36 protein-coding genes and 2 pseudogenes are annotated in these 54,161 nt (G+C 72.8%); 6 read left to right on the top strand and 32 right to left on the bottom strand.

Annotation, left to right across the window (positions count from 1 at the left end):
• Positions 1-5,950 (bottom strand): beta-ketoacyl synthase N-terminal-like domain-containing protein (locus ABZV94_RS17090; protein ID WP_356341182.1); only part of this gene is annotated, 5,950 nt, incomplete at its 3' end.
• 373 nt (positions 5,951-6,323) lie between these two features.
• On the opposite strand from ABZV94_RS17090, the gene ABZV94_RS17095 reads away from it, so the two are divergent.
• Positions 6,324-6,734, top strand: a complete 411-nt coding sequence (locus ABZV94_RS17095; protein ID WP_356341136.1) for an SgcJ/EcaC family oxidoreductase — start codon at positions 6,324-6,326, stop codon at positions 6,732-6,734.
• An 86-nt stretch (positions 6,735-6,820) separates the two neighbouring features.
• Here the strand turns inward: ABZV94_RS17095 and ABZV94_RS17100 are convergent, their stop codons facing one another.
• Positions 6,821-7,234: a nuclear transport factor 2 family protein gene (locus ABZV94_RS17100; RefSeq protein ID WP_356341137.1), complete on the bottom strand. Its 414-nt coding sequence runs from the start codon at positions 7,232-7,234 to the stop codon at positions 6,821-6,823.
• Between the two features lie 68 nt (positions 7,235-7,302).
• Positions 7,303-7,764 carry a flavin reductase family protein gene (locus tag ABZV94_RS17105; protein ID WP_356341138.1) on the bottom strand — a complete coding sequence of 154 codons (462 nt, stop codon included), beginning with the start codon at positions 7,762-7,764 and terminating at the stop codon, positions 7,303-7,305.
• 268 nt (positions 7,765-8,032) lie between these two features.
• Here ABZV94_RS17105 and ABZV94_RS17110 point away from each other — a divergent pair, with 268 nt between their 5' ends.
• Positions 8,033-9,637 carry an aminotransferase class III-fold pyridoxal phosphate-dependent enzyme gene (locus ABZV94_RS17110; RefSeq protein WP_356341140.1) on the top strand — a complete coding sequence of 535 codons (1,605 nt, stop codon included), beginning with the start codon at positions 8,033-8,035 and terminating at the stop codon, positions 9,635-9,637.
• A gap of 764 nt (positions 9,638-10,401) precedes the next feature.
• On the opposite strand, the gene ABZV94_RS17115 is transcribed toward ABZV94_RS17110, so the two are convergent.
• Together ABZV94_RS17115 and ABZV94_RS17120 are read right to left on the bottom strand one after the other, a co-directional pair.
• On the bottom strand, positions 10,402-11,283 hold the full coding sequence (locus ABZV94_RS17115) for an NAD(P)-binding domain-containing protein (RefSeq protein WP_356341141.1): 882 nt from the start codon (positions 11,281-11,283) through the stop codon (positions 10,402-10,404).
• A 57-nt stretch (positions 11,284-11,340) separates the two neighbouring features.
• Entirely contained in the window at positions 11,341-12,519 is a 1,179-nt protein-coding gene (locus tag ABZV94_RS17120; RefSeq protein ID WP_356341143.1) for an acyl-CoA dehydrogenase family protein, read from the bottom strand.
• 364 nt (positions 12,520-12,883) lie between these two features.
• On the opposite strand from ABZV94_RS17120, the gene ABZV94_RS17125 reads away from it, so the two are divergent.
• From ABZV94_RS17125 to ABZV94_RS17135, 3 genes are all read left to right on the top strand, one after another.
• On the top strand, positions 12,884-14,338 hold the full coding sequence (locus tag ABZV94_RS17125) for an NAD(P)/FAD-dependent oxidoreductase (RefSeq protein ID WP_356341144.1): 1,455 nt from the start codon (positions 12,884-12,886) through the stop codon (positions 14,336-14,338).
• A gap of 487 nt (positions 14,339-14,825) precedes the next feature.
• Positions 14,826-17,135, top strand: coding sequence for a BTAD domain-containing putative transcriptional regulator (locus ABZV94_RS17130; RefSeq protein ID WP_356341145.1), 2,310 nt, complete (start codon positions 14,826-14,828; stop codon positions 17,133-17,135).
• Positions 17,136-17,452: 317 nt separating this feature from the next.
• Complete coding sequence (locus tag ABZV94_RS17135) at positions 17,453-18,136, top strand: phosphatase PAP2 family protein (protein ID WP_356341147.1); 684 nt, start codon at positions 17,453-17,455, stop codon at positions 18,134-18,136.
• 12 nt (positions 18,137-18,148) lie between these two features.
• On the opposite strand, the gene ABZV94_RS17140 is transcribed toward ABZV94_RS17135, so the two are convergent.
• The 26 genes and pseudogenes from ABZV94_RS17140 to ABZV94_RS17265 all read right to left on the bottom strand — a co-directional run bounded on the left by ABZV94_RS17140 (position 18,149) and on the right by ABZV94_RS17265 (position 52,367).
• Positions 18,149-19,474, bottom strand: coding sequence for a glutamate-1-semialdehyde 2,1-aminomutase (locus tag ABZV94_RS17140; protein WP_356341148.1), 1,326 nt, complete (start codon positions 19,472-19,474; stop codon positions 18,149-18,151).
• 7 nt (positions 19,475-19,481) lie between these two features.
• Entirely contained in the window at positions 19,482-20,033 is a 552-nt protein-coding gene (locus ABZV94_RS17145; protein WP_356341150.1) for a dTDP-4-dehydrorhamnose 3,5-epimerase family protein, read from the bottom strand.
• Positions 20,030-21,250 (bottom strand): polysaccharide pyruvyl transferase family protein, encoded by a 1,221-nt coding sequence (locus ABZV94_RS17150; protein ID WP_356341151.1) that lies wholly within the window; start codon positions 21,248-21,250, stop codon positions 20,030-20,032. The genes ABZV94_RS17145 and ABZV94_RS17150 overlap by 4 nt, the downstream gene beginning before the upstream one ends.
• Positions 21,247-22,194 carry a glycosyltransferase family 2 protein gene (locus ABZV94_RS17155; protein WP_356341152.1) on the bottom strand — a complete coding sequence of 316 codons (948 nt, stop codon included), beginning with the start codon at positions 22,192-22,194 and terminating at the stop codon, positions 21,247-21,249. Before ABZV94_RS17155 ends, ABZV94_RS17150 begins: the two co-directional genes overlap by 4 nt.
• On the bottom strand, positions 22,191-23,480 hold the full coding sequence (locus ABZV94_RS17160; protein WP_356341183.1) for a hypothetical protein: 1,290 nt from the start codon (positions 23,478-23,480) through the stop codon (positions 22,191-22,193). Before ABZV94_RS17160 ends, ABZV94_RS17155 begins: the two co-directional genes overlap by 4 nt.
• Positions 23,481-23,485: 5 nt before the next feature.
• Positions 23,486-24,769, bottom strand: coding sequence for a DUF4910 domain-containing protein (locus ABZV94_RS17165; protein ID WP_356341154.1), 1,284 nt, complete (start codon positions 24,767-24,769; stop codon positions 23,486-23,488).
• Positions 24,757-25,782, bottom strand: a complete 1,026-nt coding sequence (locus tag ABZV94_RS17170) for an SDR family oxidoreductase (protein WP_356341156.1) — start codon at positions 25,780-25,782, stop codon at positions 24,757-24,759. The genes ABZV94_RS17165 and ABZV94_RS17170 overlap by 13 nt, the downstream gene beginning before the upstream one ends.
• A gap of 3 nt (positions 25,783-25,785) precedes the next feature.
• Positions 25,786-26,433: a PIG-L family deacetylase gene (locus ABZV94_RS17175; RefSeq protein WP_356341157.1), complete on the bottom strand. Its 648-nt coding sequence runs from the start codon at positions 26,431-26,433 to the stop codon at positions 25,786-25,788.
• Positions 26,430-27,224: a glucose-1-phosphate cytidylyltransferase gene (locus ABZV94_RS17180; protein ID WP_356341158.1), complete on the bottom strand. Its 795-nt coding sequence runs from the start codon at positions 27,222-27,224 to the stop codon at positions 26,430-26,432. The genes ABZV94_RS17175 and ABZV94_RS17180 overlap by 4 nt, the downstream gene beginning before the upstream one ends.
• On the bottom strand, positions 27,221-28,471 hold the full coding sequence (locus ABZV94_RS17185) for a class I SAM-dependent methyltransferase (RefSeq protein WP_356341160.1): 1,251 nt from the start codon (positions 28,469-28,471) through the stop codon (positions 27,221-27,223). The genes ABZV94_RS17180 and ABZV94_RS17185 overlap by 4 nt, the downstream gene beginning before the upstream one ends.
• The gene (locus tag ABZV94_RS17190) at positions 28,472-29,695 is read right to left on the bottom strand and encodes a glycosyltransferase (RefSeq protein ID WP_356341162.1); all 1,224 of its coding nucleotides are present in this window, start codon (positions 29,693-29,695) and stop codon (positions 28,472-28,474) included.
• 2 nt (positions 29,696-29,697) lie between these two features.
• Positions 29,698-30,936: an O-antigen ligase domain-containing protein gene (locus tag ABZV94_RS17195; protein WP_356341163.1), complete on the bottom strand. Its 1,239-nt coding sequence runs from the start codon at positions 30,934-30,936 to the stop codon at positions 29,698-29,700.
• A 1-nt stretch (position 30,937) separates the two neighbouring features.
• Positions 30,938-32,473: a right-handed parallel beta-helix repeat-containing protein gene (locus ABZV94_RS17200; RefSeq protein ID WP_356341164.1), complete on the bottom strand. Its 1,536-nt coding sequence runs from the start codon at positions 32,471-32,473 to the stop codon at positions 30,938-30,940.
• Positions 32,474-32,488: 15 nt separating this feature from the next.
• The gene (locus ABZV94_RS17205) at positions 32,489-34,468 is read right to left on the bottom strand and encodes an alginate lyase family protein (protein WP_356341165.1); all 1,980 of its coding nucleotides are present in this window, start codon (positions 34,466-34,468) and stop codon (positions 32,489-32,491) included.
• The gene (locus ABZV94_RS17210; RefSeq protein ID WP_356341166.1) at positions 34,465-36,657 is read right to left on the bottom strand and encodes a bi-domain-containing oxidoreductase; all 2,193 of its coding nucleotides are present in this window, start codon (positions 36,655-36,657) and stop codon (positions 34,465-34,467) included. Before ABZV94_RS17210 ends, ABZV94_RS17205 begins: the two co-directional genes overlap by 4 nt.
• Before the next feature lie 17 nt (positions 36,658-36,674).
• A complete protein-coding gene (gene asnB, locus ABZV94_RS17215; RefSeq protein ID WP_356341167.1) occupies positions 36,675-38,609 on the bottom strand; it encodes an asparagine synthase (glutamine-hydrolyzing) in 1,935 nt (644 codons plus the stop codon).
• Between the two features lie 3 nt (positions 38,610-38,612).
• The gene (locus ABZV94_RS17220) at positions 38,613-40,139 is read right to left on the bottom strand and encodes a Wzz/FepE/Etk N-terminal domain-containing protein (RefSeq protein WP_356341168.1); all 1,527 of its coding nucleotides are present in this window, start codon (positions 40,137-40,139) and stop codon (positions 38,613-38,615) included.
• Positions 40,136-41,506, bottom strand: coding sequence for a Wzz/FepE/Etk N-terminal domain-containing protein (locus ABZV94_RS17225; protein WP_356341169.1), 1,371 nt, complete (start codon positions 41,504-41,506; stop codon positions 40,136-40,138). The genes ABZV94_RS17220 and ABZV94_RS17225 overlap by 4 nt, the downstream gene beginning before the upstream one ends.
• Positions 41,503-42,768: a glycosyltransferase family 4 protein gene (locus ABZV94_RS17230; RefSeq protein ID WP_356341171.1), complete on the bottom strand. Its 1,266-nt coding sequence runs from the start codon at positions 42,766-42,768 to the stop codon at positions 41,503-41,505. Before ABZV94_RS17230 ends, ABZV94_RS17225 begins: the two co-directional genes overlap by 4 nt.
• Positions 42,758-44,083, bottom strand: a complete 1,326-nt coding sequence (locus ABZV94_RS17235) for a nucleotide sugar dehydrogenase (protein WP_356341172.1) — start codon at positions 44,081-44,083, stop codon at positions 42,758-42,760. The genes ABZV94_RS17230 and ABZV94_RS17235 overlap by 11 nt, the downstream gene beginning before the upstream one ends.
• Positions 44,084-44,156: 73 nt before the next feature.
• On the bottom strand, positions 44,157-45,635 hold the full coding sequence (locus tag ABZV94_RS17240; protein WP_356341174.1) for a sugar transferase: 1,479 nt from the start codon (positions 45,633-45,635) through the stop codon (positions 44,157-44,159).
• 939 nt (positions 45,636-46,574) lie between these two features.
• Positions 46,575-46,745: pseudogene (locus tag ABZV94_RS17245) on the bottom strand (methylmalonyl Co-A mutase-associated GTPase MeaB); the annotation flags it as partial.
• A gap of 24 nt (positions 46,746-46,769) precedes the next feature.
• Entirely contained in the window at positions 46,770-47,774 is a 1,005-nt protein-coding gene (gene meaB / locus ABZV94_RS17250) for a methylmalonyl Co-A mutase-associated GTPase MeaB (protein ID WP_356341175.1), read from the bottom strand.
• A gap of 6 nt (positions 47,775-47,780) precedes the next feature.
• On the bottom strand, positions 47,781-49,955 hold the full coding sequence (gene scpA, locus ABZV94_RS17255) for a methylmalonyl-CoA mutase (RefSeq protein ID WP_356341177.1): 2,175 nt from the start codon (positions 49,953-49,955) through the stop codon (positions 47,781-47,783).
• Entirely contained in the window at positions 49,955-51,769 is a 1,815-nt protein-coding gene (locus tag ABZV94_RS17260; protein ID WP_356341178.1) for a methylmalonyl-CoA mutase family protein, read from the bottom strand. The genes scpA and ABZV94_RS17260 overlap by 1 nt, the downstream gene beginning before the upstream one ends.
• A 100-nt stretch (positions 51,770-51,869) precedes the next feature.
• Positions 51,870-52,367: a winged helix DNA-binding protein gene (locus tag ABZV94_RS17265; RefSeq protein WP_356341179.1), complete on the bottom strand. Its 498-nt coding sequence runs from the start codon at positions 52,365-52,367 to the stop codon at positions 51,870-51,872.
• A gap of 125 nt (positions 52,368-52,492) precedes the next feature.
• Between ABZV94_RS17265 and ABZV94_RS17270 the strand changes: the two genes are divergently transcribed.
• Positions 52,493-53,008: a YceI family protein gene (locus tag ABZV94_RS17270; protein ID WP_356341180.1), complete on the top strand. Its 516-nt coding sequence runs from the start codon at positions 52,493-52,495 to the stop codon at positions 53,006-53,008.
• A gap of 164 nt (positions 53,009-53,172) precedes the next feature.
• On the opposite strand, the pseudogene ABZV94_RS17275 reads toward ABZV94_RS17270, so the two are convergent.
• A pseudogene (locus ABZV94_RS17275) lies at positions 53,173-54,161 on the bottom strand (hypothetical protein); the annotation flags it as partial.

Below are 54,161 nucleotides of genomic sequence, written 5' to 3' on the forward strand. Positions count from 1 at the left end.
GCCCGTCCCGGTCGGGCGCGCCGACCGCCACCTGGACGCGGACGGCTCCGCGCTCCGGCAGCGGCAGCGGCGCCTCCAGTGTCATCTCCGCCAGGTGCGGGGCGCCGACGTGCCCGCCGGCGGCGACGGCGAGTTCGAGGAAGGCGGTGCCCGGTGCGATGACGGTGCCGGCGATCGCGTGGTCGGCCAGCCAGGGCTGGGCGGCGCGTGACAGGAGGCTGGTGAACAGCGTGTCCTCGCGCTCGGCGAACTCGACGGCGGTGGTCAGCAGCGGGTGCCCGGCCGGGTCGAGGCCGAGGCCGCGGGCGTCGCCGCGCGGGGCGGCGTTCAGCCAGTAGCGGGTGCGCTGGAAGGGGTAGACCGGCAGGTCGGTGCGGACCCCACCGGGGAAGAAGGAGGCGACGTCGAGCGGGGCGCCCTGGGCGTACGCCGTGGCTGCCGCGGTGGCGAAGGTCTCCGCCTCGGAGCGGCCGGCGCGCAGCACCGGTACGGCGGTGACCTTAGCGGCCGGGGTGCCCTCCAGGGTGCGCCGGGCCAGCGCGGTCAGCACGGCGTCCGGGCCGACCTCGACGAGGACGGTGGCCCCCTCGGCCGCGAGGCGCTCGGTGGCGGCGGCGAACCGGACGGTGTCGCGGATCTGCCGCGCCCAGTAGTCGGGCGAGGTGAGCTGCTCAACGGTCGCGATCTCGCCGGTCACCGTGGAGACGATCGGGATGCGCGGGCGGTGGAAGGTGAGCCCGGCGGCCACGGCCCGGAACTCCTCCAGGATGCCGTCCATGTGCGGGGAGTGGAAGGCGTGCGAGACCGTCAGCCGGTGGGTGCGGCGGCCGGCCGCCTGCCAGTCACGGGCAGCCTCCGCCACGGCCTCGGCGTCGCCGGAGATCACCACGGACGTGGGGGAGTTGACGGCGGCGACGGACACGGCGGACTCCCGCCCGGCGAGCTGGGCGGCGATCTCCTCCTCGGTGCCCTCGACGGCCATCATCGCGCCGCCGGCCGGTGCGGACTGCATGAGCCGGCCGCGGGCGGCGACCAGGACCGCGGCGTCCTCCAGGGAGAGGACCCCGGCGGCGTGGGCGGCGGCGAGTTCGCCGATCGAGTGACCGGCGAGCAGGTCGGGTGCCAGCCCGTGGTGGGACAGCAGCCGGAAGAGGGCCACCTCGACGGCGAACAGCGACGGCTGGGTGTAGGCGGTGAGGTCGATCAGTCCCTCGCCCGCGCCCTCGCCGAACAGCACGTCGCGCAGCGGCACCTCCAGCAGGCCGTCGAAGGCGGCGCACACCTCGTCGAGGGCGGCGGCGAACACCGGCTGGGCGGCGTACAGTTCGCGGCCCGCTCCGGCGCGCTGCGCGCCCTGGCCGGTGAACAGGAACGCGGTGCGGGCCGGGGTGTCCGCGGTGCCGGTGACGGTGTTCGGGGCGCCGGTGCCCGTGGCGAGCCCGGTCAGTCCGGCGAGCAGGTCCTCGGTGCCGGCGGCGAGGACGACGGCGCGGTGCTCGAAGGCGGTGCGGGTCGTGGCGAGCGAGAACCCGAGGTCGGCGAGGCCGGCGCCGGAGCCGGTGACGTGCGCGGCCAGCTGGGCGGCCCGCTCGCGCAGCGCGTCGGGGTCGCGGGCGGTGACGACGTACGGCGCGGGCACGGCGGCGAGGGCGGCGGTGCCGGTCCCGGCCGGCGCGGTGACCGGTGGCGCCTCCTCGACGATGAGGTGGGCGTTGGTGCCGCTGATGCCGAAGGAGGAGACCGCGGCGCGCCGGGGACGGCCGGTCGCGGGCCACGGGCGTTCCTCGGTGAGGAGGGCGACGGTGCCGTCGGACCAGTCGACATGGCTGCTCGGCCGGTCCACGTGGAGCGTCCTGGGCAGCACGCCGTGCCGCATCGCCTGGACCATCTTGATGACGCCGCCGACGCCGGCGGCGGCCTGGGCGTGGCCGATGTTGGACTTCAGCGAGCCGAGGTGGAGGGGGCGGTCGCGGTCGTGTCCGGGGCCGTAGACGGCCTTGAGGGCCTCCGCCTCGATGGGGTCGCCGAGCCGGGTCCCGGTGCCGTGGGCCTCGACGGCGTCCACGTCCGCCGCGGTCAGGCCGGAGTCGGCCAGTGCCTGCTGGATGACACGCTGCTGGGAGGGGCCGTTGGGGGCCGTCAGCCCGTTGCTCGCCCCGTCCTGGTTGACGGCGGAGCCCCGGAGCACGGCCAGGACGGGGTGGCCGTTCTTCTGCGCGTCGGACAGCCGTTCCAGCAGGAGCAGGCCGACGCCCTCGGACCAGCCGGTGCCGTCGGCGCCGTCGGCGAAGGCCTTGCAGCGGCCGTCGGGGGCCAGCCCGCGCTGGCGGGAGAACTCCACGAACATGCCCGGCGAGGACATGACGGTGGCGCCGCCCGCGAGGGCGAGGTTGGTCTCGCCGGAGCGCAGGGAGCGGATCGCCAGGTGCAGGGCGACCAGGGAGGAGGAGCAGGCCGTGTCCACCGTGATCGCCGGGCCGACCAGGCCCAGCTGGTAGGCGATGCGGCCGGACATCACACTGGCGGTGGTGCCGGTCAGCACGCCGCCCTGGACGGACTCGGGGGCGTCGTCCATCCGCGGCCCGTACTCCAGACCGGTGGCGCCGACGAACACGCCGGTGCGGGTGCCGCGCAGCCGCGCGGGGTCGATCCCGGCGCGCTCGACGCTCTCCCACGCGGTCTCCAGCAGGAGGCGCTGCTGCGGGTCCATGGCCAGGGCCTCGCGCGGGGAGATCCCGAAGAACGCGGCGTCGAAGTCCCCCGCGTCGTGGAGGAATCCGCCGTGCCGCACGGAGCTGTGGCCGGGCCGGTCCGGGTCGGGGTCGTACAGGTCCTCGGGCCAGCCGCGGTCGTCCGGGAACGCGGTGATGGCGTTGCCGCCCCCGGCGACGAGGCGCCACAGGTCCTCGGGCGAGGCCACCCCGCCCGGGTAGCGGCAGGCCATGGCGACGACGGCGATGGCCTCCCCTTCGGCGCTCGCCGCCGCCTCGTCCGCGACGGCGGCCTCGCCGAGGAGTTCGGCCTCCAGGAACGCGGCGAGGGCCTGCGGGGTCGGGTGGTCGAAGAGCAGGCCGCCGGGCAGCTTCAGGCCGGTCGCCCGGGCGAGCGCGGCGCGCAGTTCGGTGGCCATCAGGGAGCTGAAGCCGAGGTCCCGGAAGGGGGTGTGCTCGGGCACGCGGTGGCCCGGCTCGTACTCCAGGACCGCGGCGATGTGGGTCTGCAGCAGGTCCTCGACGGTGCGCCTGCGTTCCGACTCGCCGAGCGAGGCCAGGCGGCGGCCCAGTTCGCCGCGCGGGGTGGCGGCCACGGCGGTGTCGGGGGCGGCCTCGGGGACGGGGGCCGGCAGCGGCGCGGCGGCCCCGCGGACACCGCTCACCCAGTAGGGGCGGCGCTGGAAGGCGTACGTCGGCAACGGCACGTGGCGCGCGGACCGGTCGCCGTACAGGGCGGTCCAGTCGGGTTCGGCGCCGCGGGTGAACGCGGTGGCCAGGGCGGCCTGCGCGGTCAGCGGCTCGGAGCGGCCGGCGCGCAGCAGCGGTACGGCGGCGATGGCGGCGGCGTCCGCGGCGCAGTCCTCGGCGAGGGCGGACAGGACGCCCTCGGGCCCGAGTTCCAGGAAGGTGCGCACGCCGGCGCTCTCCAGGGCGCGCACGGCGTCGAGGAAGCGCACCGGACGGCGGACCTGTTCCACCCAGTAGTCGGGCGAGGTGAACTGCCCGGCGGCCACCGGCTCCCCGGTGACCGTGGAGACGACCGGAATTACCGGCTCCGAGTAGTCGAGCGAGGCCGCCACCGCGCGGAACTCCGCCAGCATCGGGTCCATGTGCGGGGAGTGGAAGGCGTGCGAGACGGTCAGCCGCTTCGTGCGGCGGCCCCGTTCCCGCAGCGCGGCGGCGACCTCCTCGGCCGCGTCGGCGTCACCCGACAGGACGAGGGAGCGGGGGCCGTTGACGGCGGCGACGGCGAGCGCGCCCTCCCGGCCCGCGAGGAGCGGCAGCACCTCCGCCTCGGCGGCCTCCACGGCGATCATCGCGCCGCCCGTGGGCAGCGCCTGCATCAGCCGGGCTCGGGCGGCGACCAGGCGTGCGGCGTCGGCCAGGGAGAACACGCCCGCGACATGGGCGGCGGCGAGCTCGCCGACGGAGTGGCCGGCGAGCTGGTCGGGCCGCAGCCCCCAGCTCTCGACGAGGCGGAAGAGGGCGACCTCGACGGCGAACAGCGCGGGCTGGGTGACGCCCGTCTCGTGCAGTGCCGTGTCGTCGGCGACGAGTTCGGCGAGCGGGCGCGGCAGGAGCGGGTCCAGGTGCGCGGCGACCTCGTCGAAGGCGGTGGCGTAGACCGGGAACGTCTCGTACAGCTCCCGGCCCATGCCGGCGCGCTGGGCGCCCTGGCCGGTGAAGAGGAACGCCAGTCCGCCGGGCCGTACGGTCCCGGTGACGACGGAGGCGACGGGAGTGCCGGCGGCGAGCGCGTCCAGGCCGGTGAGCAGCGCGTCGCGGCCGTCGGCGACGACGACGGCGCGGTGGCCCAGGAAGGTGCGGGTGGTGGCCAGCGCCCGGCCGACGTCCTCGGCCGACTGCCCGGGGTGCTCGGCGGCGAAGGCCCGCAGCTTCGCGGCCTGGGCACGCAGCGCGTCCTCGTCGTGGCCGGTGACGATCCACGGCAGCGGGGTGACGGCCGGCCGGTCGGCGGGGCCGGAGTCGGCGGCGGGACGGGCGGGGGCCTCGGAGACGACGACGTGGGCGTTGGTGCCGCCCATGCCGAAGGAGCTGACGCCGGCGATCAGCGCCCGGTCCTCGTCCGGCCAGGGCGTCAGCTCGCGCTGGACGGCGATGCCGAGCTCGTCCGGCGCGATCCGCGGGTGGGGGGTCTCGAAGTTCAGGCTGGCCGGCAGCTGACGGTGGTGCAGGCTGAGCAGCGTCTTGATCAGGCCGGCGATGCCCGCGGCGCCTTCGAGATGGCCGATGTTGGTCTTCACGGAGCCGACCCGCAGCGCGGTGCGGGCCGTGCGGCCACGGCCGAGCGCGGCACCGAGCGCCGCCGCCTCCAGCGGGTCGCCGACGGGGGTGCCGGTGCCGTGCAGTTCGACGTACTGCACCTCGTCGGGGGCGATCCCGGCACGCTCGTACGCCTCGCGCAGCACCGCCTCCTGGGCGGCCGGGCTCGGCACGGTGAGCCCGTCGGTGGCGCCGTCGTTGTTGACGGCGCTGGAGCGGATGACGCCGTAGATCCGGTCCTGGTCGGCCAGGGCCCGGCTCAGCGGCTTGAGCACGACCACGCCGCCGCCCTCGCCGGGCACGAAGCCGTTGGCGCGGGCGTCGAAGGTGTAGGTGGTCCCGTCGGGCGAGAGCGCTCCGAAGCGGGACTCGGTGACAACGTTCTCCGCGAGCAGGTTGAGGTTCACGCCCGCCACCAGCGCGCTGTCGGCCTCGCCGGCGCGCAGGCTCTCGCAGGCCAGGTGGACGGCCACCAGGGAGGACGACTGGGCGGAGTCCACGGTCATGCTCGGCCCGTGCAGACCCAGGTGGTACGAGACGCGGTTGGCGATGACACCGCGGTTGACGCCGGTCATCGTGTGCTGGGTGACGGCCTCGGCGCCGTGCAGGTACAGCAGGCTGGTGTAGTCGTCGCGCAGGGTGCCGACGAAGACGGCCGTCCTGCTGCCGCGCAGGGTGGCGGGGACGACTCCGGCGTCCTCCAGCGCCTCCCAGACGAGCTCCAGCACGAGCCGCTGCTGCGGGTCCATCGCCGCCGCCTCACGCGGGGAGATGCCGAAGAACGGCGCGTCGAACGCGTCGACGGCGTCGAGGAAGCCGCCGCGCCCGGCGCCGAGCGAGCGACCGTCCGGGCCCCAGCGCCCCTCCGGCACGGGGGTGATGGCGTCGGCGCCGCGCGTGAGCAGGTCCCAGAACGCGGCGGGGGAGCCGGCCCCCGGAAGCCGGCAGGACATGCCGATGACAGCAATGGGCTCCGCCCGGTCCCCGGCCGCGCCGCCCTCCCAGGTGGGTTCCGCATGGGTGTCGTGCTCGCTGGTCGTCACTGTCGGGTGCCCTTTCCGTACTGCGTATCGCAACGGTCCAAGACGTCCGCCTGCGCGTTCGGAGCCCGGACGGCTCGGCGCGGCCTGCCACCGACGTTATGTAGCCGGGGTCTTCCGGAGGTCCAACGAGTGATCACGGCCCGGTAATCGGAGCCCGGGCGCCGCATCCCGGTGCCCGGCGTTACCCCTCGGTGAGCCCCGGGTTTCCGTCCTGCGGATAGCTTTTCGGCGTAGTTGTCACCCTCATCGCTCTTTCACTCCTCACTTTCCGGAGGCCAGAAGAATGTCGAACACCGCCACGGCCGTCGAACTCCCCAAGGAGCTGGAGGCGCACCTCGAAAGCTATGTCGCCGCCTTCAACTCGGGTGACGCGGAGAGCGTGAACGCGCATTACACCGAAGCCGGCATCATCGTGTGGGAGAAGGGCAATCCGGTGAGCGGCGCCGACCGCCGGGCCGCCATCACGGAATTCCTCGCCACGATGCAGCCGCACATCGAGACCGACGTGCGCGAGGCGTACGTCACCGGCGACACGGCCCTGCTGGTCGTGGACTGGACCATGGAGGTCAACACGGCGAGCGGCGAGGGCCGCGAGAACCTGCGCGGCGTCGGCCTGGACGTCCTGCGCAAGCAGGCGGACGGCTCGTGGCTGTACGCCGTCGACGACCCGTTCGGCGAGGAGCCGCGCGACTGACGCCGCAGGTCCCAGCGGGCACACGCGAAGAGGCCGGGCTCCCCAGGGGAGCCCGGCCTCGTCCGTCGTGCCGGACGCGGTGCGGATCAGACGGTGATGTCGGCGACCGGACGGTCCACCGCCATCAGCCACTTGCCGTCCTCGACGCGGCGGATGACGTCGGTGCAGGTGCCCTTGATCTGGACCAGCTCACCGTCCTCGCCGGGCAGCCCCAGCTCGAAGTCGACCACGATGAGCGTGACGTCGTCGGCGGTGTAGGAGTGCTTGACGACGGACTTCAGGGTCGGGCCCTTGGCGAGCAGTTCGATGATGCCCTTCCTGCGCGCCTCGCCGGTCAGCGGGCTGCCCGTCAGGTTGGAGATGGCGTCGTCGCGGTACAGGTTGTCGAAGGCCGCGCCGTCGCCGGAGTTGAAGATCTTCAGGAAGACGTCGTTCTGGACCTCCGGGTCATCGGTGAGTTCCAGGCTGTACAGGTCGACGTCGGTGGTCGAGGCGGTCATCTGTCTCCTTCGTGTGATGCGCCGTGTCTGGTGTGTACGACCGCGCGCCGTCGGGGCGCGCGGAGTCATCAGGCGGCCCGCGGGGCGTGGCCGAACTTCCCGTCGAAGAACGTCAGCGCGGCGTCGTCGCAGCCCCGTCGGCAGTCCAGCACCCTGCCGACGAAGATCGTGTGGTCGCCCGAGACGTGCGCGTCCGTCACGTCGCACTCCAGCCAGGCCAGCGCGCCGGCCAGGAGCGGGGCGCCCGTGTGCTCACCCGGAGCCCATTCGACGCCGTCGAACTGCGCGAGCCCGAGGGGGCGCTTCTTGTCCGCGAAGTGCCGGGCGAGTGGCTGCTGTCCGGCCGCCAGGATGTTCACGCCGAAGTGCCCGGCCCCGGTCAGCTCGTCGAACATGACGGCGCTGTGATCGATGGAGACCAGCACGGTCGGCGGAGTGAGCGACACCGAGCTGAAGGCGTTGGCCGTCATGGCGTGGATGTGGTCGCCGCCTACCGTGAGCACGGTGACGCCGGTGGCGAACTGGGACATCACATCCCGCAGCGAAGCGGCCCCGACAGACGTGCGCAGCCCCGTCCGCGAGGCCGCGGGTTCGAGCTCTGCGGATGCAGGAGTCATTTCCCCTCTTCGGATTCGGGTTGAGGGTCCCCTACGCAACAAAGGGGTGGGTGAAAAACGTATCCGCTCGGCACTTTCCCGCGTTCAATCGCCAAGTAATCGGCGGTCTTCGGCCCCGCCCATCACGTCCGATGACCGCGCCATTACCGCACACTGCCGCGCATTCGGTCATGTTGGCCCCATGACCGATGTTTCGAATGCCCCTGCCGAGCAGCCGCAGTTGGCAGAACCCCATCTGGGGGCCGTGCTGGCCTCCGCCGGCCTGGACGCCGAATACGTTAGGGCGGAGGGGAACCTCCTCTATCAGCGGGGCGAGGACGGCCGCGAGGTCGCCGTCGTGGACTACGCGGGCGGATACGGCTCCCTGATGCTGGGCCACAACAACCCCGAGATCACCGCCTACGCGAAGGAACTGCTGGACAGCGGCGTCCCGGTGCACGCGCAGTTCTCCCTGCACCCGGAGGCCGCCGAGCTGGCGCTCGCCCTGAACCGGATCGTCCGCCGCGAGACCGGCGACGACGAGCCGTTCTTCGCCGTCTTCGCCAACACCGGCGCCGAGGCCAACGAGGCCGCGCTCAAACACGCCGAGATGGACCGGGGCGCCCGCCTCGGCGCGCTCCTGGAATCCGTCGGCAGTGGCCTGGACGCGGTGCGCGACGCCGTGCGGGACGGTTCGGCGACGGTGCCCGCCGGGATCCTCGCCCGCTTCGGGGTGGACGCGGACCTCCCGGGTCCCGCCGCGCTGGACGCGCTGATCGACCGGCTCACCGCCCACAACGAGGGCCAGGCCAAGCGCCCCCCGGTCTTCCTCACCCCGGAGGGCTCCTTCCACGGGAAGCTGGTCGGCACCGTCCAGCTCACCCACAACGAGGGGTACCGGACCCCGTTCGGGGCGCTCGCCGCGCAGGCGCGGTTCGTCCCGCTCGACCAGCCGGGCGCCCTGCGCAAGATCGTCGAGGAGGAGCGCGGCACACTGTTCGGCCTGGCCCTCCAGGACGGCCGGGTCCGGCTGTCGGAGCAGGACGCGCCCGTCGTCTGCGCGTTCGTCCTGGAACCGATCCAGGGCGAGGGCGGCATCCGCGAGCTGCCGGCGGAATTCGCCCGTGAGGTCCAGGAAGTCTGCGCGGAGATCGGCGCACCGGTCATCGTCGACGAGATCCAGAGCGGCATGGGCCGCACCGGCGACTTCCTCGCCAGTACGCGCCTGGGGCTGCGCGGCGACTACTACACCCTCGCCAAGAGCCTGGGTGGCGGCCTCGCCAAGATCTCGGTGCTGCTGGTGCGCGCCTCGCGCTACCGCGGCGAGTTCGAACTGATCCACAGCTCCACCTTCGCCAAGGACGGCTTCTCCAACCGCATCGCCCTGAAGGTCCTCCAGCTCCTGGAGGCCGACGACGGCGCCGTGTACCGCAAGGCCGCCGCGCTCGGCGAGCGGCTGCTGGCCATGCTGGGCTCCGTACGGGAGGACTTCCCCGAGGTCGTCAAGGACGTCCGCGGCCGTGGCCTGATGCTGGGCCTGGAGTTCCACGACCAGTCGGAAGCACCGGTCCCCGCGGTCGCCGAGGCGGCCCGGGCCGGCCTGTTCGGCTACCTGATCGCGGGCCACCTGCTGCGCGGCCACCGGGTCCGTACGTTCCCGACCGCCAGCGCCCCCGACACCCTGCGCTTCGAGCCGTCCGTCCTGCTGACGGACGACGACATCGCCTGGCTGGAGAGGGCGCTGCGCGACACCTGCGACATCATCCGGGGCGGCTATCGGCGTCCCCTGGCGCTGCCCGCCGGGTAACGGCGCGACGACCCGCGAGGGCCGGTGGCACGGGGCGCGGATCGCGTCCCGGCCCCGGCCCTCACCCATCCCGGGCTCGGCACACCTGTGCCGGCTGAGCCCCGGCACGGCCCCCGCCCGGTACGCCGCCGGGCGGGACCCGGTGGGGAGACCTCGGGCGGTACTTCGGGGGTGGGACCCGGTGTGGGGATTTTGCGCGGTACTTCGCTCGGTGGGACCCGGCATGGGGCGTCCCGTACGCCGTCGGGCGGGACCCGGCATGGGCCCTCATCCCGTACGCCGGCGGCCGGAACCGACATCGAGCCCTCGTCCGGTACGTCGTCCGGCAGGACCGGCATGGAGGCCTCGCCCGGTACTCCGCCGGCCGGAACCCGGCATCGAGCCCTCGTCCGGTACGTCGTCCGGCAGGACCCGGCATAGAGCCCCCGCGCGTTACTCCGCCGGCCGGAACCCGGCATCGAGCCCTCGTCCGGTACGTCGTCCGGCAGGACCCCGCATCGAGCCCCCGCGCGTTACTCCGCCGGCCGGAACCCGGCATCGAGCCCTCGTCCGGTACGTCGTCCGGCAGGACCCGGCATCGAGCCCCCGCGCGTTACTCCGCCGGCCGGAACCCGGCACCGAGCCCTCGCCCCGTACACCGCCGGCCCGAACCCGGCACCGAGACCCCGCCCCCTACACCGCCGGGCGGGACCCGGCGTCGAGCCGGGTCCCGCCCAGTGGGTTCCTGTGCCGTGCGCCCGGCGTCGCGGTCGGAGCGCCGGGGGTCAGCCCTGCTTGAAGGCCTCGACCAGGCTGGCCAGGCTGTGGGTGGCGTGGCCCTGCGCGACGCGACGCTCGATCAGCGCCTGGATGGAGGCCGAGAAGTCGCTGTTGATGCCCAGCTGCTTGCTCGTGGCCACCAGGTGCTCGATCGCGGCCTTGTTGACGCCGAGGCTGGAGACCTCGGTCTCGAAGCTGGCCGAGTCGATCTCCTGGGCGCTCTGCGGGATCGCCGGGGTGATGACGTGCTCGATCCAGGTCAGGGCGAACGGCGTGAAGGCCTCCGCCGAGACGCCGGCCGAGTTGACGAGGGCCACGGCGTGGAAGTAACCCGCGAGGCTCGACCACAGCAGCGACAGCAGGCCGAGGTCGTAGATCATCGCCACACCGGTGTCCGCGCCCAGGTACACGTTGTTGCCGGCGAGCGGCTTCAGCAGCTCCTCGTGCTCGGCGAAGACCTCCTGGGCGCCCGCGTAGAAGATCAGGGCCTGGGGCAGGCCGATCATCTGCGGAACGGCCATGATGGCCCCGTCCAGGTAACGCACCCCGTTCTGCTCGGCCCAGACGGCGAGGGCGCGGGCGTCCTCGGGGGTACCCGAGGTGAGGTTGATGACCACCTTGCCCTTGAGCTCGGCGGCGGCACCGGCGAGCAGGTCGTTCAGCACCTCGTACGTGGAGACGCACGCCACGACGACCGGGCTGGCCTCGATCGCCTTCCGGATGTCGGCGGCGAAGACCGCGCCCTGCTCGACGAGCGCGTCCGCCTTGTCAGCGGAACGGTTCCACACGGTGGTCGGATTGCCGTTCTTCACGAAGGCGGAGGCCAGGGCGGCACCCATCATTCCCAGTCCGAGGACGGTCACCGGGCCCTGGTTCGTGTTCGACATGTACTTGCTCCTCAATCACTCATCTATCGGGATCAGGACGCCGCCGGAAGCGGTGTCCTACAGGAAGAGGCTGTCGGGGTCGAGGCCGAGCAGCGTGCGGCCGTACACCTCGAGCCCCATGTTGGGGGCCATCAGACCGTGCCGGGACAGGCCCTGAAGGTCCCGGTAGAAGCGCTGGAACGGCGCCTTCCGGGAGAGCGAGCCGGCACCGCTGATGGAGTGGAGCGCCTCGAGTGCCTCCTGGGTGAGCAGGATCGCGGCGCCGGCCTTGCCGCGCACCTCCGCCTTCTCCTCCCAGGTCGGCTGCTCGCCGGCGTCGGCGCGCTCCTGGAGGAAGCCGAGGTAGGTCTCGGAGAGTGCCTCGGCGGCCTCGATCTTGCTGTGGGCCAGCGCGACCTGGATCTGGGTCAGCGGGTGCTGCGCCTGGTCGGTGACGTTGCTGTACGCGAGCGGCTTGCCCTTGACGGTGGCGACGAGTTCCTCGTACGCGGCGCGCGCCATGCCGATGTAGACGGCGACGGACTCGGCGACGACGAAGCTGATCAGGCTGTAGTCGCGCCCCTTGGAGCCGGTGACGGCACTGCCGCCGCTGGTGCCGAGGACGGCGTCCTCCAGGGCGACGACCCGGTGGGCGGGGACGAAGAGGTCCGTCGCGCTGGACGTCGAGCTGCCGGTGGCGATGGCGGCCGAGACGTGCCAGTCGTCGGCGATCGTCAGCTGGTCGACCGGGACCATGGCGTACACCTCCTCGACGTTGCCGTCGGGGTGCTCCAGCTCGGCGGCGAGCAGGTCCCAGTGGGCTCCGCGGACACCGGAGTTGAAGCGCCAGGCACCGTTGAGGAGGTAGCCGCCCTCGGTGGGGACCATCTTCGCGGTCGGGGTGAAGCCGCCGGAGATGCGCACCGAGCCGCCCTTGAAGATCTCCTCCTGGGCCTCGAGCGGGTACAGCGTGGCCATCCAGGCGCTGGAGATCCAGGCGACGGCGACCCAGCCGGTCGAGCCGCAGCCACGGGAGATCTCGGTGATGATCTCGACCTGTTCCTTCAGCGAGAGGTCCAGGCCGCCGAAGCGCTTCGGCACGGCGATGCGGAAGACGCCGGCCTTCTCCAGGAGGTCGATGTTCTCCTGGACTATCCAGCGCTGGTCCTCGGACGCCAGGCCGTTCGCCCGCAGCGTCGGCACGATTTCCCGGACCGCCTTGAGAATGTTTTCCGCTTCAGTGGACCTGACGGCCATCCCGGCTCCTTGGTGGGTTCGGCGGGGGTGAAAGGCATGGGCGCAGGTCAGTCAGCGCCATTGCCGTTTCGGGGCCCGAACAAATTAAGTGAGACCGGACCATCCCCCGGCCACCAGCGAGTAACCGTCCCGTCCCGGCCAAGCTAACCAGACATCCGGCCGCGTGCGGCCACCGAGCGCCCACCGGACGGTAACTCACCGATCTGCGCCAATCTTTAAACCCGTGGAGACGGGCGATTATCAGTCAATGCCAAACGCCGGATCGATTTCGGTCATCCGCAACTAAGGTGATTGTCCGTTCAGGTGACCACAGCAGCGCTTGATTCCTGGACAACGGGACCACGTTGTGTACAAGGGGACTGGAATGAAGCACAGGAAAGAGACAATCTTCGGGGGCGCGCGCACCACACGTCGCGCGATACTCAAGGCCGGCGCCGCCGCGGGGGCGCTGGGCGCCGTCGGTGCCGCCTCCTCCCACGCCGCCTCGGCTGCCGGGTGGGTGGCCGAGACCGGCCGCAGCTACGACGCCATCGTCATCGGCGGCGGTTTCGCCGGGGTGTCGGCGGCACGGGAACTCAACGCCAGGGGCAAGCGCACGCTGATCCTCGAAGCCCGCGACCGCGTCGGCGGCCGGGCCTGGTCGAGCACGTTCTCCGGACTGCCGATCGAGTTCGGCGCGACCTGGATCCACCCCAGCCAGACCCTGATCTGGAACGAGGTCAAGCGCCTGGGCATCGCGACGGTGGACGACCCGGGCCCCGACTTCGCGGTGTTCGCCACGGAGTCCGGCGGCTACGCCAAGCAGGACCTGACCTTCCTCGACCAGCAGGACGCCCTCCTGCGGAAGTTCGTCGAGGGCGCCGAGACGTACCTGCCGCGCCCCTACGACCCCTTCTACCGCGAGGACCTGCTGGTCGACCTCGACAAGCTGACCCTCGGCGACCGGGCGCGCCAGCTGCGGCTGTCGACGCTGGAGATGAACTGGGTGAGCGCCACCACCGGTGCGTACGGCGGCGGCTTCGAGCGCGGCGCACTCACGCAGCTCGCCCACTGGTGGGCGCTGTGCGGCTACAACACCGAGACGTTCCACGGCATCAACGTCACCCGTCCCGTGGGCGGGATGGGCACCGTCATCTCCCGGATGCTCGCCGAGTCCGGCGCCACCGTCGTCTACAAGGCCCCCGTCACCAAGGTCACCGACAGCGGTTCCCGGGTCCAGGTGACGGCGGGCGGTGTGGTGTACGACGCGGCGGCCGTGGTGGTGGCCGTACCGGTGAACACCTGGAACTCCATCAACTTCAGCTCCGGCCTGCCGGCCGAGTTCTCGCGGCTGAGCACCGAGACCGTCGGCGTGCCGACCGCCAAGAAGGTCTTCATCCAGGTCCAGGGCGACATCGGCCGTCCGCTCGTCAACGGCAAGAGCGGCGCACTGCTCGACCTGGTCCTCGCGCACGCCGACAAGTCGTCCCAGGGCACGGTGCTCATCGGCTTCAGCGTCAACCCGAACCTGGACGTCACCAGCGTCTCGCAGGTGCAGAGCGCCGTCAGCGAGGTGCTCCCGGGCACCAAGGTGCTGTCCGTCAAGGGCCAGGACTGGGGCAAGGACGCGTACGCCAGGGGCGGTTGGACCTTCCGGCGCCCCGGTCAGCTGCTCGGCGAGCTGCGTGCCGTCCGGCAGCCGTACGGCCGTCTGGTCTTCGCCGGCAGCGACATCGCGACCGGCTGGGGCGGCTATGTGGACGGCGCCATCGAGACCGGCATCCGGGCCGGCGGTCTCGCGGCCGGCCTGACCACCGCGACGGCCTCCGCGACGAACTGATCCCGGACGGACCCGGACCGGTCGCCCCCCGGGGACGGGGGGGGCGACGGGCATCCGGTCGGTCGAGGGCGATCACGCTCTCTCGGCCGACGCCCGCCGGGAGTTCGGGAACGGACGTTCACCGCGAGTTCGGCGAGCCGACGAGCACCGTGTCGCGACAGCACGCACATTGGAGTTCGGAGCTCGGTGAGAACACCGAGCTGTGAGGCGTCGCGCACAGATCGTTGTGGTATTGGCTCGTATTGTTAGTAGCATTGGTTGCGTTCCCGGCGTATGGGGGGGTGAGCCCTGCGCCGGCCATCGACCATGCTGAGGGACTATGTGGTTCAGGATGTTAGGTCCGTTAGAAGTCATATCCGGGGGGCAGCCCATCTCGCTGGGGGGCAGTAAGCAGCGGGCGACCCTCGGATACCTCCTCCTCCACCCCAACCAGACGGTCCCCATCAGCAAACTGCTGAAGGCCCTGTGGCCCGTCGAAGAAGCACCGATGACCGCGCGCAAGATCCTCCAGAACTCGGTATGGAGCCTGCGCCGGAAACTCGTCGACGGCGTGTCCGTGGACGTGCCCGTGGCGCTGCGCACCCAGCCCCCCGGCTACTCCCTGGACGTCTCCCTCGACCGCGTGGATCTGCACCTCTTCCACCGGTGGGTGCGCGAGGGACGCGCCCGGCTGGAGGCGGGGCAACCCGACGCCGCGGCCACGCTGCTCAGCGACGCCCTGGAGCTGTGGCGCGGTCCGGCCCTCGCCGACCTGACCGAAGCGGGCCTGCTGTGGCCCGAGCTGACCACGCTGCAGAACATGCGGCTGGACGTCCAGGAGGACCTCTTCGAGGCCCAGCTCGCCTGCGGACGCCACTACGCCGTACTCGGCGAGCTGGAGTCGCTGGTGGAGAACGAGCCGCTGCGCGAGCGCGCCTGCGGCCAGCTCATGCGCGCCCTGTACCGCTGCGGACGCCAGTCGGACGCCCTGGGGGTGTTCAGCCGGCTGCGCGCCCGGCTGGTCGAGGAGCTCGGTCTCGAACCCAGCCGGGAACTCCAGCAGCTCCAGCAGGCCATCCTCACCCACGACCCCGCCCTCCAGCTCGCTCCGGCCCCCGGCGCGCCCTACTCCGTGCAGGGAACGGCGGCCCTGCTGCTCGGTCCGGCGGAGACCGCGCCGAAGCCCTTCGGCCCGCGCCCCGTCCCGGACGACCCGGACCCCCTCCCGCCTCAGCCTGCCCGCCGGAACCCGGCCACCCGTCCGCACGAGCCGGATCCGCCGGGCGTCCTGCCCGCCCCTGCCCCGACCCTGGCCCTCGCCGAGTCCCCGCCCAGGCCTCCCGGCGCCGGGCCGCTGCCCGACGGCAGGTCCCCGGCCTCGCCCCGGGTGCCCGTCCAGGGCTCCGGGCCCGGTCCCCAGCGTCCGGCCCTGCGGGCCGTGCTCCCCGCCCCCGCACCGGCCCCGAAAGCGCTGTCGGCCGTCAACGGCCCGGCGCCGAAGAACGACACGGTGGCGCACGCCTCCGCCCGGGACCTGCCGCGGGCGGGCATCGGCACGCCCACCGCCGCCTCCGCCGTACGCCGCGAGGCCAGCCTGCTGCTGGTGCGGGCCGAACCCGACCCCGCCCTCACCGACGCCGGTGAACTCGACGCCCTGATGGACGGGGTGGGCAGCCTGATCCACCAGGAGATCGAGCTGTGCGGCGGTACGGTCGTCTTCTCGCTGCACACGCTCACCCTCGCCCTGTTCCCGGCGGACCACGACGACACCGAGTACCCGCTGCGCGCGGCCCGCGCCGCCACCGCGCTGCGCACCGCCCTGACCGCCTCCGCCTCGGGAACCGAGGGCGCCCCCGTGACCGCCCGCACGGAACTGCGCACCGCCGTCGCGACGGGCGCCGTACTGGTGAGCCAGTCCCTCGGCGGCAGCCAGCCGCCCAGGGTGTACGGCGCCACGGTGAAGGAGTGCGAGGCGCTGCTGGCCCTGGCGACCTCGGACGGCACCCTCGTCTGCGACCGCACGCGCGAGGAGACCAAGGAGCACTTCGCGTACGAGGAACTCCCGGGGACGTCCGACCGCTGGAGGCTGCTCGGACCCGTGGAACCCGATCCCGAGGCGGACGACGACGCCCACCACCGCGAACTGGACCTGCTCCAGGGGGTGATGACCCACAGCAGCCGCTGGTCGCAGCCGCACCTGATCACCGTGCTGAGCGCCGAGGAGGCCCCGCGCCGCCGGATGCTCCGCAAGCTGGAGGAGTTCGCCGCCTGCGCGCTCGACGGGGCGCAGGTGCTGACCTGGAACCGGCAGGACGCCGCCGAGTCCGGCCCCTTCGGCCTGCACCGGCAGATCATCTCCAGGTTCTCCGGGCTGTCGAAGGCCGATCCGCCCTGGGCGGTCCGCCGGAAGGTCAGCGCCGCCGTCCAGCGCCTGGACGCGGGCAAGAGCTGCATCAACTGGCTCGTCGCCCGCTGCACTTCGCTCCTCGAGACGTCGAACCGCTCGCCCGAGCGGCTGGGCGCCGAGGAGTGGCAGGAGGTCTGGCGGTACTTCCTGGAGGCCGTCGCCCATGACGGCCCGATCGTCCTGATCGTGGACGATCTGCACCTCGGGGACACGGCGACCAGAGAACTCGTCGGCCTCATCGCCCGGCTCCCCGGCCGTGTCCCGCTCACCGTCGTCGCGGGCGCCGCTCCGGAGCTGCTGCGGCACGCCGACTGGTCCTCGGACAGACGCTCCTCCACCACGGTGTTGCTCGACGAGCCGTCCGACGACGAACTCACCTGCTCGGACGAGGACTGCCTGCCCGTCCAGTGAGACGGCTCGCCCTGCTGGGTCGTCAGCGTCGACTTCCCCGGCAGAGGTCGGCCCCCTCCGGCAGCCATGCCGCATCGGCACGCTGTCCGACCGCCGCCCGCGCCGCTCCCGGTCCCTATTCCGCCGTCCCGGCACCCGCAGGCTGCTCAGCGCCTGCCTGGACCTGATCACTGATCCGCTGCTCGTAGAGGTGCAAGACCGCGGGCCGGCTGCCCTGGCGTCCCCCACCGGGTTAGGGTGGCCGGAGGCTCCCGTGCGGGGCCGGGGCGGACACGACGGGGGGCTCACCGGTGGGGAGTTGGGGCCTGCGGAAGCCGATGGCCCGGCCGGGGTCCGCGGTGCTGCCCCCGTCGCTGCGCAGGCGGCTCGTGCCGATCGCGGCCCTCGCCGCGCTGGTGGTCGTCGTGCTCGGGGTCTGGTACGCCGGCCACGGCCGGCCCGGCAGGGTGGACCGGTGGATCATCCGGGCGACGACGGACGATGTGCGGCCGCCGTGGCGGTACGTCGCTCTGGCCCTGGACTTCCTGGGGGAGCCCGGGGGAGCGGCAATGCTGGTCACGGCCATCGTGACGGGCTGCCTGCTGCTGCGGCGGCCCCGGGTGGCGGTGTTCGCCGTCGCCGGCGTCGGCGCGAGCGTGGGGGCGGCGACGTTGCTCAAGCACCTGGTGGGACGCACCATCCACGGCGACGGCAACCTGTCCTATCCGAGCGGGCACACCGCCTTCGCCACCGCGCTGTCCTTCGCGGTGGCGCTGCTCGTGAGCGGCCGGCCCGGCCACGGCGGGACGGCCCGCACGTCACTCGTGCTCGCCGCGGCGCTGGTGGCCGGCGCCGCCATGGGCTGGGCGGAGGTCGCCCTGGGCGCGCACTACCCGACCGACGTCCTCGGCGGCGGGTGCACCGCGCTGGTGGTGATGCCGGCGACCGCGTGGCTGGTCGACCGGACGGCCGACCGGCTGGCCGGGCGGAGCGCCGACACCGGCCGGGGAGAGCGCCACTGACGGCACGCCCCGTCACGCCAGACGGCGGAACACGGGCTTCACCGGTCGTCCGCCCAGCCAGGGGGTGGGGTCACCGGCGTCCAGCGCCTTCCGGTACACGGCGCACGCCTGGGCCACCACCTCGACGGTGTGGTCGATGTCGGCGTCGCTGAGCGCGCTGCTCACCACGAAGGACGGGGCGAGCACCCCGCCCGCGAGGAGCCGGCGCAGGAACAGGGTGCGGTACGGCTGCGACGGCTGCCCGTTCTCGTCGAGCGTGGCGAAGACCAGGTTGCTGGCCCGGCCCCGGACGACGACGTGGTCGCCGACGCCCATGGCGGCCGTGGCGTCCCGGACACCGGCGGCCAACCGCTCGCCGAGCGCGTGCAGCCGCGCGGTGACACCCTCTTCGACGTAGGTGGTGAGCACGGCCATCGCGGCTGCCAGGGAGTGCGTCTCCGCACCGTGCGTGGTGGACAGCAGGAACACCCGGTCGCCGGAGTGACGCAGCCCGCCCCGCTCCATCAGCTCGCGGCGCCCGGCGAGCGCCGAGACGGCGAACCCGTTGCCCAGCGCCTTGCCGAACGTGGAGAGGTCGGGGACGACGCCGTACAGGCCCTGGGCGCCCGCCTCGGACCAGCGCAAGCCGGTGATCATCTCGTCGAAGATCAGTACGCAGCCGTGCCGGTCGGCCAGCTCGCGCAGCCCGGCGAGGTACCCGGGGGGCGGCTCGGTGTGCGTGGCGGGTTCGAGGATCAGGCAGGCCACCTCGTCCCGGTACCGGGTGAGCAGCTCCTCCGTGGCGGCCAGGTCGCCGTAGGGGAACGCCACGGTGAGTTCGGTGGTCGCTGCCGGGATGCCGGCGGACATCGGCGTGGTGCCGATGAACCAGTCGTCGACGGAGAAGAACGGATGGTCGGCGCAGAGCGCCACCCGCGGGCGCCCGGTGACGGCGCGGGCGAGGCGCACCGCGGCGGTGGTGACGTCGGAGCCGTTCTTCGCGAACTTCACCATCTCCGCGGTCGGCACCGTCGCCAGGAAGCGTTCCGCGGCGTCCACCTCCACGATGGACGGGCGGACGAAGTTGGCGCCGCGGTCGAGTTCCCGCCGCACCGCCTCCGTCACGCGCGGGTGGGCGTGGCCGAGGCTGACCGACCGCAGGCCGGAGCCGTACTCGACGTAGCGGTTGCCGTCGACGTCCCACACGTGGGCGCCCCGGCCGTGGCTGATGACCGGGGCCAGGTCCTCGGGGTACTGGTCGTCGCCCTTGGCGTAGGTGTGCGCGCCCCCGGGGATCAGGGCGTGCAGCCGCTCGTTCGCCGTCCGCGACCGGGGCAGGCGGAACTCTTCGCTGTCCAAGCCGGCTTCACCCTTCCGTGTGCTTCAGGACCTCGGCGAGGCTCGGCGCCTCCCGGTCCCGCTGGGACATCGATGTGACCGGCAGCGGCCACGGAATGGCGAGCTCCGGGTCGTCGAAGGCGATCGTCACGTCCTCGGCCGGATCGTGCGGGCGGTCGATCCGGTAGGAGGTGTCAGCGGTGTCGGTGAGCGCCTGGAAGCCGTGCGCGCACCCCGCCGGGATGTACACGGTCGCCTGAGTCTCGCCGGACAGCTCGAAGAAGGCCCGGCCCAGATAGGTCGGCGAGTCCGGCCGCAGGTCCACGACGACGTCGAAGATCCTGCCGTACGAGCACCGCACCAGCTTGGCCTCGCCGGTACCGGAGCGCAGGTGCAGGCCGCGCAGCACGCCCCTGACCGAGCGGGACACGCTGTCCTGGACGAAGGCGTCCGGGTCGAGGCCCACCGAGCGGACCACGTCGGCGTCGAAGGTGCGGCAGAAGAAGCCGCGTTCGTCGGCGTACGGCGTCGGCTGGAACAGGTACGCGCCGGCGATCTGCGGGACTTGGGTCGCTTTCATGGGGCCTCTCGCTGGGTGTGGGTGCGGGCCGGGAACAGGGCCTCGGTCAACTCGCCGAACTGGTCCTGGAGCTGCCGGGCCGCGAGCCGGTTGCGTTCGGCGATGGTGCGCCGCAGCAGCGCCGAGTTCCTCTCCAGCGACCGGAACTGTTCGAGGAGCCGGTCGGCGTCGACCTCGCGGGCGGGGTGCCGGTACGCGCCGAGGCCCATGCGCTCCATGAGGGCGTCGCTCTTGGTGGCGTAGCAGAGGGCGAGCGTCGGGGTACCGGCCTTCAGCGCGCAGATCAGGTTGTGGTAGCGGATCGCCACGACGGAGTCGGCAGCCGCCGTTTCCTTCATCAGGTCGTGCAGCGAGGCCACTTCGGCGGCGGTGACCAGCGGCGAGTCCACGGCGTCGAGGATCGCGGCGACGACCGGCGCGTCGACCTGGTCGCCGGTGAGCAGCCGGACCGGCCTGCCGTCGTCGACGAGCGCGCGGACGAACCGGATGGTCCCGTCGAGGTAGCGCCGGTGGATCTGCTCGGCCCGGGCGCGGTCGTCGTCGCTCCCGTGGAAGTTCATGACCCCGACGCAGACCGTGCCCGGCGTGGCCGCCGTGCCGGCCGGCGTGCCCGTCTCCGGCGCCGGCAGGGAGAAGGCGAGGTCGGGGTAGGCCCGGTCGCGCGTGGTGTCCACACCCATCGCCCGCATCGCGTCACGGGAGGGTGTGTCCCGGTACGAGCGGTACGCGGCCAGCCGCGCCGACCAGCGCACCAGGGCCCTGGTCGACCGGTTGCCGATCGGGGCGGCGCCCACGCTGACCAGCGCCACCTTGGTGCCGAGCAGGCGGCCGGACGCGCAGAGCAGGAACAGCGCGTACGGGAAGCCCCAGGGCCGCAGCGGCAGGGTGGCCTCCAGGACACCCATGCCCGGCACGATCACCACGTCGTGCCGGCGCACCCAGGCGGCGGTGCGGAAGGCGTCGACGAGTTTGCCCAGGGCCTTGGCCCCGATGGCGCCGGCGCGTGACGCGGTCCGGTACTCGCCGCGGTACCAGTGCAGCCGCGTCGCCGGGATCCCGAACCGGGTCGAGACGGCCTCGGGGCCGCCGCACAGCGCGTCCACGACCGCTTCCGGGTGCTCGGCGCGGAGGTAGCCGAGGACGGCTTCGAGGGATCCGTCGTTGCCGAGGTTGCCGGAGCCGAGCAGGCCGAACACCCCGACCCGTACCGGCGTCACGCCTGCCTCCTCTCGCGCCCGGCGACGAGGTCGTCGACCGAGACGGTGAGTCCGGCCGGGTCGACGGGGGCGCGGTCCTCGACCCGCTCGCCGGCGCCGGGCCGGACCCGGCTGGTCATCCATGCGGCCAGGTGGCGGTAGCAGGCACGCCGGTCGGACCCGGACAGCGGCGCCCGCTGGATCGCCGAGACGAAGCCCCAGACGTACTCGGCGAGCAGCCGCGGCGTCGGGTGCAGCGGGCCGGCCCGGCGCGGGTCGAGGTTGACGCAACGGGCCCGCTTGGAGGGGTTCGCCCGTTCGGCGCGGGTGGGGTGGTCGCGGCGGAAGTAGAGCAGCTCCGGCACCTGGTGGAAGGGCCCGTGCAGACCGAGTTCGCAGACGAACGTGCGGTCGGCGTGGTGGTAGCTGTCCATCGGCTTCACCCGGCGCAGCACATCGGCTCGGATCACCCCGTAGAAGTCGTCGCCGCCGGGCTCGAACAGCATGCTGCGGAAGCGCTCCGGCGCGTGCGGCGAGTCGGTGGCGAGCGTGTACTCGTAGGGCACCTTCACCTTGCCGTCGGCGTCGATGACCGCCTGGTCCGCGTGCGCGAGGATCACCTCGGGCCGCTCGTCCAGGGCCTCCACGCAGCGCCGCAGCAGGTCCCGGCCGTACAGGTCGTCGTGCGACGCCCACTTGAACAGCTCACCCCGGCACTGGGTGAACACGTAGTTGTGGTTGGGAGTGGCGCCGACGTTGCGCGGCAGCCGCAGGTACCGGACGCGCGGGTCCTGCGCCGCGTAGGCGCGGCAGATGTCCTCGGTCCCGTCGGTCGAGGCGTTGTCCGAGACGACCAGCTCGAAGTCCTCGTAGGTCTGGCCGAGCAGGGCGTCGAGCGACTCGGCCAGGTACTCCTCTCCGTTGTACACGGGCAGGCCGATGCTCAGCCGGGGGCGCGGGGTCATGAGGTCCTCACTTCGCGAAGGGTGTTCTGGTGGTGCTCGCGCAGGGCGGACCGCAACTGGAGCCACCACAGGGCCGAGCCGAAGAGGGTCGCCGCGGTGACGCCCCAGGCGGAGCCGACCGTGCCGGCCGCGGCGGCTCCGCCGAGTCCGCCGCCGACGTAGCAGGCGGAGGCGAACAGCTGGGCCCGCAGGCTGCGGGGGGCCGCGCCGAGCGCGCGCAGCCCGGCTGCCGCGCCGGTGCCCAGTCCCGCACCCGCGACGGCGAGCGTGACCGGGACGATGAGCCGGGAGGAGGAGTCCCACACGCCGCCGAGCACGAGCTCGCCGAGCCGGTCCGGCACCAGCAGCAGCGCGCAGCCCCACAGCAGCGCGGTGACGGCCTGCCCGCCGCCCAGCAGGAGGCAGAACGAGCCGAGGCGGTGCGGGGCCCGCCGCAGTACCCGGGCCGCCTCCGGGACGGTGACCAGCGACAGGCCCATCAGCACGGCCATGAACGGGCCGAGCAGCAGTTCGGCGCCCCGGACCACGCCCACCGCGCCGACCCCGACGATCGCGCCGAGCCCGTACGCCCGCAGCTGGCTGGCGCCGCTGTTGCTGACGTTCTCGACCAGGTACCGGGCACCGAGGTCGCGGTGCGCGCGCAGCCACTCGCGGGCACCGGCCGGGCGGGGCCGGATGCCGGACTGGAAGCAGCCGTACACCGCGGCCACCGCGGCGGATCCGCCCCAGGCGAGCACGAAGGCGGACACGCTGCCCACGCGGGCGGCCATCACCATGGCGGGGATCAGCGCGACGCCCCACACGAGGTCGTTGACGAACGCCTTCCGCCCGGCGCCGGCGGCGAAGAACGCGAACCGCCACGCGTCCTGCAGCAGCAGTCCCGGCAGGACGACGCCGAGGCAGGCGAAGGCGGGCCCCACACGGCCGCCGACGCCGAGGCCGGCCACCAGACACGCCGCGCCGAGAGCGGCACCGGCGCCGAGCGCGGCACCCGACGCCCTGGCCACCGCCCCGCGCCAGGACGCGTCCGGCACACCGCTGAAGCGCACCACGAGCGGGTCGGTGGCCACCCCGCGGGAGACGTTGAGCACCACGCCGTAGGTCACCCAGGCGAGGCTGAACACGCCGAAGGCGGTCACCCCCAGCGAGCGGGCGACGTACATGCCCACCACGAAGTTGGACACGCTGGAGGCGGCCTGGTCGGCCAGGCCCCAGGACAGCCGCCCGGCGACGGCCCGCCGGGCGGTCGCCGCCCTCGGCCTCGTCTTCTGCCCCTCGGTGGTCATCGGCGTCATGCCTTGATCAGACCGGCGCCGTGCAGGGCGTCGCCCGCGGCGGCGACGGTGTCGAACGGCAGCCCGGACCGCTCGGCGACGTCCAGCAGACTGTGCTCGCCGTCGGACAGGTTGAGCACCCAGAGCATGGCCATCTGGGCCTGCCTGGTGTCGCTGCGGCCGCCGAGCGCGTCGTACAACCCGCGCCTGCCCAGCTGCGGTTCGCCGTACGGGCTGAGGTTGACGTACTGCCGGTTGCGGTCCAGGACGGCGAACGCCTCGCGGCAGACGGCGAGCGTGTCGGCCATCGCCTCGGGGGAGACGAAGTCCAGGTCGTCCGCCGAGGTGTGGTACTCGGGATAGCCCGCGTACGGGGTCCGGGTGAGCGAGCCCACGCCGAGGTCGAACCCGGGCGAGCAGTACTGCCGCTCGTCGTAGCCGTACGGAGTGAACTCGGTGACGCGGTGCGGGCGTCCGGAGGCGGAGAGCACGTGCCGCATCACCCGGTCGATCTCCGCGTCGCCGCGCCGGCTCCGCTTGTACGTCAGCTGCCCCGGGTCGCCGGCGCAGGCCAGCACCAGGCCGTGCTTGACCCGGTCCACCCGCTCCGCGTTGCGGGCCAGCCAGGTGATCGCCCCGATGGTGCCGGGCGCGAAGATGAACCGGTAGGTGTAGTACGGCGTTCCCTGCGCCAGCGCCCGGGCCAGGAACGTCGCCACCGCGATGCCCGCGAGGTTGTCGTTGGCCAGCGACGGGTGGCAGACGTGGCAGGAGACGATCACCTCGTCGGGGACCTGCCCGGGGACCACGTGCTCGGCGTAGGTGAGGTGGCCGTCCGCGAGGGTGGAGTCGATGCGGACCTCGTAGTCGCCGTCCGGCATCGCGTCCAGGGTCTCCTGGGCCAGGCAGAATCCCCATTCCGGCTTGTAGTAACTGGTGCGGTACGGAACCCAGGACGGGTGCTCCGGCAGGGTGTGCAGATGTCCGCGCAGTTCGGCCAGCGGCATGGTCGCCGACACCGGCACGCTGTAGCCGAGCACGTGCAGGCTGGACGCGGCGAAGTCGACGACCCGGTGGCCGGAGGCGTCGGCGATGTACGCGTCGCGGATGTTCCACTCCTGCGGCACGGTCCAGTCGAGCACCTGCGTGCCCGTGGGCACCTCGTGCCTCTGGAGGGGGATGTACTCCCCGACGATGTCCAGGGTGGCGCGCACCCCGTCGCCGGTGATGCTCCGGCACAGCGGGTACATCCGCTCCACCAGCGCGTGCATCTCCTCGCCGATCCCGGTCACGGGCGCCACCGCAGGGTGTCGTCGACGGCCCCGGACTCGGACGCCGCGCGCAGCACGGCCAGGCGGGTGAAACGTCGCTCGAAGTCCTCGCGGTTCAGCCCGAACTTGCGGTAGGCGTCGGCGAGTTCGAGGGCGCCCTGCTTCACCGTCCACTCGCAGTCGAAGCCCGGCACCGCGGCGCGGAAGCGGGAGAAGTCCACCCGGTAGGAGCGGGGATCGGCACCGGTCTCCCCGGTGATCACCACCTTCGCCCCGGACACCGCCTCGGCGACCTGACCGGCGATCTCGGCGACGGTGACGTTGTTGGTCTCGCTGCCGATGTTGAACGCCCGGTCGTGCACCGCCTCCCGCGGCGCGGTCAGCGCGGCCGTGAAGGCCCGCGCGATGTCGGCGGCGTGCACCAGCGGGCGCCAGGGGGTGCCGTCGGAGAGCACGAGGACCTCCCCGGACAGCAGCGCGTGGCCCACCAGGTTGTTGAGCACGATGTCGGCGCGCAGCCGGGGCGAGTAGCCGAAGGCGGTGGCGTTGCGCATGTACACCGGGGTGAAGTCGCCGTCGGCCAGGGCGTGCAGGTCGTCCTCCACCCGCACCTTGGACTCCGCGTACGGCGTCACCGGGCGCAGCGGGGCGTCCTCGGCGACCAGGTCGTCGCCGCCGGCGGCGCCGTAGACCGAGCAGGTCGACGCGTACAGGAAGCGCCGCACCCCGGCGTCGCGGGCCAGCCGGGCCAGCCGCACGGACGCGTGGTGGTTGATGTCGTAGGTCAGCTCGGGCGCCAGCGATCCCAGCGGGTCGTTGGAGAGCGCGGCCAGGTGGATCACGGCGTCCACCCCGGCCAGGTGGTCGGCCGTGACGTCGCGCAGGTCCACCCGGTGCCCCTGCGGGTCGGCCGGCGCCGGGCCGAGGACGCAGTCGGCGAACAGGCCGGCGTCGAGGCCGACGACCTCGTGCCCGGCGGCCGTGAGGACCGGGGCCATGACGGTGCCCAGGTAGCCCTGGTGCCCGGTGAGCAGTACGCGCAAGGTTCAATCCCCCAGGTCGAGCGTGAGTTTGGTGACGGCGAACGCCTCGGCGTAGCGCTCGTGGCATTCGATGCCGCGGATCCGGGCCAGGCCGAGGAAGGCTTCCCGGTCGTACCAGGGCCGGTGCCGCTGCGAGGGGTAGTGCTCCTGGAGCAGCCGCACCTTCTCTTCGGCGGTCTCCGGCGACAGCGGCTGGTAGGCGGCGAGCCGGCCGAGATCGCCGTCCCACTTGACGATCTCGTAGCCGAGGACCAGGTGGTCGCGGAACGCGGTCGGTATGAGCCGCGCCAGGCCGCGGTGGTCCTGGTGCGCGTCATCGGTGCGCGGGGCGAGGACCAGGTCCGGGTCGGTCCGCTCGCGCAGCTCCTCGACGGCGGACTTGGCCTCCTCCCAGTGCGCGGGAAACCGGCCGTCCGGCAGCTTGTGCACGGTCAGCCGCAGGTCGGCGCCCGGGCAGAAGGCGGCGAGCGCCGCCTCCTCCTCCTGCTCGCGCTCGCCGCCCCCGCCGGAGAGCACCAGCGCGTCGACACGGAGGCCCGGCCGCGCGCGGCACAGCGTCAGCAGCGTGCCGCCCGCGCCGATGGCGATGTCGTCGCAGTGCGCGCCCACCGCGACGATCCCCTCCAGGCGCCCGGCCCCGAGCCGGATCACGCGCCCACCCCCACGCCGTCCCGTTCCCACACGGCCCACGGGCGGTCGCCGCGGGCGTAGGCGGCGTCGAGCGCGGCCCGCTCCTTCACGGTGTCGGTCGGCTTCCAGAAGCCGCGGTGCCGGTGCGCCACGAGCCGGCCGCGCTTGGCCAGCTGGGCGCATCCGTCGGCGACCAGGTCCCCGTTCTCGGGGATGTGGTCGAAGACCTCCTGGCGGAGCACGAAGTAGCCGCCGTTCTCCCACAGCGGCAGTTCGCTCACCGCGGTGATGCCCCCCACCAGGCCGTCCTCGCCCAGTTCCACGCAGTGGAACGACGACTGCGGCGGCACCACCATCATCGACGCACCGGCGTCGCGCCGGGCGAAGTTCTCGATCATCTCCGGGAGCGGGGCGTCGGTGAGCACGTCGGCGTAGTTGGCGAGGAACATCTCGTCGCCGTCGAGGTGGTGCCGCACCCGGCGCAGCCGCTCCCCGATCGGCGACTCGATGCCGGTCTGCGCGAACGTGATCGTCCAGTCCGAGATGTCGGTGGACAGCAGCTCGGTCCGCCCGCCGCGCAGCACGAAGTCGTTGGACGTCGTCTCCTCGTAGTTGAGGAAGAAGTCCTTGATGTGATGGGCCCCGTACCCGAGGCACAGGATGAACTCCGTGTGGCCGAAGTGCGCGTAGTAGCGCATGACGTGCCAGATCAGCGGCCTGGGGCCGACCATCGCCATCGGCTTGGGCACGTCGTCCGCGGCACCGTTGCGCATCCGCATCCCGTAACCGCCGCAGAACAGAACGACCTTCATGCTGTGACCTTTCGAGACGCGACGTCGACGATGCTCAGTTCCGGGATGGGAAAGACCAGCCGGCCGCCCCAGTCGTGGACGTAGGAGAGCTGCTCGACCAGTTCCGCCCGCAGGTTCCACGGGAGGACGAGCACGTAGTCCGGCCTGTCGGTGGCGATCTGCTCGGGCGGCAGGATCGGGATGCGCGTGCCCGGGGTGAACCTGCCGTGCTTGTAGGGGTTGCGGTCGACCGTGTACGCGAGCAGGTCGGGCCGGATGCCGCAGTGGTTGAGCAGGGTGTTGCCCTTGCCGGGGGCGCCGTAGCCGACGACCGTCTCGCCGCGCTCGGCCGCCTCGATGAGGAACGTGAGGAGGTCCCGGCGCACCTTGGCCACCCGGGCGGAGAACTCGGTGTACCCGGACAGCTCCTGGAGCCCGGCGGCCTTCTCCCGGGCCAGCACGTCGGCCACCCGCGGCGCGGGCTCGCCCGCCGCCTCGGCCGGCCGCGCCCACAGCCGGATGGAGCCGCCGTGCGTGGGCAGCAACTCGACGTCCACGAGCGTGAGTCCGCCGCTCGCCAGGGCCCGGATCGCGGAGGCGACCGTGTAGTACTGGAAGTGCTCGTGGTAGATCGTGTCGTACTGGTTCTCCTCGATCAGGGTCAGCAGGTGCTGCACCTCGATGGAGACCCAGCCGTCGTCGGCGACCAGGGCGCGCAGCCCCCGCGTGAACCCGACGACATCGGGGATGTGCGCGTACACGTTGTTGGCCACGACCAGGTTCGCCGGGCCGTGCTTCTCGCGGACCGCCGCGCCGGTGTCCGGGCTCAGGAACTCCGTGAGCGTGGGCACGCCCGCATCGCGCGCGGCGGCGCCGACGTTCACCGACGGCTCGATGCCGAGGCAGCGGATCCCCCGCTCCACCACGTGCTTGAGCAGGTATCCGTCGTTGCTCGCGACCTCGACCACGAAGGCGTCCGGGCCGAGCCCCACCCGCCGCACGGCATCGGCGACGAACGCGCGCGCGTGCTCCACCCAGGACGTGGAGTACGAGGAGAAGTACGCGTACTCCTTGAACGTCTCCTCCGGCGTGATCAGCGGCGGGATCTGGGCGAGCCAGCAGTCGGTGCACACCCGCAGGTGCAGCGGGTACGCGGGCTCCGGCTCGTCCAGTCGGTCGGCGGCGAGAAAGCTCTCGCACGGCGGCGTCGCCCCCAGGTCGACGACGCTCGCCAGCGTCGCCGAGCCGCACAGTCGGCATCGTGTCATCTAGTGCCCCCCATTGGTTCCGTCCCCCATCGATGGCGTCCGCCCCGCGATCGCGGCGCGGTACTCCTCCTCCAGGCGTTCCAGCCCGACAGCCGGACTGAAGCCCTTCTCGTAGCGGCGCCTGGCCGCCTGTCCCATCTCCCGGCCAAGGTCCGGCCCGGCCGCGATCCGGCGTATGCAGGACGCGAGCGAGGCGGCCTCGCCCGGCCGGTGCAGCAGCCCGGTCACCCCGTCCTCGACGAGTTCGACGAAGGCGCCGTGACCGGCGGCGACAGCGGGCACGCCCGCCGCCATCGCCTCCGCGACCACCAGGCCGAACGTCTCCATGGCCATCGACGGAGCCACCACGGCGACCGACCGCGCGACGGCCTGCCGGACCCCGGCCGGGTCGAGCAGACCCGCGTAGCGCACGTCGTCCCGGCCCGCCGCCCAGGCGGTCACCTCGCGCTCCAGCGGCCCCGCGCCGGCGAGCACCAGCGGCACGCCCACCCCGCCGTCCGCCGCGATCTCGTCCCACGCGGCCATCAGCAGCCGCACTCCCTTGGCCTCGGCGAGCCGGCCGAGGAACAGCAGCTGTTCTCCGTCGCCCACCCGGCAGGCGCCGGGGTCGGGCACGAAGTTGTGCTTCACCGTCAGCAACTCGGCCGGCATGCCCGAGCGCACCAGGACGTCGCGCTGCGCCTCGGAGATGCAGAAGAACCGCTCCACGCCGGACCACCACCGCCTGCGGTTGACCGACAGGCTCACCGCGAGCGGCACCGTCGCCAGACGGGAGCCCCGGTAGCAGCCGTGCCGGACGGCGGGCAGCGGCGCCGCCGGGCCGACGCACTCGGTGCACAGCCGGCCGTCCCGTTGCAGCGTGCCGGGCGGGCAGACCTGGGTGTAGTTGTGCAGCGTGGCGACGACGGGCACACCGGCGTCGGCGCAGGCGGCGAGGACCGCGGGCGACAGGAGCGGGAAGACGTTGTGGACGTGCACCACGTCCGGCCGGTCGGCGCGGAGCCTGGCGGTGAGCTCCTTGCGGACCGCCGGGTTCCACGGCACGAGCAGCGGCACCGCGACCTTGCCGAGCAGCGACCGGCCGGCGATGTCGTCGCTGCGCCGCTCGAACACCTCGACCCGGTGGCCGGCCGCGCGCAGCAGTCCCACCTCCTCGTCGACGACCCGGTTCTCGCCGCTCGGCTGCGCCGAGGAGTAGCGGTTGTGCACCACGAGGACGTGCATGGTCAGCTCGCCTCCCGATCCCGGGCCCAGCGCGGGACACCCGGTCGTGGGACAGGGGGTGCCGGCAACGGCGCGGCCGTGGCGGGCACCGCCAGCAGCGAGGCGGCCAGCGCCAGGTGCAGCAGGTACGGCGAGGCGTCGCCGAGACCCGCCTCGGTGTACGACGAGATCGCGACGTAGCTGATCAGGAAGATCGCGCAGGCCCTCGGCAGCGACGGCGGCCGCAGCAGCGCGACGCCGCCGAGCACGAGCAGGACGGCCGCCACGAGGGCGACACCGATCAGACCCTGCTCGTTGTAGACGGCCAGCCAGCTGTTGTCGATCGGCAGCCCGCCGAACGACTTGTCGCCCAGGCCCACACCGAAGAACTGCTCCGCGGTCGTCCGGGGCGCCGCCAGCAGGGCGTCCCAGACCTTGGCCCGGCCGGTCAGGCTGGAGAAGTTCTCCTTGCTCTGTCCGCGCAGGAACCAGGCCTGGAGCGCGGAGGCGAACCCCACCGCGGCCACCGTGGCGCACAGCACCGCCCAGGTGAAGAAGCGGCGGGCCGCGGCGCTGGTGAGGACGAGCGAGCCGATCGCCAGGGCCAGCCCGGCGAGCAGGCCGACGGTGGCCGTCCGGGTGTGGGTGAGCGCGAGCAGGACGAGCGACGGGACGATGACCACCGCCGCGCCGGCCTTGTCGACCTGGCGGCCCAGGAGGAGCAGCACGGTCAGACCGGTGATCACCGCCGTGTACTGGCCGATCTGCGGCGGGGTGAGCGGCCACAGCGCGCCGACGAGGCGCCCGCCGTACAGGTCGGGCATGGCGGCGCCCGGTGAGATGGCCAGGCCCGCGGCCACCGACACGAGCACCGCGAAGTACATCCGGATGTGGTGGCGGACGAACGTCACAGTGCCGTCCCACCAGCGGCTCACCAGCCACAGGGTGCTGACGAAGAGGGCCAGCCGGGTGCAGCGGAACAGCGCGCCGAACCCGGACTCCAGGTGCACGCTGGAGATCACGCTCGGCACCAGCAGCAGCGTGAGCAGGAACAGGAAGGCGCTGGGTCTGATGCGCAGCCGCGCGTTGAGCGCCAGCGCCAGCGCGAACGCGACGACCAGCGAGCCCATGGTGACCAGCTGGATGAGGGAGCGGGGCAGCTGGACGATGGTCTTCGCCCCGGCGGAGCCGAGGGTGTTGAGGCCCAGCAGCAGCCAGACGATCCCGACGGCCTTCGGCGGGGTGGCGGGGGCACGGTCCATCTCAACCACCGGCCCGTTTCGGGAAGGTGCTGCCCGTGTCCTGCCGGTACGGCGGGCCCTGCCACTGCCATGGGTCGAGCACCTGGCTCGGGTCCTGGACGACGAACTGCCACGGTCCGCGGTAGGTGTTGTCGTGCCAGCGGTTGTGCTGTTCGAGGGTGATCGCCTCGGCCACCTTCTTGCCCTTGTACGGAGACCAGTCCGGATAGGTGCCGTAGTTGGCGAGCACCGCCATGCGGTCGCACTTCTCCGTGCACTTGACGACGGACTTGTCCAGGACGAAGCGGTTGTCGTGGATGTCCACGCGCTGCGTCTTCCACCGGCAGTCGGCGTACAGAGGCGCGCGGGCGATCGCCGGTCTCGTGCAACGGCCCTTGTCCCTGACCAGCAGCGTGCAGTCACCCGATGAGGTGTTGGCCGGACTGTTGCAGAACCGGTCGGCGTTCTCCCACAGGGTGATCCCGTTCCAGTTGTTCTCCAGCACGTTCCGGTAGACGTCGATCTTGTCCGTGCGGGCCGCGACGCGTGGTTCGCCGCCCGCCTCGGACAGGTAGACGGTGCCGAACGGGAAGTCGTCGCCGCGCTCGGCGGACCCGCGGCCCTCGACCCAGTTGTTCCGCCGGATCGTGTTGTTGCGGATGACCGCGTTGTAGCTGATCTCGTAGATCAGCGCGGCGCCGTCGTTCTTCTCGATCAGGTTGTCCTCGATCCGGAAGTCGTTGTTGTTGGTGTCCGCCCACAACCCGGCACCGCGGTTGTCGTGCACCCAGTTGCCGCGCACCTCGGCGCCGTTGACGGCCCAGAACTTGATGCCTCCGGTGCAGCCGCAGCCGGGCTTGCGCCGCTCCCAGTCGCCGGTGTTGTTGCCGACGACCTCGTTGCCCTCGACCACCAGGCCGCGGATGGTGTTGCCGGTCTTGTACGCGTTCATTCCGTACTGACCGTTGTCGCGCAGGCAGCTGGCGCGGACCTGCTGGCGGGCGCCGGCCATCAGCCCTGCGCCGTCGTTCTCCCGGATCGTGTCGTGCTCGATCACCCACCCGTCGGCCATGTCGTGGTTGACCACACCCTCGTCGGTCGGCGCGACGAAGTGCTGCACGGTCAGGTAGCGGATGGTGACGTCGTCGGCGGTGCCGCCGAACGCGTACGCGTTCTTCTTCCCCCCGTCGAGAACCGCGCCCGGCGCGCCGAGATAGCGGTTCCCCTTCTTGGGCATGACCTGGGCGTAGCGATCCGGCTCCAGCCGGTGCGTGCCGGGGCGCAGCCAGAACGTGGTGCCCGGGGGACTGGTCCTCGTCTTCTCGGCCAGGTCACCGACCACACCGGGGTCGACCGTCACCGCGCCCGCCGGGGCCGTCGCGGGCCCCGCCGCGGGCTCGGCGCACACCCGGGCCCCGGCCGCCACGGCCCCGGACCTGGACAGCGGAGCGGTCGGTTTCCCCGACGTGTCCGGTGAGCTCGTACAGCCGGTCGCCGCCAGCAGGGCCAGCGCCAGCGGTGCCGCCGGCAGCGTCCAACGCCGGCACGTGATCCCCACGGGTCCTCCTCCCCCCTAGCCGCGGAACGCCAGTACGGTGGTGAACCCCTGCACGCCGTCGGCGAAGCCGGTGCCGACCAGCGTGGTGGCGGGTTCCTTGCGCCCGAACCCCGCGGAGTACCAGCCCAGCGGGGGCTCCGTCTCGCCGCGGTGCGCCCGCCAGGACAGCTCCCCGGGCAGCAGGAGCACCGCGGAGCGCTCCTCGCCGTCCCGTGTCCAGGTGAGCCGGGCCCGGTTCCCCGCCAGGTCCGCGGCGATCGCCGGGCCGAGGTGGAACGCCAGCTGCACCGCCCGGCGCGGGCCGCGCACCTCGTCGACCACCCTCAGCTCCCGCTCCGCCGGCCTCAGTTCCACCCTGCGGCGGTGCACGGAGGGCCGGTAGCCGTCGTGCTCGGCGCACCAGCGGGCCGTCCCCCCGTCGAAGGCGCCGGAGGTGTCCGCGACCAGGACGCGGCTCCTGGCATGCCGGGTCCACAGGAACGGGCCGCCGGAGACGGACTGGTCACCGCCGTCCAGCCGCAGGGTGTTGTGGCCGAGCGTCGACCGGAAGTACCGCCGCCACTCGGGCTGCCCGTGGTAGCAGAACGTCCCCGGGTCGGCGAGCACGTCGACCCCGTCGTGCCGGACCTCGACGGACAGCGCGTCCGCGTGGGCGTGCGCGGCGATGGACAGGAAGCCGTGCGGACCGCCGTCGCAGCGGCACCAGATCTCCTCCGGGCCGCGCAGGATGGTCATCCCCGCGTCGGCGAAGTGGGCCGGCCGGCTCGCCGGGCGCGACACGGCCGGTGCCGTCCCGTCCTTCGCGTACGGCCGGATGAGCGCGGCCAGCAGCGGGGTGCGCACGTCGGTGCCGGTCACCTGCGGCCACCAGGCGAGCCGCCCGAACACGGCGTCCCCGGTGGCCAGCAGCGAGGCCCAGCGGTCGGTGCCCGCGCCGTCCACGACCAGACCGTGCCCGTCGTCCGCGTCCCCCTGGCGCGGCGGGCGCAGCCGGTTGTCCACGACGGCCGCGAGCGCGTCGGTCATCCGCAGCAGCACCAGCCGGATCGACGCCGGGACCGGCCTGCCCGCGGCGTCCGCCTCGGCCACCGCGGCCAGGCCCAGTTCCAGCACGAGTCCGTGATACTCGGTGGCCAGCTCGCGGTTGAGCCCGGAGGCGAAGGTGTTGCCGCGCAGGTGCCGCTCCAGCGACCGCAGCGCGTCGGCCCGCCAACGCGCAGAGGAGGGGAACCACCCGAACGCGCAGGCCGCGGCGAACTGCCCGGCGGCCTCGGCGATGACGTGGTTGTTCGCCGACGACCCCCGGCTGGGGAAGGCGGCCAGCCAGCGCTGGTGGTGCCAGATCTGGTGCAGCGCCACCGGGTTGTCCTCGAACAGCGCCGCCGCGCCCGGCCAGCCGTCGAGCAGCCGGCGGATCCACACCCACGACAGCAGCCGGATGCCCAGCTCGATGCCGCTGGTCCAGTGCACGCCGCGCAGCGGAGGGTTGGCCGTCCACCACGACCGCAGGTGCTCGGCCACGCGTTCGGCGTACCGCTCGTTCCCGGTGAGCGCGTAGGCGGCGGCGAGCACGGTGAGGTACTGGTGCCGGGACAGCTCCCAGATCTGCTTGACGTCCCCGACCGCGTCCTCGTCCCGGTACGGCACCTCGAAGGCGTAGCCCCCCGGAGCCCGGCGCCCGGTCTTCGGGTCGTACCACCAGTCCGGGTCGGCCAGGTCCTCACGGACCACCCCGAAGTACTCGGCCTGCCCGTACATCAGCCGGTCCGCCTCGGCGACGAGCCGTTTGGCGGCGTCCGCCGGCACCGCCGCGAACGCCCCCGCCGGCAGTACCGCGGTGAACCGGGCGCCGGTCACGCCGGGGCAGTCCGGCGGCGGCACCGACCGCCACCGCCGCCTGCGCACCGCGTCACCCACCCGGCCCGCGACCTCCCGCGGTCCCATCCGGGACAGCCGCCGCAGGTACCAGCCCGCACTCCCCGAGCTCACCGTCATCGCGCCCCCGCCAACGTCACCGGCGCACCGCCGGCCAGTGCGGTCCGCACGGCGAGGGTGGCCGCGGTGGTGGCGACCAGCGACTGGAGCGGCACCGGCATCGGCCCGCCCGTCCGCACGGCCCTGACGAACGCCGCCAGTTCGGCGTTCTGCCCCTTGTCGCGGGCCTTCGGCAGCCGCGAACTGACCCACCGCTTGCGGTCGTACACCGAGGCGCGGACGAAGTCGTCGAGCCGCAGCGCCTTGCCGTCCGCGACCAGGTCCAGCGTCTCCTTGGGGAAGCCGGCCGGGCCGCTGGTGACGTAGCTGATGGTGGCGGTGGACCCGTCCGGGTAGCGCAGCACGACCTGGAGGTCCTCGTTGCCGGGCGAGGCGACCGCGTACACCGACACCGGGTCGGCGTCGAGCAGCCAGCTCGCCGTGTCGATGAAGTGCCCGCCCTCACCGGCGAACCGCGAACCCTCGCTGCCCTGCTGGAGGTACCAGCTGCCGTGGTCGAGGCGGCCCGCGTTGACCAGGTACCGCAGGTTCGCCGGACCGGTCCGGGCACCGAACCGCAGCCTGGCCTCCCGCAGCAGCGGCGCGAACCGGCGGTTGAAGCCCACCTGCAGCCGGTCGTTGCCGGACTCCTCCACCGCCGCCAGCACGCCGGCCAGCTCCTCCTCGGTGAGGGCCAGCGGCTTCTCCACGAACACGGCCTTGCCGGCCAGCAGGGCCCGGCGGGTCAGTTCCGCGTGCGAACTGTGCCGGGTGACGACGAACACCGCGTCGATGGACTTGTCGCCGAGCACGGCGTCGAGATCGGTGGTCGCCTCGGCGAAGCCGAACTTCCGCTGCGCGTTGGCCGCGGACAGCGCCGTCGTGGTGACGACGGTCGACAACTCGACGCCGTCGCGCTGCGCCAGGTGCGGCAGCAGCATCGACGTCGCGTAGTTGCCCGCGCCGACGAACGCCAGCCGCACCGAGGTGTTGGCCACCCGGGCCGAACCGGGCACTGTGCCGCCGCGGGGCCGCACCGCGGGCACGGCCACCGCCGGGGCCGGTGTCTCCTCGGGTTTCCCCGCCTGTTCGGGGTACCGGAACAGCACGGCCACGGCCTTGAGATCGCCGTCCTTCAGCCGCCGGTACGTCTCGACGGCGTCATCGAAGTCGGCGACGTGGGAGATCAGGGGCTCCACGTCGACGCTGCCGCGGGCGAGGAGATCGAGGACGCAGGCCAGGTTGCGGCGCTCGGTCCAGCGCACGTGACCGATCGGGTAGTCCCGCCCCTCCAGCTCGTACTCCGGGTCGTAGCGGCCGGGGCCGTAACTGCGGGAGAACCGGACGTCGAGCTCCTTCTCGTAGTACGCGTTCCACGGCAGGTCCAGGCGGCACTTGCCGATGTCGACGACCCGGCCGCGGTCCCGGCACAGCCGGGCGGCCAGCTCCACGGGCTGGTTGCTGCCGCCGCCGGCGGCCAGGTACACCTGGTCCACGCCCAGGCCGCCGGTCAGCTCGGCGACGGAAGCCTCCACGGCCGCGGACCCCGGATCGCCGCACGCCGCGGCACCCAGGCGCTCGGCCAGTTCGCAGCGCACCGGGTCGGGGTCGACCCCGACGACGCGGACCCCCGAGGCGGCCAGCAGCTGCACCACCAGCTGGCCGATCAGCCCGAGCCCGATGACCAGCGCCACCTCGCCGAGCCGCGACTCGCCCTGGCGGACGCCCTGCAACGCGATCGACCCGACGGTGCCGAAGGCGGCGTGCCGCGGCGCGAGACCGTCCGGCACCCGGACGTAGAGGTTCTTCGGCACCCAGTTCAGCTCGGCGTGCAGCGCGTGCTCGTTGCCCGCACAGGCCACGAGGTCACCGACCGCCACGTCGTCGATCCCGGCGCCCACCTGCTCGACCACCCCGCACAGCGAGTAGCCCAGCGGCGTGTACGAGTCCAGCTTCCCCATCACCTTGCGGTAGGTCGCGGGCACCCCGTTGGTGGCCACGCTCTGCATGACCTTGGCCACCTGGTCCGGCCGGGAGCGGGCCTTGCCCAGCATCGACATGCCGGCCTCGGACACCTTCATCAGCTCGGTCCCGGTGGAGATCAGCGAGTACGCGCTGCGGACCAGCACACCGCCCGGCTTGCACCCCGGCACCGGCACGTCGAGCACCGCCAGCTCGCCGCTCTTGTAGTTCTGCACAACCTGTTTCACCCGAAGTCCTCTTGTCTCTACGCCATCGAACGAGGGTTCTGGCCGGACCCGGAGGTCGCGCCGCGATACCAGTACTCGAGGGTCAGCACATGCCACAGATGCTTGGAGAAGTCCCGCTGCCCGGCGGCGTCCTCGGCGACCAGCCGCTGAAGCGCGTCACGGCGCAGGAACCCGGAACGGACGAGTTCGCCGTCGTCGACCACCTCGCGCACCAGCGGTGCCAGATCCCGGCTCATCCAGGCGCGCAGCGGGGCGCTGAACAGGCCCTTGGGCCGGTACACGATCTCCCGGGGCAGGACCGAGGCGGCCGCCTCCTTGAGCACGGCCTTGCCCTGCCGTCCGGCGATCTTCCGCTCGCCGGGCACGGCGAACGCCGCCTTCACCACCTCGACGTCCACGTACGGCACCCGCACCTCGGTCGACGCGGCCATGCTCGACCGGTCCGTGTAGGCGAGGTTCAGGCCCGGCAGGAACATCCGGGCGTCGGTCAGGCACATGCGGTTGACGAAGTCGTCCAGGTCGTTGTCCTGGTAGGTGTCCGCGTGCTCGGTGAGCACGTCCTCGACCGTCCCCGCCAGGTCCGGGTCGACAAGGGCGAGCAGCTCCTGGCGGTCGTACAGGGTGTAGCTGCGCCGGAACGCGGTCTCCTCCGGCAGATCGGCGAAGGAGAGGAACCGCTTCGCGAAGCGCACCGACCGGTACCCGCGGCGGGACGTGGCGACCGGCAGCCGGTCCACGGCCGCCGACACCCCGCGCCGAAGGGGCCGGGGCACGCGCTGGTAGCGCAGCGCGATCAGGTTGGCCAGGTGCTTGCGGTACCCGGCGAACAGCTCGTCGGCGCCCATCCCCGAGAGCATCACCTTGACACCGGCCTCCCGGGCGGCCGAGCAGATCAGGAACGTGTTGATCGCGGCGGGGTCGCCGATCGGCTCGTCCAGGTGGTACGTCATCCGCGGCAGCAGTTCGAGCACGTCCGGGGCGATCTCGATCTCGTGCAGGTCGACGCCGAACCGCTCGGCCACCTGCCGGGCGTAGCGCAGGTCGTCCGGCATCGCCTCGAACCTGGCGTCCTCGGCGCGGAACCCGATCGTGTAGGCGGAGATCCCGGGCTGGTGACGGGCCGCCAGCGCGGTCAGGTAGCTGGAGTCGAGACCGCCGGAGAGAAAGGTCGCCACGGGTACGTCGGCAAGCAGGTGGCGCCGCGTCGACTCCTCGACGACGGCGGCGATGTCGGGCCGCTCGCCGGAGCGGGCCCGCTCCCTGCCCTCGGCGGCGACGTCCCGCAGGTGCCAGAACCGGCCGCGCTCCACCCGCCCGTCGGGCCGGCACCTCAGCCAGCTCCCCGGCGGCAGCTTCTCCGCTTCGCGGAACGCGCACCGGGAGTCCGGCACCCAGTAGTACAGCAGCGAGGCCACCAGCGCCGCGTGGTCCACCTCCAGCGACCCGCCGGTCACGGCGGCGAGCGCCTTGAGCTCGGACGCGAACACCAGGCCCTCGCCGCGCCGGAGCAGGAACAGCGGCTTGATGCCGAGCTGGTCCCGGACGAGCACCAGGTCGCCGGTGCGCTCGTCGAAGACGCCGAACGCGAACATGCCGCGCAGCCGGGGCAGGCAGTCGGTGCCCCAGCGCCGCCAGGCCTCCAGCAGCACCTCGGTGTCGGAGGTACCGCGGAAGCGCACCCCGGCGGCCGTGAGTTCCGTACGCAGCTCGGGCGCGTTGTACAGCTCGCCGTTGTACGTCAGGGCGAGGCCGTCCTTGACCATCGGCTGGGCCCCGGTCTCGGACAGGTCGATGATGGACAGCCGGCGGTGCCCGAGGTGCACTTCGCCGTCACCGACGGAGTGGCTGTAGCGGCCGGCCCCGTCGGGGCCGCGGTGGGCGAGGGAGTCGGTGAGCCGGTCGGTCACGATCTTGCCGTCCGGCCAGCGGTACGTACCTGCGATGCCACACATGTCCTACCGCGCCTCCTGGTCGTTGTCCGCGCCCCGTGCGGCCCACATCGGCTGCCGCTCCGCGCGCCGCCGGCCCGTGCCGCCCTGCTGCGCCGGCCGCTCGCTGCGGCCGCGGAGCGCGGTGTGCAGCCCGTCCCACAACGTGCCGTCGGTCCGGTCCCGCGGATCGGGGTCGATCAGCACCACACCGATCACCGCGATGTGCTGGTCCGCGAGCTGCCGCGCCACGGTGTGCAGCCATGCGGCGCTGCCGTGCCCGGCACGCACGACGAGCACGGTCTGCGTGCCGAGGTACCGCAGGTCGGTCCACGCGGTGCCGGGCGCCACCGAGCCGACGCCGAGCCGGCGCTCCCCGGGCGGCAGGGCCGCGGCACGCTCGCCGCTGACCACGGCCGGGCCCCCGGGCTTGGGGCGGCGGTCCGCGAGCTGCGCACCGGGCAGAGCGTCGATGACCGTCACCGGCCCCTCCGCCGCCATCGCCCTGGCGAGGTCGAGGGCGATGACGCTCGTGCCGCGGGCGCAGCCGAGTTCCAGCAGCGACACCTGTTCCGTGGAGCCGCGCACGGTGCGGGCGAGGTGCACGGTGAGCCGTTCGCGCGCCAGCCGGGTCCGTCGGCGCTGCCAGGGCCGGCCCGACCGGTGGGGCAGCTCCGCGATGACCGAGGCACCGAGGTTCGCCGCGATGTCCCGGCGCAGCACGGGGCGGTCCGCGACCACGACGCCGACCGCGGCCAGGGCGAGCCCGAGGACGAGACCGAGGACGAGCCCGATCGCGGCGTCGGTGGCGGCGGCCTTGGGCAGCGAGTGCTTCACCGGGCGCGGGGCGTCCACGATCTCCGTGCCGGCGACGACCTGGGGCGTGCCGACCCGCGCCTCCTCGGCGCGCTGGTTGAAGTCGGCGATGCGCGTGGTGAGTTCGGCCCGGCGGGCGTACAGCGACTCGATGCTCGCCGATTCCGCCGGGTCGGTCTCCGTCTGCGGTGACCGGTCTCCGATGTCCTTGTTGACCTGGGCGAGTTCGTCCTTCATGCGGTCACGCTGGTCGAGCAGGGCCTTGGCCTCGGCGTCCGCGGTCGCCCGCATCCTGCGCACGTGGTCCGCGACGAACGCGTCGGCCAGCGCCTTGGCCCGGGCCACCGCCTCCGCGTCGCTGCCGCCCGTGACGGTGATCCTCAGCAGGTTGTTCGTGACGCCGGTGCCCCGGTAGTCCCGCATGAAGTCCTCGGGGTCCTCGGACGACTTGAGGGACCGCAGGGCCCGTTCGGCGATCCGCGTGGTACCCAGCACCTCCACGTCGGTGCGGATCAGCGTTCCGGTGTCGTTCGGCTGGTCCTCCTTGTGCGCGACCAGCACTTCGGTGACCGCGGTCGGCGGCGCCGGCAGCAGGACCGCCACGGCCGCGCCGGCCAGCAGTCCGAGGAGCGCCATGGCGCACCAGAGACGGCGGCGCCTGCGGACCGCGGCCACCAGCGCCTGAAGGTCGAGGAGCGGGGTGGTGGCCGACGGCTCCGGTGTCGTACTCGTCGTCACGCCGAACCTCCCGTCGCGTGGCCGTGCACCGCGAGCGCCAGGGTGGCCTCGTCCGAAGGCCGGCCAGGCGTCCTCGTCGGGCGGGTCCGGACCATGCCGGCGACGACGATGCCGACGACCTCGTGCCCGCCGTCCGCGCACGCCTCGGCGATGCCGGCCAGCTCCTCCGCGGTCCAGCTCCCCGCGCTCAGGACCACCAGGGCGCCGGCCTCGGTGTCCCGGTCCGGCACGACCGGCCGGTCCACCGAGACCCGCACCACCCGCAGTTGCGGGTCGCTCTTGGCCTCGGCGGCGAGCTGTTCGGCGGCCCGGCGGGCGATCTCGTCGCCGTCCGGTACGACGGCCAGCAGCCGGCGCGGAGCGGGCAGCTGCGTCCGGAGGCGGGCGCACACCCGCCGGTACCGGACCCGCCGGCCGGCCTCGTCGCCGGATGCGTGCGGGGCCGGCAGGTCCCACCGGGTGTCGATGCCGAGGAGCCGGCGGAACAGGCCCCGTGGGCCGCGGGCTTCCGGCCGGTGCCCGCCGCGCCGCTCGTCGGGCACGTCGACGGTGCCGAGGAGCGCCGAGCCCAGTGCCGCGGCGATCTCGGGTTCGGTGCGCAGCCGGCGGTTCGCCCGGGCGGCGACGAGATGGCCGATGACGGCGAGCAGGAAGAACAGCAGCGCCCCGGCGGCGACGAGCTGCGTCCTGGTCGGCGGCGCCTCGCCGGTCGGCCGGGCCGCCGGCCCCATGACGACCATGCCGGCCACGGTGTTCGCCGGGTCGGCCTGCTCCAGCTTCGTCATGGCCTCCTCCAGCGACGTGCGCAGCTTCTCCAGCTCCGTGCGGGCCTGCACGCTCTCCACGGTCTGGCCCGGATCGGCGGCCTCGGCCAGCCGGCTGATGCGGCGATTGGTCTCCTCGACCTTCTTGCGCAGCGCCTCGGGCCCCGTGGCCGCTTTGGAGTCGGTGCCGCCGCCCGCGATCCGCGCCGCGAACTTGACGAACTGGTCGGCCACCTGGTCGGCCAGCCGCTGCGCGCGCTCCGGGGTGTCGGCCCTGCCGGAGATCTTGATGATGTTCCCGTCGGAGGCCTTGGCGGACACGTCGTCCCGCAGGTCGGCGCCGCTGACGCCGGGCCAGTCGAGGGCGGCGGCGGCGCGGTCGACCACCGTCGAACTGGTCGCGATGTCCACCTGCGTGAGCAGTTCGCGCTCTTCCCACTGCCCGGGCAGCAGGACCGAGGCCGACGTCGTGTACCGGGGCGGAAACAGCACGGAGGCGCCGTAGCCGACGAGCGCCCCCACCAGGGCGAGGACGGCGAGGAGCCGCCAGCGCCGACGGAGCATCCGCCCGATCGTGACCAGGCGTATCGTGTCATCGCTCAACGGCGCGGCCTCTTCCCTGCCCGGTACGGGGTGCCCGGCGACACCGGAGCGAGGTCACGGCACGCAGCGGCGTAGGCGGCGAGCAGCGACGCCTGCGAGTTCCGCCAGGACAGCGGCCCGCCGATCCGCTCCTGGCCGAGCTTGCCCATCCGGGCCCGCTGCTCCGGATCGTCCAGCAGCAGCGCGATGAGCCTGGCGAACTCGGTCTCGTCGTTGGCGGGCGCGTAGACGGCGGCGTCACCGGCGGAGACCCGCGCCTCCCTCAGGTCGAACGAGACGATCGGCCGGCCCATCACCATGTACTCCAGGACCTTGTTCATGGTCGACACGTCGTTGAGCGGATTGAGCGGGTCGGGGGAGAGGCACACGTCCGCGGTGGACAGGTAGCGCACCAGGTCGGCGTCGGGAACGCGCCCGGTGAACTGCACCTGCTCCGAGAGCCCCAGCCGCCGGGACAGGTCCACCATCGCGTCGAAGGTGTCGCCGGCGCCGACGAACACCGCGTGCCAGTCGGTCCGCCCGAGCTGGTCGCGCAGCTTGGCGAGGGCCCGCAGCGCGTAGTCGACGCCGTCCTGCGGGCCCATGACGCCGAGGTAGCACAGCAGATGGGGCTTGCCGCGCTTCAGCTCGGGCTCGGGCGGCACCGGCTGGAACCGGTCGGTGGCCGGCGCGCTGCGCACCACGAAGACGTCCTCCGGCCGCCGACCGCCACGGCGCAGCGCCACGTCCCGGTAGCTCTCGTTCGTGGCGAGCACGACGTCGGCGGCCCGGTAGGTCATCCGCTCCAGCGCGCACACGGCGCGGTAGAGCAGGTCCTTGCCGCGGTCGAACCGGGAGAGGTATAGCTCGGGTACCAGGTCGTGCTGGTCGAACACGAACCGCGCCCCGCGCCGCTTCAGCCACAGGGCCGGCAGGAACAGCAGGTCGGGCGGGTTGCAGGCGTGGACCACGTCGACCGGTCCGACCTTGCGGGCCAGCCGGAGGGTGTGCCACAACGCCGATCCGTACTCCCGCAGATAGCCGGCCGGCCCGCCGGTGGCCGCGCGCAGCGGGTAGCGGTGGATCCGCACCCCGTCGATCTCGGCCTCCGCCTCCGTGTCCCGCTTGCTCCCCCGCGGGCAGATGACGTCCACCGTCCAGCCCGCGTCGCGCAGCGTCGTGCACTCCTGCCACACCCGCCGGTCGAAGGGCACGGACAGGTTCTCCACCAGGATCAGCGCGCGCCGGGCCGGCCCGGCGCCGCCCGTCGTGTCACCAGGCAAGGCCCACGTACCCCGGTTCGGCCCGGCGCGCCTCGGCGTCGGGGAGGCGGATGAGGTCGACCAGCACCGGTCCGTCGCCCTGGGGCAGCGCCGACAGCACGGCCGGGTCCCTGGTCCCGACCAGGCACACCTCGGCGTGCTCCAGCACCTCGCCGACGGAGTTGGCGAGCAGCTGCGCGAGGTGCGGCAGCCGGTTCTCGATGTACTCGCGGTTCGCGCCGATCAGGCGGGAGAGGTTCACGTTGGCGTCGTAGATCCGCAGGTCGTACCCCTTGCCGAAGAGCCTCTCCGCCAGCTCGACGAGCGGGCTCTCGCGGAGGTCGTCGGTGCCGGGTTTGAAGGAGAGCCCGAACATGCCTATTCGGCGTTTGCCGGTGCGCTCGACCAGGTCCACCGCGCGTTGCAGATGGTCGGAGTTGGAGGGCAGCACATGGGCGAGGATGGGCACCGAGACGTCCGCGCGCTGCGCCGCGTACACCAGGCTGCGCAGGTCCTTGGGCAGGCAGGAGCCACCGAAGGCGAAACCGGGCCGCAGGTAGGCGGGGCTGATGTTCAGCTTGCGGTCGGCCAGGAAGACGTCCATCACCTGATGCGAGTCCACCCCGAGCGCCTGGCACACCGCGCCCAGCTCGTTCGCGAAGCCGATCTTGAGGCCGTGGAACGCGTTGTCCGCGTACTTGATCGCCTCGGCCGTCGGGACCGGCACCCGGAACACCTCGCCGGGCAGGCCGTCGTACAGGGCCGCCACCGTGTCGCCGCTCGCCGGGTCGAGTTCGCCGATGACGGTCTTGGGCGGGTCGAAGAAGTCCCGCACGCTCGTGCCCTCGCGCAGGAACTCCGGGTTGACCGCGACCCCGATGTCCACGCCGGCGGTGCCGCCGACGGCCTTCTCCAGGATCGGCACCAGCAGGTTCAGGCAGGTGCCGGGGAGCATGGTGCTGCGGAACACGACGGTGTGCCGCCCGCCGCGCCCGGGACTGTCCGCCAGCGCCGCGCCGATCTGCTCGGTGACCCGCTCCAGGTACGTGGTGCACAGGCTGCCGTTGGGCTCCGACGGCGTGCCCACGCAGACCAGCGACACCTCGCTGCCCATGACCGCCTCGCGGACGTCGCTGGTGGCGCGCAACGCTCCGCTGCGCACGACCTCGGCGGTGAGCTCGCCGATCCGCTCCTCGACCACCGGGGCCTTGCCGTCGTTGACCAGGTCCACCTTCACCTGGTTGACGTCCACCCCGATGACCTCGTGACCCATGCTGGCCAGGCACGCGGCCGACACGCAGCCCACGTAGCCGAGCCCGAAAACGCTGACTCTCATGACCCGTTCCTCCCCCCAGGCAGGCCTTCTGGCCTGCGGTCCGCGCGTCCGGCCGGACGACGGCCCCCGCGCATCAGTAGGCGCCCTGCCCGTACAGCACCGCACGCAGCGTCTTCCACAAGATCACTGTGTCCAGGGCGAGCGACCAGTCCTCCACGTACCGCAGGTCCAGCCGGACCGCTTCCTCCCACGACAGGTCGCTGCGGCCGCTGATCTGCCACAGACCGGTGAGCCCGGGCTTGACCAGCAGCCGCCGCCGGATGTCCGGGTCGTACGCGGCGCACTCCTCCGGCAACGGAGGCCGCGGACCGACGAGCGACATCGATCCGGTGAGCACGTTGAAAAGCTGCGGGAGCTCGTCGATCGAGTACCGGCGCAGCACGGTTCCGACCCGGGTGACCCGCGGATCCCGGCGGAGCTTGAACAGCGGGCCGGCGCCCTCGTTGAGGGCGGCCAGCTCGGAACGGGACCCGTCGGCCCCGGCGACCATGGTGCGGAACTTGTACATGGTGAACTCGCGGCCGTCCTTGCCGACCCTGCGCTGGCGGTAGAACGCCCCGCCCCGGCTGTCCGCCACCACGAGCAGCCCGACGAACACCATCAGCGGCGCGAACAGCACCAGCAGGATCGCCGCGCCCATCCGGTCGACGACGCCCTTGACCGCCCGGCGGCCCCCGGTGAAGGTCGGCATGCTGACCCGCAGCAGCGGGATGCCGAGCACCGCGTCGACGTGCAGCCGCGGACCGGCCACCTCCATCAGCACGGGTGCCACGACCATCTCGGCGTCGCTGCCCTCGAGGTTCCAGGCCAGCCGTTGCAGCCGGTCCGACGACCAGTGCGGGTCCGGTGTGACCGCGACGACGCGGTAGCCGTCGTGGCGGACGTGCTTGGCGACGTCCGACAGCTGACCGACGACCGGCACTCCGTCGACCTCGTCGCCGTCGAGCCCGACCCCGTCCGTCGTGCACACGGCGTCCACGCGCCAGCCGAGGTGCGGGAACTTGCGGGTCCGGGATATCAGGTCGCGCACGGTGGCCACGCTGCCGGCGGCGAGCACCGGTCGCAGGCACCGTCCGTCCTTGCGCTGCCGGTGCAGCCACAGGCGCAGCAGGTACCGCGCGGTCATGGTGACGAGCGCGATCGCGGGGACGGCGACGAAGATCCAGAGTTTGATGTTGCGTGAGGTGAGGGCGATCCCGCCGAGCGCCAGGACGACGGTCGCCGTGAACAGTGAGCGTCCGAGCCGGCGGAACTCCTCGGCGCCCTGGCCGAGCACGGCGGGAGCCCATGCCCGGCTCACCGCGAGCGCCCCCAGCACCAGCAGTTCGGTGCCGAAGGCGAGGATTCCCCATTTCTCGTGCCAGTTGGCCGCGTCGCGGGCTCCGAAGAAGTTGCCGATCGCCGCCACCACGAAGGCGGTGGCCACGGTGTCGCTGATGATCACGGTACGGCGGTACCGCTGCTCCCAGTCGGTCGCGGGCCGGCTGATTCTCCCGTTCGCCAGACGCTCGCGCGCCGACGGAAACGGGCTGACAAGTCCCCCTTGCCGCACAGAACCCCCCCAGGTCCCAGTGGTTCGACGTGTTCGCCCAACACTGTTCCGCCCCCTCGGGAGGCCCCCGCCCCCCGCTGTTCCTCCCCCCGGGAGGCCCCCGCCTCCCGTGTATGCCGTCCGGCTGTTCCGGAGCCATGTGAACAGGTGTGGAAACCCTGGATGCTCCCCGCATCCAAGGCTCCCTCTCGGGCTCCCTGAATTGATCATTCACACGTCCGGCGCGGGGACGCGACTGCTGGCTTTCCGTAGCGCCGGACCAAAAGATCATTTGTTGGTCGCCTGGTGTCCGAACAGCTGAAGCACGGTCAATCTAGACCATCGGAACCGATCTGAAGAGGGGATGTGTGGAATTTGTGCTCAAGCTTTGGGACTCGGTCCACTGCCCGGTCGCCGCCTTCCGGCGCCTTCGCGCCACCGCGCGCTCCGGCGGCGCGCCCGGCGCCGGACAGTGCTTCCACGCGGCTTGACCGTGCGGGTAGAGGGCATCTGACCTGCGGTTCTCATCGGCGACCAGGGAAGGCGGGGACGGGGCCGAGGACCGGGTCGACGGTCACGGGTATCGCCGAGCGCCTGCGGAGTGAGGAGCCGGCGTGATCCAAACCAGCCTATTGGGGTATGGCCTGTCTTCACCGTTTCCCAACAGTCACACGAGCAACTTCAGGAACAGCTGCTCACTGGCCCGTACGCCTGTTCGCGTGAGGGTTTCGGGGAAACTCGACATTTCCGCGCAGGTGTCCGATGCCCGGTCCGGCGATTACCGTGCCCGCATCCCGAGCGGCGGAACAGTGAGGATCGGCGGAGCGGCTGACCTGTCGGCGGCCCAGGGCTCCGCCGGCTCCCGGTAGCCGGCGCCCGGCCTTTCCCGCGCGATCGCACGCCGCAGCCCCGCCGCCGCCCGTGGCCCGCCGCGCCGATGAAGCGCGGCGGGCCGGGCGTTCAGTCGTCGGCCGAGGGTGCCGTGCGGCTCTCGAACGCCGCGAGGATGCGTTCGGCCGCGAGTGTGGCCGTCAAGCGGCCCTCCCTGACCTGCTGTTCCAGCTCGGGTGCGGTCGCGCGGACCGCCGGGTCGGCGTGCAGGCGGCCGAGGAGTTCGTCGCGGACCATCGCCGAGGTGCTCGCCGGGCCGGGCGTTCAGTCGTCGGCCGAGGGTGCCGTGTGGCTCTCGAACGCCGCGAGGATGCGTTCGGCCGCGAGTGTGGCCGTCAAGCGGCCCTCCCTGACCTGCTGTTCGAGCTCGGGTGCGGTCGCGCGGACCGCCGGGTCGGCGTGCAGGCGGCCGAGGAGTTCGTCGCGGACCATCGCCCAGGTCCAGCCGACCTGCTGGTCCCGGCGCTTGGCGGCCAGCCGGCCGGTGGAGTCGAGCAGGGCGCGGTGCTGTTCCAGGCGCTCCCAGACCGTGTCGAGGCCGGTCGACTCGCGGGCGCTGCAGTGCAGCACCGGCGGGCTCCAGAAGGCGTCCTTGCCGTGCATCAGACGCAGCGCGCCCGCCAGCTCGCGTGCCGCCGCCCGCGCGTCGCGCTCGTGCGGGCCGTCCGCCTTGTTGACGGCGATCACGTCGGCCAGCTCCAGGACGCCCTTCTTGATGCCCTGCAACTGGTCACCGGTGCGGGCCAGCGTCAGCAGCAGGAAGGAGTCGACCATCTCGGCGACCGTCGTCTCGGACTGGCCGACGCCGACGGTCTCGACCAGGATCACGTCGTAGCCCGCCGCCTCCATCACCACCATCGACTCCCGGGTGGCCTTCGCGACGCCGCCCAGCGTGCCCGCGCTGGGGGAGGGGCGGACGAAGGCCGCCGGGTCGACCGCCAGGCGCTCCATCCTGGTCTTGTCGCCCAGGATGGAGCCGCCCGTGCGAGTGGAGGACGGGTCGACGGCGAGGACCGCCACCCGGTGGCCCAGCGAGGTCAGCATCGTGCCGAACGCGTCGATGAACGTCGACTTGCCGACACCCGGCACCCCGCTGACGCCGATGCGCCGCGCCCGGCCGCTGTGCGGAAGCAGCTCGGTGAGCAACTGCTGCGCCAGCGCCCGGTGCTGGGGCCGGGTGGACTCGACGAGCGTGATGGCGCGGGCCACCAGGGCCCGCTTCCCGTCGAGCACACCCTTCACATAGGTGTCCAGATCGATCGCGGCCATCGCGCCCTACAGCTCGTGGCCGAGACCGGCCGACAGGCGCTTCACCAGGTCGTGGGCGGCGTCCGGGATCACCGTCCCCGGCAGGAACACCTCCGCCGCGCCCATCTCCCGCAGGGTCGGCACGTCCTGCGGCGGGATCACCCCGCCGACCACGATCATGATGTCCTCGCGGCCCTCCTCGGCGAGCTTCTCGCGCAGCGCCGGGACGAGCGTGAGGTGACCGGCGGCCAGCGAGGAGACGCCGACCACGTGCACGTCCGCCTCGACCGCCTGCCGGGCGACCTCCTCCGGCGTCTGGAACAGCGGGCCGACGTCGACGTCGAAGCCGAGGTCGGCGAAGGCGGTCGCGATCACCTTCTGACCGCGGTCGTGGCCGTCCTGGCCCATCTTGGCGACCAGGATGCGCGGCCGGCGCCCCTCGGCCTCCTCGAACGCGTCCACCAGCGCCCGGGTGCGGTCGACCGACGGGGACTGGCCTGCTTCGTTGCGGTACACGCCGGAGATCGTACGGATCTGGCTCGCGTGCCGCCCGTACACCTTCTCCAGGGCGTCGGAGATCTCACCGACCGTCGCCTTGGCGCGGGCCGCGCGCACGGCCAGTTCCAGCAGGTTCTCCTTGCCGTCGGCCGCGCGGGTGAGCCCGTCCAGGGCGTCCTGGCAGGCCTGTTCGTCCCGCTCCGCCCGCAGCCGGCGCAGCTTCTCGATCTGCTGGGCGCGCACCGAGGAGTTGTCGACCTTCAGGACCTCGATCTGCTCGTCGCTGTCGACGCGGTACTTGTTCACGCCGATCACCGGCTGCCGCCCGGAGTCGATGCGGGCCTGGGTGCGGGCCGCCGCCTCCTCGACGCGCAGCTTGGGGATGCCGGCGTCGATGGCCTGCGCCATGCCGCCCGCCTGCTCGACCTCCTGGATGTGCGCCCACGCCTTGCGGGCGAGGTCGTACGTCAGCCGCTCCACGTAGGCGCTGCCGCCCCACGGGTCGATGACCCGGGTGGTGCCCGACTCCTGCTGGATGAGCAGCTGGGTGTTGCGGGCGATGCGCGCCGAGAAGTCGGTCGGCAGGGCCAGGGCCTCGTCGAGGGCGTTGGTGTGCAGCGACTGGGTGTGGCCCTGGGTCGCCGCCATCGCCTCCACGGCCGTACGCGTGACGTTGTTGAACACGTCCTGCGCGGTCAGCGACCAGCCCGAGGTCTGCGAATGGGTGCGCAGGGAGAGGGACTTCGTGTTCTTCGGGTCGAACTGCCGCACCAGCTTCGCCCACAGCAGCCGGGCCGCGCGCAGCTTGGCGATCTCCATGAAGAAGTTCATGCCAATCGCCCAGAAGAACGACAGCCGGGGCGCGAACGCGTCCACGTCCAGGCCCGCGTGCCGTCCCGCGCGGATGTACTCGACGCCGTCCGCGAGCGTGTACGCCAGCTCCAGGTCGGCCGTCGCGCCCGCCTCCTGGATGTGGTAGCCGGAGATGGAGATGGAGTTGTAGCGGGGCATCCGCTGCGAGGTGTACGCGAAGATGTCGGAGATGATCCGCATCGACGGCTTCGGCGGATAGATGTAGGTGTTGCGGACCATGAACTCCTTCAGAATGTCGTTCTGAATGGTCCCGGCCAGCTTCTCGGGCGGTACGCCCTGCTCCTCCGCCGCCACGATGTACAGCGCCAGCACCGGCAGCACGGCCCCGTTCATCGTCATCGACACGGTCATCCTGTCCAGCGGGATCCCGTCGAACAGCTGCCGCATGTCGTAGATGGAGTCGATGGCCACGCCCGCCATGCCGACGTCACCGGTCACCCGCGGGTGGTCGCTGTCGTAGCCCCGGTGCGTGGGCAGGTCGAAGGCGACCGACAGGCCCTTCTGGCCGGCCGCCAGATTGCGCCGGTAGAAGGCGTTGGACTCCTCGGCGGTGGAGAAGCCCGCGTACTGGCGGATCGTCCAGGGCTGGTTGACGTACATCGTCGGGTACGGGCCGCGCAGGTACGGCGCGATGCCCGGGTAGGTGCCCAGGAAGTCCAGGCCCTCCAGGTCACGGCCGGTGTACAGCGGCTTGACCCCGATGCCCTCCGGGGTCTCCCACAGCGGTTCCGTGCCCCCGGTGGCCCGCTTCAGGGCCGCGTGCCACTCGTCCTCGGTGGCGGCGGCGGCCGGGGTCCCCAGCTCGATGCCGGAGAAGTCGGGGATTCCCATCAGGACACTCCCATGCGGTCGAGGGTCGCGGACAGGACGTCCACGGCGTCACAGCCCGCGAAGACGTACGAGTCGATGCCGGGGTGGTCGCCGCGGCCCGCCAGGAACACGTGCCGGGCACCGGCCGCGCGCAGCGCCTTCGCGGTCTCCTCGGCCTGTTCGGCGTAGAGCGCGTCGCTGGAGCACAGCACGGCCTCGGTCGCTCCGCTGTCCTCGAAGCGGCCCTCGGTGACCGGCTCGATGCCGCCGGCCTGGAAGAGGTTGGCGGCGAAGGTCGAGCGGGCGGTGTACTCGGCGGCGGAGCCGAGCGTGGCGAGGAAGATCCGCGGCCGGGTGCCGGTCGCCGCCAGATGGGCGTCGGAGCGGGCGCGCAGCTCCTCGAACGCCTCGTCGCGGCGCACGCGCGGCAGCCCGCCGGACGGCGGCTCGGGCGCGGGCGCGCGCTCCACCGGCTTCTCGGCCAGCAGCGGGAACTCGCTGACCCCCGTGATGGGTTCGCGCCGCTTCGCGAGCCGCTTGGAGCGCTCCGCCCAGGTCGTCGCCAGGTCGGTGCGCAGCCGCCCGGAGCGCAGGACGGCCGCCTGACCGCCGTCACGCTCGATCGACCGGAAGAACTGCCACGCGGCTTCGGCGAGTTCGTCCGTCAGCCGCTCGACGTACCAGGAGCCGCCCGCCGGGTCGATGACCCGGGCCAGGTGCGACTCCTCGATCAGGATGGAGGAGGTGTTGCGGGCGATCCGGCGCGCGAACGCGTCCGGCAGGCCGAGCGCGTGGTCGAACGGCAGCACGGTCACGGAGTCCGCGCCGCCCACCCCCGCGGCGAGCGTCGCGACCGTCGTGCGGAGCATGTTCACCCAGGGGTCGCGGCGGGTCATCATCACCGGCGACGTCACCACGTGCTGCACCTGCGCGCCCGCGGCCGGCGCCCCGCACACCTCGGCGACCCGCGCCCACAGCCGGCGGGCCGCGCGCAGCTTGGCGATGGTGAGGAACTGGTCGGCGGTGGCCGCGTAGCGGAACTCCAGCTGGTCGGCGGCCTGGTCGACGCCCAGGCCGGCCTCGGTCAGCTCCCGCAGGTAGGCCACGCCGGTGGCCAGCGAGGCGCCCAGCTCCTGCGCGGCCGAGCCGCCCGCCTCGTGGTAGGGCAACGCGTCCACGGTCAGCGCGCGCAGGCCCGGGTACCGCTCGGCGCAGCGCGCCGCCAGGGCGGCGAAGGGGGCGAAGTCCAGCGCGGTGCCGGTGCGGGCCTCGTACCCGAGCGGGTCGCCGCCCAGGTTGCCGCGGGCGGCCTGCGGGGCGACGCCCTTGTCGTCGTACAGCCGCAGCAGCGCCTCGGCGGCGGCCCCGGTGTCCCGGCCGGCGTCCAGGACGACCGGTGCCAGGTCGAGGTAGACGCCGTCCAGGGCGCGGCCCAGGTCGGGGACGGGGATGCCGCCCTCGCCGAGCACCAGCCACAGGGAGGTGCCGCCGTTCTCCAGGTCGGCGAGCACCGCGTCGGCCGTGCCGCCGGCGAGCGCCGTGTGCCGCTGCCGCACGTCCCAGCCGTTCGTGCCGGCGCCCTCGGGGCGGCCGCCCCGCACGAACGGGGGGAAGCCCGGCAGGCCGGGGTCGGGTGCGCTGTCGCGCGCGGTGTACAGGGGCCGGGTGCGCAGCCCGTCCTCCAGCGTCGTGGACAGGGCGTCCTCAGCTGCCGCGCCGGTCAGTTCCTTGCCCGACTTGCGCAGGACGCCCTCGACCAGGCGTTGCCACTGCTCATGTGTCGCGTCAGGGAACTCGGCGGCCAGGGAGAGCCCGTCGTCAGGCAGGACCGTCATGGCTCGGATGCTAGGGCAGCGCGTCGGAGCCAGGGCGCGGCAGACGCTGTGAGGTTTCTCTTCTTGCGGTGGTGACCTGCGTCTCTCCGGGCCCGGTGGCTCAGCGGGTCTCGGTCTCCAGGTCCGGTACGAGGGCGCACATGGCCGCGCGCTGCTCGGGCCCCATGGAGTCGGCGAGGGCCTGGCGGACGGTGCCGGCGAGCAGGGCGGAGGTCTCGCGCAGCAGGTCGCGGGCCTTGTCGGTGAGGGAGACCTGCACGCCCCGCTTGTCGCCGCACACGGACGTGCGGCTGACGAGGCCGGCCCGCTGGAGGCAGGCGATCTGGTAGGTGAGGCGGGTCTTGGGGCGGCCGAGGAGATCGGCGACCTGGGTCATCCGCAGTCCGGTGCGGGGCTGCTCCGCCAGCAGGCACAGGATCAGGAACTCGTCGTGGGAGACGTCGAGGGTCTCCTTCACGACCGACCGCAGTCGCTGCTCCACGGCGCCGGTCGCGGCCAGCAGGACCATCCAGGCGCGCAGTTCGTCCGGGAGCAGCCCGTCGCCGTGTGCGAGGGGACAGGAGGGCTGGTCGGCGGTGTGCGCGTCGGAGGCGGACATGCGTCGAGTCTAACTGTTGTCCAAGTTTGTACGAGTGCGGCGCCGAGGGTGTTGTTCAAATTTGGATGACGCGTTAGCGTGAGGCCGTCGATGTCATCCAAATTTGAACCACCAGGAGTACGACCATGACCGTCGCCGTCGAAACAGGCCTCTGGCAGCTCGACCCCGCCGCCTCCACCGTGGGCCTGCGGCACAAGACCCTGTGGGGCCTGGTCACCGTGAAGGGCACCTTCACCGGCGTCGGCGGCACCGGCGAGGTCCGGCCCGACGGCTCGGCCACCGGCACCGTGACCGTGGACGCGGCATCCCTGGACACGAAGAGCGCCAAGCGCGACGTGCACCTGCGATCGGCCGACTTCTTCGACACCGACCGGCACCCGGAGATCACCTTCGCCGTGAGCGGCGCGGAACGCCTCGACGGCGACACGGTCCGGGTCACCGGCCGGCTGACCGTCCGGGGCATCGGCCGGCCCCTGTCGCTCACCGCCCGCCTGACCGGCGTGAGTGCCGGGGCGCTGACCCTGGAGACCGAGTTCAGCGTGGACCGCGAGCAGTTCGACATGGGCTGGAACCAGCTGGGCATGATGCGCGGCCTGACCACCATCACGGCCGCGCTGCGCTTCACCCGCGCGGTGGCCTGAGATCCAGTCCGGCCCGGGGTGCGTCCCAGGTGGACGGCGTCTGAGGGTCCGCTGCCGAAGGCGCGCGGGCGGAGCCGGCTGCCCGCCGGGGCCCACCAGTGCCGGCTGCCCTGGCCGTTGCCGCGCATGTGGTGCGGCCTGACCGCGATCAGGGCCGCTGCGCTTCACCCGCGCGGTGGCCTGAGGCCCAGTCCGGCCGGGGGTACGTCCCAGGTGGACAGCGTCTGCGGGTCCGCCGTGAAGGCGCGCAGGCGGAGCCGGCTGCCGGGCTTCGCCGGCATCCGGAAACCGCCGGAAGGGGCCCAGAGTTCGACGGTCGCCGTGCTGTGCGCGGGGATCGTCGCCGGACCGCGCATCAGCGACCAGTACCGGCTCATGCCCTGGCCGTTGCTGAGCATGAAGTGCGGGGTGAGCGCGGTGCCGCCCCTGTTGGTGACCCGCAGGGTCATCCGGGACACCGTCTGCGCCGACGTCCGCCGGGCCGCCGTGACGTCCATCCGCAGCGGCGGGGTCCCCGTCGCCGCCAGGGCCGCGCTCACCAGCGCGGGCGTGATCAGCGCGACGACGGCCACGGCCAGTGCGGCCCGGCGGCGCGCGCCGGTGAACGGGCGGGGCCGCGGCTGCCAGGCCTGGGCGAACTCCGGCAGGGGCGCGGTGACCGCCGCCGCCACCCACAGCGGGGTCATCATCAGGTAGTAGCCGTCCTGGGACCGGGTCGCCAGGTAGAAGGCGCACCAGGGCAGCACGGTCGCGGCCGGGCCGAGCCGCCGGACGAACAGCACGAACACCCCCAGCAGGGCGGCGGCGAGCAGCGCGCTCGCCCGGCCGTACCAGTCGAGGCGGTCGCTGCCGTGGGTGAAGTACAGCGAGACGTCCACCAGCCCCTGGCCGTGCGGCACCGCGCCCTGGGTCAGCGGCAGGGCGATGCCCCGCAGCCACGGGCCGGGCTCGCTCACGGCGAAGTACGCGTTGATCAGCAGCCAGGTGAGCACCGCGGTCCCCGCGATCCGCAGCACCACCCGCGCCGCCGCCCGGCCGCCCAGCTCGCCGCGCCGCACGGCGTAGATTCCCGCCAGCAGGAACGGCGCGACGAACCACGGCAGTTGCTGGGCGGCGCACGCGGCGCCGTGGCACGCGGCCCGCGCGACCCCGG

The sequence above is a fragment of the Streptomyces sp. NPDC004658 genome, from assembly GCF_040609555.1.
Lineage (GTDB): Bacteria > Actinomycetota > Actinomycetes > Streptomycetales > Streptomycetaceae > Streptomyces.

Coding starts and splice junctions, on each gene's coding strand:
- ABZV94_RS17095 (WP_356341136.1), top strand. CDS start 6,324: ATGTCGAACACCGCCACGGCCGTCGAACTCCCCAAGGAGCTGGAGGCG.
- ABZV94_RS17100 (WP_356341137.1), bottom strand. CDS start 7,234: ATGACCGCCTCGACCACCGACGTCGACCTGTACAGCCTGGAACTCACC.
- ABZV94_RS17105 (WP_356341138.1), bottom strand. CDS start 7,764: ATGTCCCAGTTCGCCACCGGCGTCACCGTGCTCACGGTAGGCGGCGAC.
- ABZV94_RS17110 (WP_356341140.1), top strand. CDS start 8,033: ATGACCGATGTTTCGAATGCCCCTGCCGAGCAGCCGCAGTTGGCAGAA.
- ABZV94_RS17115 (WP_356341141.1), bottom strand. CDS start 11,283: ATGTCGAACACGAACCAGGGCCCGGTGACCGTCCTCGGACTGGGAATG.
- ABZV94_RS17120 (WP_356341143.1), bottom strand. CDS start 12,519: ATGGCCGTCAGGTCCACTGAAGCGGAAAACATTCTCAAGGCGGTCCGG.
- ABZV94_RS17125 (WP_356341144.1), top strand. CDS start 12,884: ATGAAGCACAGGAAAGAGACAATCTTCGGGGGCGCGCGCACCACACGT.
- ABZV94_RS17130 (WP_356341145.1), top strand. CDS start 14,826: ATGACCGCGCGCAAGATCCTCCAGAACTCGGTATGGAGCCTGCGCCGG.
- ABZV94_RS17135 (WP_356341147.1), top strand. CDS start 17,453: ATGGCCCGGCCGGGGTCCGCGGTGCTGCCCCCGTCGCTGCGCAGGCGG.
- ABZV94_RS17145 (WP_356341150.1), bottom strand. CDS start 20,033: ATGAAAGCGACCCAAGTCCCGCAGATCGCCGGCGCGTACCTGTTCCAG.
- ABZV94_RS17155 (WP_356341152.1), bottom strand. CDS start 22,194: ATGACCCCGCGCCCCCGGCTGAGCATCGGCCTGCCCGTGTACAACGGA.
- ABZV94_RS17160 (WP_356341183.1), bottom strand. CDS start 23,480: ATGACCACCGAGGGGCAGAAGACGAGGCCGAGGGCGGCGACCGCCCGG.
- ABZV94_RS17180 (WP_356341158.1), bottom strand. CDS start 27,224: ATGAAGGTCGTTCTGTTCTGCGGCGGTTACGGGATGCGGATGCGCAAC.
- ABZV94_RS17185 (WP_356341160.1), bottom strand. CDS start 28,471: ATGACACGATGCCGACTGTGCGGCTCGGCGACGCTGGCGAGCGTCGTC.
- ABZV94_RS17190 (WP_356341162.1), bottom strand. CDS start 29,695: ATGCACGTCCTCGTGGTGCACAACCGCTACTCCTCGGCGCAGCCGAGC.
- ABZV94_RS17195 (WP_356341163.1), bottom strand. CDS start 30,936: ATGGACCGTGCCCCCGCCACCCCGCCGAAGGCCGTCGGGATCGTCTGG.
- ABZV94_RS17205 (WP_356341165.1), bottom strand. CDS start 34,468: ATGACGGTGAGCTCGGGGAGTGCGGGCTGGTACCTGCGGCGGCTGTCC.
- asnB (WP_356341167.1), bottom strand. CDS start 38,609: ATGTGTGGCATCGCAGGTACGTACCGCTGGCCGGACGGCAAGATCGTG.
- ABZV94_RS17235 (WP_356341172.1), bottom strand. CDS start 44,083: ATGAGAGTCAGCGTTTTCGGGCTCGGCTACGTGGGCTGCGTGTCGGCC.
- meaB (WP_356341175.1), bottom strand. CDS start 47,774: ATGGCCGCGATCGATCTGGACACCTATGTGAAGGGTGTGCTCGACGGG.
- scpA (WP_356341177.1), bottom strand. CDS start 49,955: ATGGGAATCCCCGACTTCTCCGGCATCGAGCTGGGGACCCCGGCCGCC.
- ABZV94_RS17260 (WP_356341178.1), bottom strand. CDS start 51,769: ATGACGGTCCTGCCTGACGACGGGCTCTCCCTGGCCGCCGAGTTCCCT.
- ABZV94_RS17265 (WP_356341179.1), bottom strand. CDS start 52,367: ATGTCCGCCTCCGACGCGCACACCGCCGACCAGCCCTCCTGTCCCCTC.
- ABZV94_RS17270 (WP_356341180.1), top strand. CDS start 52,493: ATGACCGTCGCCGTCGAAACAGGCCTCTGGCAGCTCGACCCCGCCGCC.